General features: G+C 28.4%; 56 protein-coding genes and 2 pseudogenes (1 of these 58 cut by a window edge). 53 read left to right on the top strand and 5 right to left on the bottom strand.

What is annotated here, in order from left to right; all coding sequences use genetic code 11:
- Positions 1–251 (bottom strand): annotated as a pseudogene (locus F0310_RS01610) (peptide ABC transporter substrate-binding protein); the annotation flags it as partial.
- Positions 252–420: 169 nt separating this feature from the next.
- Between F0310_RS01610 and F0310_RS01605 the strand changes: the two are divergent.
- The 3 genes from F0310_RS01605 (at position 421) to F0310_RS01595 (ending at position 5,320) form a co-directional block, all read left to right on the top strand.
- Positions 421–1,314 carry a 1-acyl-sn-glycerol-3-phosphate acyltransferase gene (locus F0310_RS01605; protein WP_182117226.1) on the top strand — a complete coding sequence of 298 codons (894 nt, stop codon included), beginning with the start codon at positions 421–423 and terminating at the stop codon, positions 1,312–1,314.
- Between the two features lie 14 nt (positions 1,315–1,328).
- Entirely contained in the window at positions 1,329–4,136 is a 2,808-nt protein-coding gene (gene flcA / locus F0310_RS01600) for a periplasmic flagellar collar protein FlcA (RefSeq protein WP_182117225.1), read from the top strand.
- Between the two features lie 65 nt (positions 4,137–4,201).
- The gene (locus F0310_RS01595) at positions 4,202–5,320 is read left to right on the top strand and encodes a vWA domain-containing protein (protein ID WP_182117224.1); all 1,119 of its coding nucleotides are present in this window, start codon (positions 4,202–4,204) and stop codon (positions 5,318–5,320) included.
- Between the two features lie 18 nt (positions 5,321–5,338).
- Here F0310_RS01595 and F0310_RS01590 read toward each other — a convergent pair whose 3' ends face one another.
- Entirely contained in the window at positions 5,339–5,692 is a 354-nt protein-coding gene (locus tag F0310_RS01590; RefSeq protein ID WP_182117223.1) for an outer membrane protein assembly factor BamD, read from the bottom strand.
- An 88-nt stretch (positions 5,693–5,780) separates the two neighbouring features.
- Complete coding sequence (locus F0310_RS01585; protein WP_182117222.1) at positions 5,781–6,914, bottom strand: LysM peptidoglycan-binding domain-containing protein; 1,134 nt, start codon at positions 6,912–6,914, stop codon at positions 5,781–5,783.
- A 512-nt stretch (positions 6,915–7,426) separates the two neighbouring features.
- Between F0310_RS01585 and F0310_RS01580 the strand changes: the two genes are divergently transcribed.
- The 6 genes from F0310_RS01580 to F0310_RS01555 all read left to right on the top strand — a co-directional run bounded on the left by F0310_RS01580 (position 7,427) and on the right by F0310_RS01555 (position 13,279).
- Positions 7,427–8,482, top strand: a complete 1,056-nt coding sequence (locus F0310_RS01580; RefSeq protein WP_182117221.1) for a hypothetical protein — start codon at positions 7,427–7,429, stop codon at positions 8,480–8,482.
- Positions 8,483–8,835: 353 nt separating this feature from the next.
- Positions 8,836–9,048, top strand: a complete 213-nt coding sequence (locus tag F0310_RS01575; protein WP_182117220.1) for a 5-formyltetrahydrofolate cyclo-ligase — start codon at positions 8,836–8,838, stop codon at positions 9,046–9,048.
- Positions 9,041–10,081 carry a BMP family ABC transporter substrate-binding protein gene (locus tag F0310_RS01570; RefSeq protein WP_182117219.1) on the top strand — a complete coding sequence of 347 codons (1,041 nt, stop codon included), beginning with the start codon at positions 9,041–9,043 and terminating at the stop codon, positions 10,079–10,081. Before F0310_RS01575 ends, F0310_RS01570 begins: the two co-directional genes overlap by 8 nt.
- A 4-nt stretch (positions 10,082–10,085) precedes the next feature.
- A complete protein-coding gene (locus F0310_RS01565) occupies positions 10,086–11,543 on the top strand; it encodes an ATP-binding cassette domain-containing protein (protein ID WP_182117218.1) in 1,458 nt (485 codons plus the stop codon).
- Positions 11,540–12,472 (top strand): ABC transporter permease, encoded by a 933-nt coding sequence (locus F0310_RS01560; protein ID WP_182117217.1) that lies wholly within the window; start codon positions 11,540–11,542, stop codon positions 12,470–12,472. The genes F0310_RS01565 and F0310_RS01560 overlap by 4 nt, the downstream gene beginning before the upstream one ends.
- Positions 12,473–13,279, top strand: coding sequence for an ABC transporter permease (locus F0310_RS01555; protein WP_182117216.1), 807 nt, complete (start codon positions 12,473–12,475; stop codon positions 13,277–13,279).
- Here the strand turns inward: F0310_RS01555 and F0310_RS01550 are convergent.
- Together F0310_RS01550 and F0310_RS05910 are read right to left on the bottom strand one after the other, a co-directional pair.
- Positions 13,257–13,946, bottom strand: coding sequence for a tetratricopeptide repeat protein (locus F0310_RS01550; RefSeq protein ID WP_182117215.1), 690 nt, complete (start codon positions 13,944–13,946; stop codon positions 13,257–13,259). The two genes, F0310_RS01555 and F0310_RS01550, sit on opposite strands and share 23 nt — an antisense overlap.
- An 8-nt stretch (positions 13,947–13,954) precedes the next feature.
- Positions 13,955–14,684: pseudogene (locus F0310_RS05910) on the bottom strand (polyprenyl synthetase family protein); the annotation flags it as partial.
- A 136-nt stretch (positions 14,685–14,820) separates the two neighbouring features.
- Between F0310_RS05910 and F0310_RS01540 the strand changes: the two are divergent.
- The 44 genes from F0310_RS01540 to flhA form a co-directional block, all read left to right on the top strand.
- A complete protein-coding gene (locus F0310_RS01540) occupies positions 14,821–15,405 on the top strand; it encodes an SAM-dependent methyltransferase (protein ID WP_182117214.1) in 585 nt (194 codons plus the stop codon).
- A 43-nt stretch (positions 15,406–15,448) separates the two neighbouring features.
- Positions 15,449–15,979 carry a chemotaxis protein CheW gene (locus F0310_RS01535; protein WP_182117213.1) on the top strand — a complete coding sequence of 177 codons (531 nt, stop codon included), beginning with the start codon at positions 15,449–15,451 and terminating at the stop codon, positions 15,977–15,979.
- A complete protein-coding gene (locus F0310_RS01530) occupies positions 15,969–16,805 on the top strand; it encodes an NAD(+)/NADH kinase (protein WP_182117212.1) in 837 nt (278 codons plus the stop codon). Before F0310_RS01535 ends, F0310_RS01530 begins: the two co-directional genes overlap by 11 nt.
- 35 nt (positions 16,806–16,840) lie before the next feature.
- Entirely contained in the window at positions 16,841–18,508 is a 1,668-nt protein-coding gene (locus tag F0310_RS01525) for a DNA repair protein RecN (RefSeq protein WP_182117211.1), read from the top strand.
- 15 nt (positions 18,509–18,523) lie between these two features.
- Positions 18,524–19,279 (top strand): hypothetical protein, encoded by a 756-nt coding sequence (locus F0310_RS01520; protein WP_182117210.1) that lies wholly within the window; start codon positions 18,524–18,526, stop codon positions 19,277–19,279.
- A 21-nt stretch (positions 19,280–19,300) separates the two neighbouring features.
- Positions 19,301–20,371, top strand: a complete 1,071-nt coding sequence (locus F0310_RS01515) for a hypothetical protein (protein ID WP_182117209.1) — start codon at positions 19,301–19,303, stop codon at positions 20,369–20,371.
- Between the two features lie 4 nt (positions 20,372–20,375).
- Positions 20,376–21,200, top strand: a complete 825-nt coding sequence (locus F0310_RS01510) for a hypothetical protein (RefSeq protein ID WP_182117208.1) — start codon at positions 20,376–20,378, stop codon at positions 21,198–21,200.
- Positions 21,193–22,089 carry a 16S rRNA (cytosine(1402)-N(4))-methyltransferase RsmH gene (gene rsmH / locus F0310_RS01505; RefSeq protein ID WP_182117207.1) on the top strand — a complete coding sequence of 299 codons (897 nt, stop codon included), beginning with the start codon at positions 21,193–21,195 and terminating at the stop codon, positions 22,087–22,089. The genes F0310_RS01510 and rsmH overlap by 8 nt, the downstream gene beginning before the upstream one ends.
- Positions 22,082–22,360: a hypothetical protein gene (locus F0310_RS01500; RefSeq protein WP_182117206.1), complete on the top strand. Its 279-nt coding sequence runs from the start codon at positions 22,082–22,084 to the stop codon at positions 22,358–22,360. Before rsmH ends, F0310_RS01500 begins: the two co-directional genes overlap by 8 nt.
- Before the next feature lie 25 nt (positions 22,361–22,385).
- A complete protein-coding gene (gene murF, locus F0310_RS01495) occupies positions 22,386–23,777 on the top strand; it encodes a UDP-N-acetylmuramoyl-tripeptide--D-alanyl-D-alanine ligase (RefSeq protein ID WP_182117205.1) in 1,392 nt (463 codons plus the stop codon).
- 16 nt (positions 23,778–23,793) lie between these two features.
- Complete coding sequence (gene mraY / locus F0310_RS01490) at positions 23,794–24,849, top strand: phospho-N-acetylmuramoyl-pentapeptide-transferase (protein WP_182117204.1); 1,056 nt, start codon at positions 23,794–23,796, stop codon at positions 24,847–24,849.
- Between the two features lie 25 nt (positions 24,850–24,874).
- The gene (gene ftsW, locus F0310_RS01485) at positions 24,875–25,969 is read left to right on the top strand and encodes a putative lipid II flippase FtsW (RefSeq protein ID WP_182117203.1); all 1,095 of its coding nucleotides are present in this window, start codon (positions 24,875–24,877) and stop codon (positions 25,967–25,969) included.
- Between the two features lie 39 nt (positions 25,970–26,008).
- A complete protein-coding gene (locus F0310_RS01480) occupies positions 26,009–26,752 on the top strand; it encodes a cell division protein FtsQ/DivIB (protein ID WP_182117202.1) in 744 nt (247 codons plus the stop codon).
- Complete coding sequence (gene ftsA / locus F0310_RS01475; protein WP_182117201.1) at positions 26,752–27,993, top strand: cell division protein FtsA; 1,242 nt, start codon at positions 26,752–26,754, stop codon at positions 27,991–27,993. The genes F0310_RS01480 and ftsA overlap by 1 nt, the downstream gene beginning before the upstream one ends.
- A 20-nt stretch (positions 27,994–28,013) precedes the next feature.
- Complete coding sequence (gene ftsZ / locus F0310_RS01470; RefSeq protein WP_182117200.1) at positions 28,014–29,210, top strand: cell division protein FtsZ; 1,197 nt, start codon at positions 28,014–28,016, stop codon at positions 29,208–29,210.
- A complete protein-coding gene (locus tag F0310_RS01465; RefSeq protein WP_182117199.1) occupies positions 29,211–29,900 on the top strand; it encodes a hypothetical protein in 690 nt (229 codons plus the stop codon).
- 4 nt (positions 29,901–29,904) lie between these two features.
- Entirely contained in the window at positions 29,905–30,318 is a 414-nt protein-coding gene (locus tag F0310_RS01460) for a hypothetical protein (protein ID WP_182117198.1), read from the top strand.
- Positions 30,319–30,327: 9 nt separating this feature from the next.
- Complete coding sequence (locus F0310_RS01455) at positions 30,328–30,534, top strand: hypothetical protein (protein ID WP_182117197.1); 207 nt, start codon at positions 30,328–30,330, stop codon at positions 30,532–30,534.
- A gap of 155 nt (positions 30,535–30,689) precedes the next feature.
- Entirely contained in the window at positions 30,690–31,232 is a 543-nt protein-coding gene (gene hslV, locus F0310_RS01450; protein ID WP_182117196.1) for an ATP-dependent protease subunit HslV, read from the top strand.
- Positions 31,232–32,572 (top strand): HslU--HslV peptidase ATPase subunit, encoded by a 1,341-nt coding sequence (gene hslU / locus F0310_RS01445; RefSeq protein ID WP_182117195.1) that lies wholly within the window; start codon positions 31,232–31,234, stop codon positions 32,570–32,572. Before hslV ends, hslU begins: the two co-directional genes overlap by 1 nt.
- A gap of 31 nt (positions 32,573–32,603) precedes the next feature.
- Entirely contained in the window at positions 32,604–33,011 is a 408-nt protein-coding gene (gene flgB, locus F0310_RS01440; protein WP_182117194.1) for a flagellar basal body rod protein FlgB, read from the top strand.
- 25 nt (positions 33,012–33,036) lie between these two features.
- Positions 33,037–33,495, top strand: a complete 459-nt coding sequence (gene flgC, locus F0310_RS01435; RefSeq protein WP_182117193.1) for a flagellar basal body rod protein FlgC — start codon at positions 33,037–33,039, stop codon at positions 33,493–33,495.
- A gap of 26 nt (positions 33,496–33,521) precedes the next feature.
- Positions 33,522–33,848, top strand: coding sequence for a flagellar hook-basal body complex protein FliE (gene fliE, locus F0310_RS01430; RefSeq protein WP_182117192.1), 327 nt, complete (start codon positions 33,522–33,524; stop codon positions 33,846–33,848).
- Positions 33,849–33,861: 13 nt separating this feature from the next.
- Positions 33,862–35,568, top strand: a complete 1,707-nt coding sequence (gene fliF / locus F0310_RS01425) for a flagellar basal-body MS-ring/collar protein FliF (RefSeq protein ID WP_182117191.1) — start codon at positions 33,862–33,864, stop codon at positions 35,566–35,568.
- Between the two features lie 15 nt (positions 35,569–35,583).
- Positions 35,584–36,618 carry a flagellar motor switch protein FliG gene (gene fliG, locus F0310_RS01420; RefSeq protein ID WP_182117190.1) on the top strand — a complete coding sequence of 345 codons (1,035 nt, stop codon included), beginning with the start codon at positions 35,584–35,586 and terminating at the stop codon, positions 36,616–36,618.
- Positions 36,619–36,632: 14 nt separating this feature from the next.
- Positions 36,633–37,544 (top strand): flagellar assembly protein FliH, encoded by a 912-nt coding sequence (gene fliH, locus F0310_RS01415; protein ID WP_182117189.1) that lies wholly within the window; start codon positions 36,633–36,635, stop codon positions 37,542–37,544.
- 21 nt (positions 37,545–37,565) lie between these two features.
- On the top strand, positions 37,566–38,873 hold the full coding sequence (locus F0310_RS01410; protein ID WP_182117188.1) for a FliI/YscN family ATPase: 1,308 nt from the start codon (positions 37,566–37,568) through the stop codon (positions 38,871–38,873).
- Positions 38,870–39,301, top strand: a complete 432-nt coding sequence (locus F0310_RS01405; protein ID WP_182117187.1) for a flagellar protein FlbA — start codon at positions 38,870–38,872, stop codon at positions 39,299–39,301. The genes F0310_RS01410 and F0310_RS01405 overlap by 4 nt, the downstream gene beginning before the upstream one ends.
- Entirely contained in the window at positions 39,294–39,908 is a 615-nt protein-coding gene (locus F0310_RS01400) for a periplasmic-type flagellar collar protein FlbB (protein ID WP_182117186.1), read from the top strand. Before F0310_RS01405 ends, F0310_RS01400 begins: the two co-directional genes overlap by 8 nt.
- A gap of 3 nt (positions 39,909–39,911) precedes the next feature.
- Positions 39,912–41,084, top strand: coding sequence for a flagellar hook-length control protein FliK (locus F0310_RS01395; protein ID WP_182117185.1), 1,173 nt, complete (start codon positions 39,912–39,914; stop codon positions 41,082–41,084).
- 58 nt (positions 41,085–41,142) lie between these two features.
- Positions 41,143–41,523 carry a flagellar hook assembly protein FlgD gene (gene flgD, locus F0310_RS01390; RefSeq protein WP_182117691.1) on the top strand — a complete coding sequence of 127 codons (381 nt, stop codon included), beginning with the start codon at positions 41,143–41,145 and terminating at the stop codon, positions 41,521–41,523.
- A gap of 4 nt (positions 41,524–41,527) precedes the next feature.
- Positions 41,528–42,856, top strand: coding sequence for a flagellar hook protein FlgE (flgE, locus tag F0310_RS01385; RefSeq protein ID WP_182117184.1), 1,329 nt, complete (start codon positions 41,528–41,530; stop codon positions 42,854–42,856).
- Positions 42,857–42,867: 11 nt separating this feature from the next.
- A complete protein-coding gene (locus tag F0310_RS01380) occupies positions 42,868–43,089 on the top strand; it encodes a flagellar FlbD family protein (RefSeq protein WP_182117183.1) in 222 nt (73 codons plus the stop codon).
- Entirely contained in the window at positions 43,086–43,868 is a 783-nt protein-coding gene (locus tag F0310_RS01375) for a motility protein A (RefSeq protein ID WP_182117182.1), read from the top strand. Before F0310_RS01380 ends, F0310_RS01375 begins: the two co-directional genes overlap by 4 nt.
- Positions 43,868–44,650 (top strand): flagellar motor protein MotB, encoded by a 783-nt coding sequence (gene motB / locus F0310_RS01370; RefSeq protein ID WP_182117690.1) that lies wholly within the window; start codon positions 43,868–43,870, stop codon positions 44,648–44,650. Before F0310_RS01375 ends, motB begins: the two co-directional genes overlap by 1 nt.
- A 47-nt stretch (positions 44,651–44,697) precedes the next feature.
- Positions 44,698–45,228, top strand: coding sequence for a flagellar basal body-associated protein FliL (fliL, locus tag F0310_RS01365; RefSeq protein WP_182117181.1), 531 nt, complete (start codon positions 44,698–44,700; stop codon positions 45,226–45,228).
- Between the two features lie 17 nt (positions 45,229–45,245).
- The gene (fliM, locus tag F0310_RS01360; protein WP_182117180.1) at positions 45,246–46,304 is read left to right on the top strand and encodes a flagellar motor switch protein FliM; all 1,059 of its coding nucleotides are present in this window, start codon (positions 45,246–45,248) and stop codon (positions 46,302–46,304) included.
- Positions 46,305–46,351: 47 nt separating this feature from the next.
- Positions 46,352–46,693, top strand: a complete 342-nt coding sequence (fliN, locus tag F0310_RS01355; protein ID WP_182117179.1) for a flagellar motor switch protein FliN — start codon at positions 46,352–46,354, stop codon at positions 46,691–46,693.
- Positions 46,686–47,324: a flagellar biosynthesis protein FliZ gene (locus tag F0310_RS01350; protein WP_182117178.1), complete on the top strand. Its 639-nt coding sequence runs from the start codon at positions 46,686–46,688 to the stop codon at positions 47,322–47,324. Before fliN ends, F0310_RS01350 begins: the two co-directional genes overlap by 8 nt.
- Before the next feature lie 9 nt (positions 47,325–47,333).
- On the top strand, positions 47,334–48,098 hold the full coding sequence (fliP, locus tag F0310_RS01345; RefSeq protein WP_182117177.1) for a flagellar type III secretion system pore protein FliP: 765 nt from the start codon (positions 47,334–47,336) through the stop codon (positions 48,096–48,098).
- Between the two features lie 7 nt (positions 48,099–48,105).
- Positions 48,106–48,369 (top strand): flagellar biosynthesis protein FliQ, encoded by a 264-nt coding sequence (fliQ, locus tag F0310_RS01340; RefSeq protein WP_182117176.1) that lies wholly within the window; start codon positions 48,106–48,108, stop codon positions 48,367–48,369.
- A gap of 15 nt (positions 48,370–48,384) precedes the next feature.
- Positions 48,385–49,170 (top strand): flagellar biosynthetic protein FliR, encoded by a 786-nt coding sequence (gene fliR / locus F0310_RS01335; protein WP_182117689.1) that lies wholly within the window; start codon positions 48,385–48,387, stop codon positions 49,168–49,170.
- Positions 49,167–50,294: a flagellar biosynthesis protein FlhB gene (gene flhB, locus F0310_RS01330; RefSeq protein WP_182117175.1), complete on the top strand. Its 1,128-nt coding sequence runs from the start codon at positions 49,167–49,169 to the stop codon at positions 50,292–50,294. The genes fliR and flhB overlap by 4 nt, the downstream gene beginning before the upstream one ends.
- Position 50,295: 1 nt before the next feature.
- A protein-coding gene (gene flhA, locus F0310_RS01325; RefSeq protein ID WP_232535930.1) for a flagellar biosynthesis protein FlhA crosses the window boundary here: on the top strand, positions 50,296–50,803 show its start. Its footprint extends 1,586 nt past the window's final position; only the first 508 of its 2,094 coding nucleotides appear in the window; its start codon is at positions 50,296–50,298; the stop codon falls past the right edge of the window.

The following is a 50,803-nucleotide window of genomic DNA, read 5'->3' as shown; positions in this document are numbered from 1 at the left end:
TCTGAGATATCCCAAGAATGAGCAAGTCCTGGTTTATATCCACCAGTTTGTGAATCTCTTACTGTTAGTCCTAAAAGTATATTTGCAATGATATTAGAGCTAGCTGTATCAGTGGCAAGCTGAGGGTCAAGTGAAGTAGGCTCACCTCCGTTTGTAACTCTAAATGTTATTTTATCTTTGTGTGCATCACTAGTACATGAGAATAAGAGCAAAACAAAAAAAGATAAAAGAATTATTATGTTATGTTTCATAAAGCATTCTCCTTAAATTCTTTGTTATTTATGTTTTCTTTCATTATAAATGATTTTAATGAAAGACTTAAGTATCACTTTAATTTGATAAATAAATAAAGTATAATGGTGTAGATTATTGATAGGCTATTGTATTGTTTTTTCCTATAAATTTAAAGGGTAATGTTTTATGTTTATAAAAAATGAGAGTTTTAATAAGTACTTTAAAGACATTGAAAATGAATTCCTTAGTCAATTTAAAGCTATTGAAAATGTAGATTGCTTAAATAGTTCTTACCATGAGGCAAATTCTGTTAGCAGGCGTTTAGCTGATAAAATGATAGAAAGACTTTTGAAGAGTAATTCTACTATTGTTGGCATGCAAAATATTTTAAAACTTTATGAAAAGACTCAATCTGGTAAGTCATCTATCATATTGATGGAACATTACAGTAATTTTGATTTTCCTTGTTTTCAGTTCTTGTTAAATAAGATGAATTATGGTGAAGTTGCAGATCATATTATTCCTGTAGCTGGTGTTAAGCTTTTTAAAGATGATTTGTTTGTTAAAAGTTTGTCTTTAGGCTATAGCGTAATATTTATTTATCCTCCTCATTCATTTATTGGGGTTGATACTAAGAGGATTAGGGAGAGAAGGACTTTTAATGCTAATTCTATGAAATTTATTTCTGATAAAAAGAGTAGTGGATATATTATTCTTATTTTTCCAACAGCTACAAGATATAGAGAGGGAAAGCCTGAAACTAAAAAAATAATTTCAGAAATAGGAAATTATTTTAAAATTTTTGATTATTTTGTAATGGTTGGTATTAATGGAAATATTCTTGAGGTTTCTTCAGATGAGAAAATGTCGCATGATATTTTTAGGGAAGATACTCTTATTTATAATTCAACAGAAGTGATAGATATGCTTGAATATAAGAATTTGATTTTGAGGGAGTTGGATCAGGAAGGACTAGAGCCTACAAAAGAAATTTTAAGTTCTAAGATTGCTGATGACTTAGAAAAACGTTTTGTTGTTCTTCATGAAGAAGGGACTAAAATATATAATGATTTGAGTTAGGATTTTATTGTAGTATGCCTGATATAGATAAAGTAAAAGAGTTTAAAAGAGAAATATTAGATAACATTTCTGATGAAAGAGCTAAAAAAGAGCCTTTTGGGATAAAAATGGAGGTTGAACCTCCAAATGATGAGGGGGAGGATATTATACCATGGGAAAAGCAGGAATCTCTTCTTAATTCAGAAGAAGATCTTGATTTAGACTTTATTCTTGATGCTCTTGATAGTGAAGAACAAGTTAAGCTAGATGAAAACGAAAACAATGAGTCAATCTTAGAAGACTCTAAAGAATTAAAGATTGATCCTGATTTTAATGACTTAAATGATGATTTTAATGCTTTAGGCGATAAAAACACTGATATTGAAGAGAATTTTGAAAAAGTTTTTGATGATAATGCTATTAGCACAGACGATGTAATTGATTTTGATGTAGATAATCAAGATAGTTACAATTCATTAGATACCAATGAATTTCTTGATACTAAAATGACATCTAATAATTTAGATGATAGTAGTGATGTTTTTGATGATGATTTTAATCTTGATGATTTAAAGTTAGTGAACAATATAAGTGATTCTGATGACTTTAATAATAAAAGCATTGATGTTAATGATATTGAAAATTTTGAAACTTATGAAGAAGAGGATGATTTTTCTAAGCTTTCAGATGACTTTAGATTTTTAGAAAATGATAAGGAGGAAAATACTAATAAGCGTAAGTTTACAATTGATTATCCTTTGTTTCTTGAGCATTTAAATTCTTATCCTAGAAATTTAAGAATTGCTGTGGCTGAAGCTTTAACAAAAGATAATATTTCTAGATATAAACTTGAAGCATTGGTTGATCTTGTTGAGCAGAATAAGAAAGGTCTTAAATTTATTGCCAAGTTTGTTGGTGATATTGTTGGTCGTTCTGTTAAGCTACCTGTTATTTATTATAAAGCAGAAGAGTTTAGTAGGCTCGAGCAGAAGTTTAGCTATAGAATTTCTAAGGCTTTAGTTCCTGTCCTTAAGATATCATTATTTTTTGTTTTTTTAACCTTTGTTGCTTTTTATTTTTTAGTGGATGTTATGTTCTTTTATGTTGCATCTGATAAAAAATATAGAGAAGGCATATCTTATATTCATGAGAATAAAAGAGATCTTGCCAAATCTACTTTTAGAGATGCTTATTATATGCGGCCTAATGATAAGTGGTTTTTGGTTTATGCACAGGAGTTTGAAAACATAAGAGATTTTGATAGTGCTGAGGAAAAATATGAAGAATTATTCACTATTGATCCTTTTTCTAAAGATGCTTTCAAGAGAAGAAGAAAGAAATTTGATAAAAATGGGTATATCTCTTATGCTGCTATGAAAATGAAGCTTGGAGAATATGCTGAGGCCAATTCAATCCTTGATGAGGTTATATCTTATGATCTTTATGACCATGAAGCATTAATGGCTAAGGGTGATAATTATTTTTATTGGGCTAAAACAGATCCTAGGTATTATAGGGATAGTATAAACATTTATACTATTTTGCTTACAAGATATGGACATAAGAAGAAAATTTTATTTAAGCTTTTTAATGCTTATATTGAGGCCGGTGCTGATAGGGAAATGGAAAATATAAATTCTTTTATTAAAGCCAATGAAGGATTAGATATTGATGAAGTAGTTTATACTATATATGCTAAGAAATTAATAGATAAATATATTGACTTTACTGTTTACAATAAGAGAATAAATAGTTTGTCTAGGAATTTGAAGTATTTCAATGCTCAAATGAATTTATTGAATAAAGAATTTGTTAATTTTAAATCTGGTGGTGGAAAGTCTGTTTCCAATTCTTTAAATGATGTTAATTTGAATTCAGAAATTGAATATATTCTTAGAAGAATATTAACTAAAAATCCTAATTATAATAAGGCTCTATTTGAAAATGGTAGATATTCTTATTATATAGGTGATTTTAAAAAGGCAGAAGGCTACTTGTTAACAGCATTGAATGGCTTTAGGAAAGAAAATTTGATTGAAAATTCTTCTAACAAAATAATAGCTTATAGAATATTGGCAGATATTTATGAAAAACAAAAGGATTCTCTTAAAGCAAGTAATATTATTGGTCTAGCTTTAAATGATTATGATTTTTATAAGAAAAATAGTCTTATTAGAGGATCTAAAGAAATTTCTTTGATTTATGAAAAACAAGGAGATATTCTTAGATCTTTAAAAGGTTATAAGGAAGCTATTTCTTCTTATAAGATGGCAATAAATGAGGGAGTAAATTCTCCAGATGTTTATTATAAAATAGCATTACTCAATTATAGGGAAAATAATTATAAGGAAGCATTAAGCTATTTATTTAAAGTTGAAAATATGTCTGGATTTTCAAATAATAATGAAGTTTTGAGCTCAATAGCATCTGTTCTTTATAAGATGGGTGATTTTGTAGCATCTAGGAGTTATTATGTTAGGATATTAGAGAATTTAGAAGTAGAAAAGTCTAGTATTTTGGGATTTAGACCTAAAGATAATAATTATCACAAGGATTTGTTGATGAGGGAAATTGAAAATTATAATAACCTTGGGGTTGTTGAGATAAGAGCATCCCTTGGTAATAGAATTGGAGTTGGCATTGTTAAAGATCATAAGCTTTTTGATTCAGGTATTGCTAATTTGACTAAATCTTCTAGGATATTTGATCTGTTAAATCGAGATGTTGATATGGTGAGAAGTTTTAAGAAAGATCTTGCTAGTTTAAATCTTAGAAGTGTTTTTAAGAATGATTTCGTTGGTTCTAATATTTTGTTCTATGATAATTTAGCGGATAATCTTTAAGTTTTGTTGGTTGAATTTTTATAATTTTGGACATAAATTTTTATGTTTTATTTTTAAGGATTTATATGAGAAAAACTTACTTTGTTATTTTCTTGCTTATTGGGTATAATTTGTTTTCTTTAATCGATGATTATTTAGATATTTCTATTGATGATGTATATGTCGAGGCTCATGAAGATGGATTTCATCTTTTTATTAGAAAAAAGCCAAGAGTTAGGTCTGTTATTTTAACGGAATCTTTTGAAATTCCAGATAAAAGTAAAGATGTGTCTACTTATTCTTTTAGAACTTTGAGCTATAACAAGATTAATGGAGATGAGATTAGAATTTTAAATGGTAGAGTTATTAAGAATAGAGAGCTTTTATCGTTGACATCTTCTACGCCTGTTCCAAATAAGAAATTTGGAGAGGCTTTTCATATATTGATACCTAAGAGATTAAAATATGGTTTTCCAAATTTTTCAACAAGAAGCGGTGATATTGATTTAGAAACTCTTAAGAGAAAAAAAGAACCTTTTTGGTTTTCAATTAGAACTTTTGAGAGGAAATATAATGATTATTTAGGTCAATATAAGGATAATGCTTATGAGTTGTTTTTTAAGGACACACAAAAAGAAGATAAAGTAGAGATTGATGGCTTAAGAGAAGCATTTTTTAGATTTTCAGATAATGTTACTGTTGCAAATAAAGGAATGGATACTATTGAAAAGATAAAGGATATTTTAGAAAAGGTAGAAGATCCACTTTCTGAATTAGATCTTGTTTTTGTTATTGATGCTACTGAGAGCATGAAGAGTCATATTGAGATTTTAAAAGAGCATCTTTTTGAGATAGTAGAACCTCAACTTGAAAATTTTAAGTCTTATAGAGTAGGAATTGTGTTTTATAAAGATTATCTTGAAGACTTTCTAACAAGATCTTTTGATTTTAATACTAAGGAATATTTAAATAATATTCTTAAATATGTTAATGTAGGCGGTGGAGGTGATTATCCAGAGGCAGTATTTGAAGGGATTAATGCGGCTGTTACTCAGTTTGATTGGAAGGCAGAAAATAGGCTTATTATTGTATTGGGAGATGCCCCACCTCATGAGTATCCTAGAGGCCCTATAGTGTATGAAGAAGTAATTGAGTCAGCTAAAAGAAAGAATATTACAATTTATGGAATATTGCTTCAGCAGTAAGATTTGATTTTAAGCTTTTTAGGTTTTAATTTTTTCAAGTATTTTTTTGGATAAAGCTAGAATCCATTTGGGGTTTTTTATACCAGATTTTATTAATTCTTCAAATAACTTTTTTGCTATTTCTTTTTTACCTAGCGCATAATGTATGAATGCAATTTCATATTTTCCAGTGGCAACTATACTTGTATTTTTTTTATGATTTTCAATCATTTTTTCATATACTTTTAGGGCAGAATCATAATCATTTACATTCATTGCTTTTTGAGCTTCTCTTAAATAAATACTATAAGGAGTTTCTTTTGTAAGTTCCTCTAAATTGGTAGTATAACAAGAAAAGAAAAGAGTACTAATTATTAATATTAAATTTTTCATATTCATTCTCTTTTGTATAAATTTATTAAATTAATTCTATTAGATCTGAAAAAAGAAAACAAGCTTCAACTTGTTTTCTTTTTTTGTTTTATTTAGAGGGAATTATTATTTTCCAATCTTTATGTATTAAATCTGGATTTTGTATTTTTTTCCTGTTTGCAAACCAGATCTTTGGCCATAAATAGGGATCTTTGTATAATTTCTTAGATATCCCCCATAGAGTATTTCCTATCTTAATTATGTAGAGTTCTTTACTTGCATGGCTTTGATAAGCTTCTAAGTATTTTGCAGAATCTAAGAATAATTCATTTGCAAGTCTAAGATTATTTAGTCTTTTAGCTTCAAGGCCTTGTTCCCATAGTTGTCTAGACTTTTCAATAAGTTGAAGTGTTTTAAATTTTGTTGAGTCTGATTTCTTTATTTCCTGAGCTTCTTCTTCATAAGCAAGTACTAATGGAAAATCAAACTTACCAAGTAAATAAGTGCCACCTTCTAAGTGTAAAAGATTTGTGTATTGTCCCTTATCTTTAATTAGAGATCTTCCATTCCATGGAGATGGCTTAATAAGCTTATTGTTGCTGTAAACGGGGAGATTAGAAGCAGCTTCAAGTGCTTTTAATTGTTTGTACATTCTCTCTTCTGTTTCTTTAAATGCTCTTGATTCTCTTGCTTTTTTAGCTGTTTGTTGAGCCTTGTTAAAAGCTTTACTATACATACCTAGAGAGTTTTCAATATCATACACTTTATATTTTCTGGTTGCTTCGAAATATAAATTATTTACTTCATCAATTTCTAATGGTATCCATATATATGCTTCATTTGCCTCTGCATCATTTAAGTATTTTTCAATGTTTTCCTTAAAATAGTTTATTTTTTCCTTTTTTTCTATTGTGTTTTTTGCAATATTTCTGTATCTTTCAAGTGCTTTTATACCAATTTCATTACCTTCCTTAATATTTCCTTTTTTAAATTTTTCTTTCATTTCTTTTTCAGTATTTTCAGCTTGGTTGAATTCTTTAGAATAAAAAAGATTTCCTCTCTCTTTTATAACTTCATTTTTAATATTTTCAATATCTCTTTGAACATCATCAGTTTCTTTTCTTTTTAAAATTTTTGCATTTTTACTCTTGGTATCTTCTGGAGGAGTTTCACATGAAATAAGACTAAGACAAAGAGCAAACATATACAATATTAAAAATAATAATTTCCTTTTTTGTGTCATAAATACATCCTTGTTATTATGAAATACTTATTTACTTAAAAATTATTTTTAAATAATAATAATTTTTATCTCTTCATAACACTTTTAGTATTTGAATATAGAATATACATCCAAAACTATTCATTTTTTCATTTTTGTAGTATCAATATTTTACCTTTTTCCCATAGAGATTTTTAAAATCTTAGTATTCTCGCATGTTCTTTCTTCTGGAAGGGATTCGCATGAAACAAGAGAAAGAGTAAATATAGATAATATTAAAAATAATAATTTCCTTTTTTGCACCATAAACACATCCTTATTACGTAATATTTACTATATTAATTGTAGTTTTATTCCTTTTATATTTTTCTTAAAAACTTTAGTGCAAAACATTATTTTTGCACTCTTCTAAAATTATAATGTATTTTTCATATTTATTAAAGTTAAAAATTTTTTGAAAAAGGATATAATTAACTATAAGTGTTGAAAGGGGGGATAATTTTATTTTAAAATTATGTGCTATTATCTTTTTATTGTTATCTAGAACAATATTATTCTCTCAAGTGGCGTCTATTAAGGAAATAGAGGGTAGAGTTAATGTTTTAAGAAATTCTATACCTGTTAAATTAGATTTGGGAGATGAAATTTTTGAATATGATTTTATTGAAGTTGGAGATAATTCAAAAATTAAGATATGCCTATATGGAATAAATGGTGTCTCATCAGATTTAACTTTTCATTCCAATACACATACTCTTATTTTTTATTCTTCTCTTAAGGATTTACAAGATGCAAAAATATATTTATTTAAGGGAAGTTTAGAGGTTGTGATTTATGAAATTGTTAAAGGATCTTCACTTTCTGTTGATATTAATAATTATTTTTTCATGACAGATACACCATCAAAATTTTATGTTAATTGTGAATATTATAATAGTTATTTTGTGAGCGTTTTTGAAGGCGTTCTTAAACATTATAATAAAAATGAATATTTCGTTTCAGAAGGTACTAGTGTTTTGCTTTGGGATGATAATTCCTTTTTGAGTAAAACTAGTGATCCTATATTTAAAAATACAATACAAAATCTTAGAGAAAAATCTCGTAAAAATTTTGTTTCTTTGAGCAATAGGGGGATAAATTACATATTTTTAAAATATATTGAAGATAGTTCTAGATTCGATTTTTTATATGAAAATCTAGTAAGAGATTCTAGATTTAATGTGATATATTCAAAGTGGAGTTTGGAAGATGAAAATCGTACTTTAGGAAGTAGGATTGATATGATCAATGATATTAACTATCTGAAAGGAAGAATAGGTATACTTTTTAATAATTTTGTTTATTTGGCAAATATGTTTTTTTTCATAGAAGATATTGTAAAAAATTCATCTAATGTCTTTGAAAGATTAATTATTTATGGATCTACTTCAAACTTTTTTGAAGATTATAAAAAAAATAAGTTAACTTTGTTAAAAAAATTTTTTAAGACAATTCATTCTTTTAAAATGTATTTAACTCGCACTAATGGAGATGTACCTAGTAATTTGAAAGTTGATGAATTTTATTTATTAAGACCTATGGAATTTTAATTTTTGTGAGTGTGCCTTTGTTAAAGATAGAAATTAAATATAAATAATAGATTTTTAAAAAATTATGAAAAATGGGCAAAATGATTAAATATAATGTAGATATTTTTTTAAATTTGTTGGTTTTATAAAAAATATAAATATTTGTCAGGTTTTATTGTGCTACTCTATGCGATTTAAAGTTTAAAGTCTCAAATGTTGAATAAATTCAACATTTGAGACTTTTGCTAAGAGCTTTATACAATTATAATGTGTTTTTGAAATATTATTATAACTTCTTCTTTTAAGACTGATAAATTTATATTTTAGGGCCTGTTTCTTTCTTTAAGTTTGATAGCAGTAAATATTTTGTTATATTGGTTCCAGATTTTGCATTTTTAAGTAAAACGAGGCATATAATTGGACGTGGTGGAGGCTTTTATGGTATCTTTCTACAAAGAGGATTCTTTTTAAAAGTTGGTGTTTGCTTTGATTTTCGGATTTTTAATTTTGTAACTTTTTGTTCTGATGATATTAAGCTAGGTTTTGTGCTTTCTGGTGGGGTAAAGGTGTTTTATTTTTGTGAATAAATTTCTATTAATTAGAATTTTTTGGGTTTTTAATTCATTAATTTGTTTATTTTTATTTGTGTATATTAATTTTTTTAAAATTAGGGAATCTAAAACTTCATCAGAGAAAAGGCTTGCGTTGTTTATCCCGGGCATTATTAATGGGTCTCCTTCTTATAAAGGAATGTACGATTTTTTGATTAAATTTAAGAAGGAAAGAAAAGACATTAAAATTAAGTTATTTGAAGCTGGGTTTAACCAAAGTGAATGGATGGAATTACTTGAAAAATTATTAAGTCATCAAAAATATGATTTCTTGATAACCGCAAATAATGCAATGCAAGGAATTATTGATAAAATTTCAAAAAATTATCCTTATACTAAATTCTTAATTTTTGACTCTTTGGTTAAAAATACTAACCCTCAAGTTTACTCCTTGTCTTATAATGTTGCTGAAGAAGCTTATATTTTAGGTTATTATGTGGGTTTGTTTTTAAAAAATTTTGATTTATTGAATAAAAATGTGGCTTTGATTGCCGGACAAGAGTATCCTGTTATGAATGATTATATTTTCCCTTATTTCAAAAATGGAGTTAGAGAAGTTTTAGATACAGAAGTTTTCTTTAGAACTTTGGGGAATTGGTATGATAGTAATAAGGCAAAGGCTTTAACGGATTCTTTAATTTTAAGTTCAAAAGTTTCTGTAGTCCTTCCTATTGTTGGGTCAGCTATTGAAGGCGTGCTTTCATCCGTACGTGAACATAATATTTATGCGGTTTTATTTGATAGCGAAGATTATTTGGATAATAAAAATAATATCATTGGTTCAGGCATTACAAATCAAAGATTTTATTTAGAAAAGGCGTTGGATAAAGCTTTAAGAGGTAAGATTAAATATGGTTTTTATGAGATACTTGGATTTAGAGAAATGGGAGTTTCATTTAATTTCTTAAATAAGTTTTATATAGAAAACATTAGTGATGAGATTAAGAAGGCTCTTGAAGGTAAAATAAAAGAGATAATTGATATTGGGATAAACATAAATTTAGAATGATTTTATGGTAGAGTTTAAGAAAATAGTCAAATTTTTTCCAGATATTGAGAGACCCATTCTAGATAATATTAATTTAAAGATTGAGGAATCCAAGATTTTGACTGTAATTGGTAGAAATGGAGAAGGGAAAAGTACTTTATCTAAAATCATAGCTGGGGTTATTCATTTTGATAGTGGGTATGTAATTGTAGATAATAGAATACAGAAAAATTGGAATGTGGATAAGGCAAAGCGGAATGGTATTTATCTTGTATCTCAAGTACCAAAACTTAATATGAATTTGAAAGTATGGGAGTATCTTAATATTTATTGGTTTGATTCTAAATTTTTTGTTCCAATGAATAAATCTAAGACCTATAGGTATTACAAGTGGATTAGACAGTTTTATAATATTAATTTTAATCTAGACAAGAGAATACAAGATTTAAATATTAAAGAGATATACCTTTTACTTATAATTTCTTCTCTTAAGAAGAATGCAAAGATTATTATTTTTGATGAAAGTATAGCTTACTTTTCTCAAAAAGAAGCCAAAGAATTTATTGGATTGCTTGAAAATCTTAAGAAGGCAGGTGTCACTTCTCTTTTTATTACGCATAGAGAAATTGGAAATGTTATAAATTTTAGCGATGAATTTGTTATTTTAAAAGGTGGGAAATGCTTTAGAACAACAAATAAAGAGACAATACTTAAAAAGCTTGAAATACCTACTAATAAATTTATTTATACAAATATTAATTATGATAAGTCAAATGAAGATTTTATAAAATTTAGTTTATTTTTTGAAGATTTCTGGAAATATGATATTAATTTTTCTTTAAAAGAAAGAGGGGTTTTTGGAATTATTGCAGAAGAAGCTGTAATAAAAACATGGGAGAAGTTATTTTTAGGAGAAATTCCGTTTGTGGGGTGCATAAAGGTTAATGGGAAAAGATATGAATATATTAATTTTTATGACTTAAAGGCAGGATTTTTACCTTTAGGTATTGGAAATTTGTTTTCTGATGATAGTACTATATTAGATAGCTTTTTAACAAAAATAATGAGTTTTGAAGATGAAATTTTTATTAAGGAATCTACTATTAATAAACTTAAAGAATTTTTTAAGAAAGATATGGAATATGGTGATGACAAGATAAATAAGACTTTTTATTCTAAGTCTTTTTCATTTTCTGGGGGAACTTTGAAAAAACTTGCTCTTTTTAGGGAAAAGTATATTACAAAGAGTTTTTTGATTTGTTTTTCCCCTCTTAGTAATCTGGATTATAAGGCATATAATGAAATAGCCATTTTTATTCGTAATTTTGCTAAGCAAAAGCCTGTATTATTAATTACTCCTAATTTAGATGAGCTATTTCTTCTATCTGATGATGTTTTAGCTATTAAAACTGGTGAAGTTGTTTTGAGGATGAAGAGAGAGTATATAAATAAAATGAGTCTAAAGGAATTGTTATTTATATGAAATCCTTTAGAAAAGGATACATATTTCTGATTTTTTCATTTAATGTGTTTTTTCTTAGTTATTTTTTTGATACTTTTTTTAGTTTTTTTTATATTAAGGCAATATTTTGGAATTTTATATTGCTTTTGTTGATTGCTACGGGGATTTCTACTTGTGCTAGAAGCAATAACTTGAATCTTGGGCATGAGGGTCAAGTTTATTTTGGAGCATATTTAGCTTATGTATTTTGTGAATTATTTGGGCTTACATATTTTAATTTTGCATTAATAATGATTTTAAGTTCATTTTTAGTTAGTCTTATAGGAATTATTCCTTTTTTTTTAGCATTCTTTTTCGGAGTAAATGAAATGCTTACAGGTCTTTTGTTGTCTTATGGAAATCAGAGATTAGTGGATGGGCTTATATCAAAGCTTTTAGTTTCAAATGGGGCTTTGAATCAGACAAAGAGTATTCATAGAATATTTACTCTTGATACTTCTTTGCCATATTTGCTTTTATTTGGGTTTTTAATTTGGTTAATTTGTATTTTTATACATAAGAGAACTATTTTGGGATTAAAGCTTGAGATATTAAGCGATAGAAAGATGTTGAGTAAGTTTTTTAGCGTTAATGAGTTTAAATATAAATTTTATACGGTATTTACTAGTGCTTTTCTTAATGGACTTGTAGGTTCAATATTTGTCATTTTTTTTAAAAATTATTTATTTTTAGGATTAACTTCGGGACTTGGTTGGAGTGGATTTATTGTGGCTGTAATTTCTGGATTTAATTATATGTATGTATTGTGCTTTAGTTTGTTTTTTTCAATGTTAAATGAGTTTAATAATTATCTTAAGATAAATTATTCTTTTAAATATGAATTTATTGGTTTATATCAAGCTGTATCTATTTTTTTATCTTTATTTTTTATTAATTCAGGTAAAAAATAAATGTTTGTTATTTTTATACATTCTATAATATTTGCATATTTAGCACTTGGGGTACTTTATACGGATAAAATAGGTCTTTTAAATATATCTGTTGAAGGGGTTTCTTTTTTATCTGTGTTCTTAACTTCTCTTTTTATTTATTGGGGATATGGGATTTTTATGTCAGTTATTATGACGCTTCTTGTTAGTTTTATTTTTGGGGGATTTTTATCTTTACTTGTAGTTAAAGGTTATGATATTTACATAACAGGCATAGGTATTAATATATTGTGTTATTTTTTAGTCGATTTTTTAATGAGAGCTAATTTTGGTTTTATTCCAGGATTTAGCTTGGACATATCGAGTAATTTAGCTATTTATATTTTTGTTATATTCTTTTTTATCTTATTAGGTCTTAGTATTTATATAGTAAATTATACAAGGGTTGGTATGGTTTTTGAGTTTATACGTTCGAATGATTATGAGAATGTATTAGGTGAAAGGAATAGTAATTACTTTAAATCTTTTGCTATTTTTTTATCTTTAATCTCAGCAAGTATGGCTGGTTCATTTCTTGCTATAAATCTTAATGTTTATTCTTATAATTTGGGATTAAATAATGGTTGGCTTGCTATTTGTATATTATATATTTCGTTTTCAAATCCGTGGCTTATTTTACCAATTTCATTTTTGATTGTATTTATTGAATATAATTTTTTCAATTTTCAGGACTATGTAAATTCTTATTTTGCTCTTTCCCTTCCATTTTATATGGCTATATTAATTAATATATTGGTTTCGCTTTTTAGGAGAAATAAGAGATTTTAGCCACACCATTTATTGAATTTTTAATTTGCTTTAAAGCTTGCATTTGTAATTCTATCTCTTTTATTTTAATTTTATTAAATAGATAAAAAGGAATGTTTTTTATAATATCTAAGTTTTGCAAGAAGAGCGTATATAGCATATCATCATGTGTTTCTATTTGGAAAATAGTGTTAATAATTAGATTAAATATTGAATCTTCGTCTTCGATGAAATGATAAAATCCTTTTTTTAAAATGGCATCAATGAATATATGTACATTAGTATTTATTAAATTTTGATTGTTTTCAATAAATTTTATTATGTATTCCATTGATTTACTAGACTCTCCGATGAGAAAATATGCCCAAGAAATGTCAAGATAGTTTATTGTATTATTAAAATCAATTATTTTTAGATAAATTTTTGTCTGTTTAATTGCTTCTGTCCAGTTTTCCATCAAATATTCTAGCTCAGAAAGTAATAAGTACGCATCAACTTGGTTTGGATCTTTTTTTATAATTTTCGTTAATAATGATTTAGACTTATTATATTTTTTAAGATTTTTTAGTGACATTGATTCTTTATAGATTTCATCAATTTTATCTTTGCTTATTTCTTTTTCAGATATTGTTGCATAAACAGGAATGATAATATTTATTAATGCTAGGATTATTATATATTTTTTCATAAGTTATTTTATTTTATCTTGTTTAAAATATCTAGTATCATATTTTGATACTTGCTGATAAGTTTATATGAGTTTAGATCTTTTATATTTTTATTAAAATACGACATTGCGAGATTTAAAGCCTGTTTTATGGCGTTTGATGATTTAATCATATTGCCAAATTTTAATATTTCTTCTTATTGAATCATTTATGTTAGATTTTTAATTTTATCTAGTGATTTTACTATGCTTTTATCAAACTTTTTCTCTTTTAAAAGAATATTACAGGAAGACTTTTCTTGCCTTCAATTAAATCTTTACCTTCAATTCCATTTTAATATTTTTAATGTCATCCATTATTTGAAAATAGGTTCCAAATTTTAAGAAGGTATTATAAAAAGGTTTTAGATTTATTTTCGTTTTTTGTAAATATTCCCCAGCTAAAAACCAGCCATTCCAAAAAGGGAACCTGTCTTAAGTTCGACTAAAGATATATATTCTTTAATGCTTGGTATACGTGTTCCATTGTGAAATTCAATGTCAATTCCTTGTCATAAATGAAGGGTTTTAAAGGTTGTGAAAAAATTCATAAATTAATAGTTTTTGATTTTCGTTTAAGTTACAATTTCTTATTAATCTCATATGTAAGAAATAAATTAAATTTGCAGTATTAATGCTAGAGCCTATTCCATAAATTAAATGAATGGCAGGTGATACTCGTCTTTTTATGGCGATATCTTCAATATCATTAATATAGATTATAGATTTAGGAAGTGCTTCTTCGAAAATGCGGCATTAATATTTTTTCAATATTCTTTAAAAATAATTTATTTTTCATAATAAGAATTATAATAAAAAGTATAATGATGAGTGTAACCATATTGGAAAACTTTATATGTATGATGTTATTGATAGATATTATCAAAAAGCTAAAAGAGAAGGGTATCTTGCCAGGTCTGTTTATAAGTTAATGGAAATTGATGAGAAGTTTTCTTTGTTTTCTTATGGTAATATATTAGATATTGGAGCATCTCCTGGCAGTTTTTCTCAATATGCTTATAGTAAAATTAAAAATGGTGTACTTGTTGCAGTTGATCTTAATGAAATGGATCTTCATTTTAATAGCAATTTTTATTTTATAAAGGGGGATATATCTCTTGACAATATTTTACATAAAATCAAATTTTATGCTCCTTATAGTTTAATTTTAAGTGACATTGCCCCTAGAACTACTGGTAATAGATTGGTAGATACAAGTAATTCTTTTAATTTAAATATTAGAATAGTAGAAATAGCAACTGAAGTTTTAATTAAGGGTGGAAATTTATTAATTAAGGTTTTTCAGGGAGGAGAAGAAGAGCAAATTTGTGCCGTACTTAAGGATTATTTTAGATTTGTTAAAAGAATAAGGCCTAAAGCTGTCAGGAAAAATTCATTTGAAATTTATTTTTTATCTAAGGATTTTATGAATTGGAAGTAGTTATTTGAAGTAGTTATTTAATTAACTTTAAGGATATTAGGGTATGTTTGGAAGGGAAAAAGTTAGAGAAAAAAAATCTCAATTACAAGTTGCATGTTTTAAAATAGGAAGAGAAAGTTATGGGGTTACAATAGACCATATTAGGGAAGTGATTAAAGTTCCTCTAGAGAGTATATATGCAATACCTAATGTTCCTGACTATATTACAGGTATTTATAATCTTAGAGGTAGTATTATTCCTTTGATAAATTTAAATATTAGATTCAATATCCCTTCTGTTTGTGAGACAGAAGAAGATAAAATTTTAACAGGTTATTTAATAGTTAATATCAAGGGTAAGCTTTTAGGAATATTTGTAGATAAGGTTTTAAAAGTTATTAATTTTGATTCGACAAAGGTGCAGGAACCTCCTGCAACTTTGCAAACTTTGGACAGAAAATACATATCTGGTGTTGTAAGGATTGATAGAGAAGAAAATTTTGAGAGTGAATACTTGATATTAATTGATATTGAACGGATATTTGACAAGACTGAATTTGAAGAGATTCCATATAAGGAGAGTGATGAAAGGTAGGGCTTTGATTTATGTAAATTATTCAATTTGGAATGCTGAGATTCTTGGTTGTGAAATACAAAAATATTTAGAAAATGAGTATTGTGTTTCAAGTTTAATGACAGGCGTAGGTGAATCTTTGGATTTATCAGTAGAAACGAATTTGATTCTTGCATTAACCTTAGGGGGAGATGGAACAGTTTTATTGGCCAGTAGCTTACTGTTAAAAAATGATATTGATATTCCAATTATTTCAATAAACCTGGGTAAAGTAGGGTTTTTGGCAGATATAAAGCCTAGGGATTTTAAAGAAGTAATAGATAAATTTTTTGATAATTCTTTAGTTATTCATAAGAAATATTTGCTTAAAATGAATGCTTATGAGAATGGATGTAGTATCTTAACGAAGTATGCTTTAAATGATGTAATTGTTCGTTCAAGTGTATTAAATAAGCTAATTGGAGTAAATCTTAGAGTTAATTCAGAAGATTTTCTTTCTTATAGAAGTGATGGAATAATATTTGCAACTCCTACAGGCTCAACTGGATATTCTTTCTCAGCAGGTGGTTCTATTTTAGAGTCAGATCTTAATACTTTTATCTTAACTCCTATTTCTCCACATTCGGTTTATAATCGATCTTTTGTTTTTTCAATCGATAGCAAAATTACACTTTCATTTCAAAAGCAATATACTTTAAATCCAGCATCAGTTTTTGTTGACGGTATTAATATTGGTAAATTTGTAGTTGATATTGTTTTTGAAGTGAGCCTTGCTAATAAAAGTTTACGTTTTGTATCGTTTTGTACAGATACTTTTGTGAAAAGACTTAAAAATAAGTTATTATAGTATAAAGAGATTTATTATTTATTTTTGAGTTTAATATGTTAATTGAGCTTTTTATAAAAAATTTCATTTTAATTAAAGAGGTTTACATTAATCTCAGTAGTAAGGGTTTGGTAGCATTTACAGGTGAATCTGGGAGTGGAAAAAGCTTATTATTGTCATCAATTTATTATTTATTTGGTGGAAAGCTTAAAGATAATATTATGATGGATAGAGGTAAAGATTGTGTTTTACTTGCTAAGTTTAGAGCAAATAAGGAAATTAAAGATTATTTGTTTACCAAGGGAATATTACTAGAAGATTTTATTATTATAAAGAGAGTAATTGCATCTAAGTCTATAGACACTTTTTTAAGCAATTATTATATTAATAATGAGCCCATTTCTAGTGTAATTTTAAAACCAGTTTTTGATATGTTGGTCGAGTTTCATTCCCAAAATCAACAATATTTAATTTTGAAAAATACGTCAAATTATCTAAAGATTTTAGATAATTATGCTAATTTAAATATCTTATTAGAAGAGTATAGATTAGTTTATGAGAAGTACATTAAACTTTTAAATGATTATGATAATTTTATTTTGGAAGAAAAATTAAATCAAAAAAATAAAGAAGAGTGTGAGCAGATCATTAAGGATATAGATTCTTTAGATCCTAAAATAGGAGAAGAGGAAATTTTAAATAGCAGGTTAGATGAACTTAGGAATCACGAAGCTTTATGTAATTCGCTTTTGAACTTAAAGAATGTTTTGACCTTAAGCGGGAATTTTTCTGCCTTAAGTGAGATAAGGAGAATAGTTAGTGATTCTGAATATCTGTCTAAGATAAATAGTGATTATTTTGAGCTTGAAAATCGTCTTAAGAATACTTACTATGAGCTTGAAGATATTGGTCAGTCTTATAGTAGGTATCTTCTTGATAAAACTTATGATGAGAGTGAAATTGAGGATATAGAAAGCAGGTTGTATGATATTTCTCGTCTTAAGAAGAAGTATGGACCAAATGTTAAAGATGTCATAGAATTGAGAGAAAGATGCAGTGCCATTATTAATTCGTTTGTTAATTTTGAAACTGAAAGGCTAGGTAAGGAACAAGAATTAAATATTTTATTAAAGCGTGTGGAAAAAATAGCAAATGATATTTCAGATATTAGGAAAAAAGCAGCGTTGGATTTTTCTTCTAAAGTAACGGAAATATTGCAAAAGCTTAATATGAGTAATGCTGAGTTTTTTGCTTTGATAAAAGAAGGTAAAATGAGTTTGACAGGTATTGATGAAGTGGAGTTTTTAATTTCTAGTAATCTTGGATTAAAAGCACAACCAATTAGTAGAATTGCTTCTGGTGGTGAGATTGCAAGAATAATGTTGGCAATTAAGAGTATACAAAATTTTAGCGAAGATAAGCTTATAATATTTGATGAAATTGATTCTGGGATAGGAGGCGAGGCTGGCGTTAGCTTAGGTAGGTATTTAAAAAAACTAGCAGATAATGTTCAAGTATTTATTATAACTCATCTTGCTAATATTGCAAGTATTGCGGATTGTCATGTTTTAATAAAAAAGGAATGTAATAAAAATAAGACTTATGTTAATGCTTCTCTGTTGATAGAAAATAATCGAATTTTGGAAGTTGCTAGGATGCTTAGCGGTAATATTAATGATAGTAGTATTAAACATGCAGAGCAACTTTTAAAAAACAATAGTTAATATGAGTAGGTATTTATGGATTTAATTGATAACGAAGATTATCAAAAGGTTTTATTTATTGATAATCTTATTTTACAAGCTTTCAATGATATAAGGGATATAAAGGATTCCGGAAAATTATCATTTGATTCTGAAGCTACGATTAAATTTATTAATTTGAATTTAAATGCTTTAAGTTATATTGCCTCTTTGAATTATTTTTATACTAAGCCTAGATTGAAGGTTAATTATAATTTTAAGAAAAATCTTTTTAATTTTATTACTGACTTTTCTTTATTTGTAAGTCCTATTTTGCTTGCCTCTCCCAGTGAGCTTATTGAAAGAGGGTCTGTAATTAATTTAGATCCTAGAGAGAGATTTTTAATTGTTAATAAATTAGGATATCTTATCGATTTAGGAATGTATTTTAATAAAGGTGACTTTAAATCAACTCTTTTCTTAGAAGATATATATCTTAAATTTATTATTTTTGTAAAGAATTTTATTGATTTTAAGAATTTATCAGAAAATCTAACTATTGATAGTCCTTTTTATAAGGTTCAGTTAAATCATCTTATTAAATCTTTAGAACTGTTAGAAGAAGGTGCATTTCTCTTAAAAGTGAGGTATGAATCAAACAAGGCTTATATATTTTCAAAACAAGCACTGAGTTATATCCAAGCCGGAAGAATTTTAGCTACTGTTACTTCTCAAAAGGAAATAGCAGAAAAATTTTCAAAATTTTATGATGTTTGGTCTGCTAAGTTTCGGTCAGATTTGAGTAATACATAATGAAAAAGGATATTAATAATATTGGACTTTAATGATGAAAATTTAGTTAAGTATAGAAAAATAAAAATTTTTTTATACTTGGGGGTTTTATTAATTTTGGTGGTAATGGTTGATTTTTTACTGAAGACAACTATTTTTATTCCTGCCTTTTATAAATTCAAACATTTTTCAATGAAACCTTATGATTTAGTTGATATTTCTTCAAGCAAGAATTCCTTTATTGGAAGAAAAATTTTAAAAATAGATTCTATCAAAGGTTACTATAAAATTTTAAATAATCATTTAGTAAGCTTTTCAGATTATTTTTATGTGATTTCTAAGTTCAAAGATGATTATTCTGTATTTCTTAAAAAAACTAATAAATTTTTATTTTCGTTTAGATTTAAAGGATATGTTTTTGCAAAAGGAAATGCTATTTTTGCTTTAAATGAGTTATATAAATCTTTAGTAGTTTATGGGATTGATGGAAGTAAAATTTTGTCTTTGAAGTTTATAGCATCAATATTAAGCTTTGACTATAATAATGATATTTTGTCTGTAGGCCTTTCTGATGGCAAGGTTTATGTATATAAACAAGGTAACTTGGCTTATATTAGAGATGCGCCGGATATTGGAGTTCCAGTTTTATATGTTAAGTTAAGCTTAGATAATAAGTATTTATGTGTAGTAAGAAAGAGCGACAAGTGTTCTTTAGAATTGATTAATTTAGATGATCAATGTAAACAGGTATTAAGTATTAACAATTTGAAAATTAAAAATTTTAATTCTTTTTTAAAGATAGATGATTTTTATAATTTATTGATTGAAACTAATAATTCATTTTTAATGATTAATATTGAAAACGGTAAAATTTTAAAAGTTAATAATAGAAATTCTGTTTTAAGTGCTTCTTATAATTCTTTTTATGGGATTTATAGAATATATTTTTATGATTTAGAAACTAAAGTAATAAATTTAAGAACTTATTCTGCTAATTCTTTTAAACTGCTAGATAATATCTTTTTCAAAGATAGGATAACTTCATATATTGAACTTGATGATGGAATTTTATACTTTAATGATGATGGTGATTTAAGATATTTGGGAATGTGATGCCATGAAAATTTTATTTCTTTTTCTTTTTATTTTTTCTAATTTATATTCATTTTTGGAATTCAGGGGAGATGAGAAATTTGATTTAGTTAGTGATTTTGGAGAACCTAGAGACGATGATTTGAATATTGGTATAAGGCTCAGGTCTCTAGATACAAGTGTTTCTATTTTTTCAAATAATTATAAAATTTTATATTCTAAAAATAAAGAGAAAGAATATGAAAGAAGTATTTTAATCATTTTTGATAAAGATTTGGGCTTTGATTTAGAATTTTTTGGTAATTTTGTTTATAAAAATGAAAAAATATATTTTTTAGATGATAATAGAATCTTTGATGTTATAGTTATTGATCAACATAAAGGAAATATAATTAATCCATTATTTGTAATAAAAAACAAAGGCAATTTAAGTATAGATACTTCCTTTTCTTTGAATAATGTCCTTTTAAAAGACAAGGATGGAGAGATGTTTGAATTACAGAAGAATACAAATTTAGATGTAGAGTTTGGAAACTATGGACTTATTTTAAATTTCTCTAAAGAAAATATTAATCCTTCAAATTCTCTTAAGGGTATTTATTACTTTGAGGTGTTTTTAAATAACATGAGTGTTTTTCGTGTGAAGTTTCAGAGTATTGTTTTAAATAATAATTTATATGTAATCTCTGGAGACGATAATTATGACTCTTCTAAAATAAAAAGGGATAATGGGATTCTTGAAATAAAAAATCTGGAGTTTGCTAAGGAAAAAAACGAACTTGTCATTAAGTATGGAGATATTTATGAGACAGATAAAAAATTAACTTATAGGTTTGTTATTAATGGATAATGGTATTATTCATAGTCCTGTACTTCTAGATGAAGTTATTAATCTTTTAGAAACAGTATATGTAAGTGATGGATATATTTTTATAGATTGTACTCTGGGAGAGGGAGGTCATTCAGGCGCAGTTTTAAGGAAATATGAAAATATTAATGTAGTTGGGATAGAAAGAGATGTTGCTGTTTTAAATATTGCGAAAAAATTTCTTGAAGAATTTAAAGATAGAATTTTATATTTTAATGTTTGGTTTGACGATTTTTTTGGTGAATATCCTTTAAGCAATAATGTTGATTTTATTTTAGTTGACCTTGGAATATCTATGTTCCATTACAAGAAGAGTGGAAGGGGATTTTCTTTTCTTAAAGAAGAGATATTGGATATGAGACTTAATCCTTGCGCTGGAGGTCTTAGTGCTTATGATATTGTAAATACTTTTACTAAAGAAAAACTAGAAAATTTAATTTATGAACTAGGTGGAGAGAATTATTATAGAAGAATTGTAAAATCTATTTTAGAATATAGGAAAGTGAGAAAAATAAAAACTGCTTTAGAACTACAGAATTTAATTGGTAGAGATTATCCTAGGATAAATATTAAAATAAATCCAGCAACTAAAACTTTTCAGGCATTAAGGATTTATGTTAATGATGAACTTTTAAGATTGAAAAGAAGTTTGCCATTGTGGTTAGAAAAATTAGCAAAGAATGGAATTTTGGCTATTATTACATTTCATTCATTGGAAGATAAAATTGTAAAGGAATTTTTTAAAGAATTAGATAAAAATTCGTATTCTGTCTTGACTAAAAAGCCTATAATCCCAAGCTTTAAAGAGAAGAGATGTAATAATGCATCAAGAAGTGCTAAGCTTAGAGTTATAAAAAGAATAGATGGTTAAAATAGGTAAAATTGAAGTTATACTGTATTATTTATTGATTTTAATATTAACATCAGTGGCTTGTCTAAATATTTATCTTAACTTTAGATATGTTGTGAAACTTCGAGAGTTTGAAGATTTAAATAAAGAGCAAAGTAATATTGTTGATGAAAATCTTAGATTATTAACTGTAATATATGAACTGGAGAATATTGAGAGGATAGAAGAGCTTAGTCGGGATTATTTAGATTTAGAGAGACAGGAAGATAAGAATATAAATGTTATTGAATAATAGATTCCTTAAATGAGGGTATTTAGTGCATATAAGAATTGAAGACATTCTATATTCTTTAAGGGATATTAAATTTATTGGTAATTTAAGCAGTATGCAAAAAGTTGTTTCATTTTATTCGATTGATAGTCGTGAAATAAATAAAGATAATAGTTGTGATAGTCTTTATTTTGCTTATAAGGGAGATAGAGTAGATGGATTTTCTTTTGTTAAGTATTTAATTGATATTGGTGTTAAATGTTTTGTGTGTTCTATGGATTATGAGCTTGCATGTATTGAATATTTAGAAAATAAAGATGATTTGGTTTTTTTACTTACTAGTGATGTAGTTGTTTTTCTCCAGAAATTGGCAGCTCATTTTATTAAAAGAACAAATTTTAAAAGGATAGCTGTTACTGGTAGTAATGGCAAAACTACAACAAAGGAAATGCTTTATAGTATATTGTCTGAAAAGTATAAAACTTGCAAGACTTGGGGTAATTTAAATTCAAGTATTGGACTTCCTCTTAGTATCTTAAGAACAGGAGGAGATGAAGAGTATGCTGTTTTTGAGGTTGGTATTAGCTATATTGGAGAGATGAGTCTTCTTTCTGAAATATTAAATCCGGAAATTGTTGTTATTACAAATATAAGTTATGCACATATGCAGGCTTTTGAGAATCTAGATATTGTTGCTTCTGAGAAGGGTAGAATAATTACTAAGGATACTCAGATAGTTATCTTAAATGAGAGTTGTCCTTATCATCCTAATTTGAGAGAAATAGCTAATGTTAGAAGTCCAGGGAGTAAGATTTTTAATTTTGAATTTAATAAGCTACAAATAAGAGAATTTTCAATGTTAAACGAAAAATTTTCTTATGATTTTACTTATAAAGGGTTTCATTATTCTATTTTGTTACCAGGTAGACATAATATTTTTAATGCAATATCCTGCATTAATTTAGCTTTATTGCTTGGTCTTAAAGAAGATGAAATTAAAAAAGGGCTTATGAATACTGATTTTCAAAAGGGTAGAGTAGAGCTTATAAAAGTAAAGGACTATTTAGTGTTAAATGATTCTTATAATGGTAATTTGGGCTCTTTTATGGCTTTAAAGAAGATGATTTTGGATCTTGATATTGAAGGTAAAAAATTTATTGTTCTTGGTGCTTTTAAAGAACTTGGAAAATTTTCGTATAAAGCGCATAAAGCAGTAGTTCAAGAGATTATTTTAATGGATTTTGAAAAAGTTTTTTTAATTGGAAAAGAATATCAAGAAGTAAAGAAAAGTGAAAATTTAAGTTTAAGTAACTTATATTACTTTAATAATTTTGAAGATTTTATTGATTTTTTTGTTAAAAGTTTAGATTCTAAATGTTTTATTGTTATTAAAGGGTCGAGGTCAAATAGACTTGAAAGGATTTTTGATTATATTTAAGGATTAAAGAGATTTCATGTTTTATCTTTTAGGATTAAGATTGCTTAAGTATATTACTTTTAGGACCGCTTATGCCACTGTTTTTGCGTTTTTGCTTGCTTTATATTTTGGGCCTTTTATTATATTAAAACTTAAAAAATGGAATCTAGATCAAATTTTAAGGAAAGAAGGTCCTAAGCGGCATTTAAATGAGAAAATGGGAATTCCTACTATGGGAGGTATTCTTATTTTTTTTTGTGTTTTAGTCTCTTTATTGTTTTGGTCTAATCCTTTAAATATTTACTTTTTAATTATACTTTTTGTAATGCTTAGTTTTGCATTTTTGGGATTTATAGATGATTTTTTGAAGATAAAAAGAAAAAGTACAAATGGTCTTAATGCTAGATTTAAAATTTATGGACAGATCTTGTTTTCTTTTATTTCAGTTAGTATTCTTTATTATTTTGGAAGTGAACATGTTAGCATAATTTATTTTCCATTCATTAAGTCTTTCAAGTTAGATTTAGGGTTTTTGTATATTCCCTTTGGAATGTTTGTTTTGATATCTGCCTCCAATTCATTTAATTTAACAGATGGACTTGATGGGCTTGCTATTGGGCTTAGTATAGTTATAACAGGGGCTTTAATAATAATTGCATATCTTACAAGTAGAGCAGATTTTGCATCTTATTTAAATATTCCAAATATTAAAGGTTCTGAAGAACTTGTAATATTTCTTGGAGCTTTGCTTGGGGGTAGTTTTGGATTTTTATGGTTTAATGCTTATCCTGCTAAAATAATGATGGGAGATACTGGTAGTTTATCAATTGGAGCAATACTTGGAATGACAGCTTTAATCTTAAAAAATGAGATTCTTTTTGTAATCCTTGCAGGAGTTTTTGTGGTTGAAACTTTGTCTGTAATTATTCAGGTTATTGTATATAAAAAAACTAAGAGGAGAATATTTAAGATGGCACCACTTCATCATCATTTTGAAGAACTTGGTTGGTCTGAGATGCAGGTTGTTATTAGATTTTGGATAATAGGTTTAATATTTGCTATACTTGCATTAAGTACTCTTAAGATTAGATGAGTTTGATGAGTTTACAGTTGCTGTTATGTTTTTAGATAAAGGTTCACTTAGGAGATACTATTTACTTGTTTTGTGGTCACTTGTTTCTTATGGACTTATTATATTTTATACATCTTCATTTTTTTTAAGTTTGGAGCTTACAGGAGATCCTAATTTTTTATTTTTAATGCGTCTTAAATATCTTTTTTTAAGTTTTATTATATTTTTTGTTTTTGAAAGAATTTCTCTAGATTTTTTAAGAAAAATAGTGTCAATTATATTACTTGTAACCTTGACATTGGTTTTGGTGACATTTTTGTCTCCTAGTATTTCAGGTGCAAAAAGGTGGATATTTTTAAAAGGTGTTAGTATACAGCCATCAGAACTTTTTAAGTTGTCGTTTACAATTTATCTTTCAAGTTATTTGAGTAAATTTAAATTAAAATCAGATAATAATATTTCTTATTGGATTAAACCTATGTTAATTTTTTCTAGTTTTTGGTTGCTTATAATTTTACAAAATGATTATTCAACAGCTATTTATTTTGCTATTCTTTTTTTTATTATATTATTTGTTTCTGAAATGTCATTTGGTTATATGTTTTCTATTTTATTTACATTTTTACCAATTTCTGTTCTTTTTTTGATATTTGAACCTTATAGAGTTGCTAGGGTTTTTGCATTTTTAAATCCTTATGAGGACCCTTCAGGAAAAGGGTATCAGATAATTGCATCACTTAATGCTTTAAAGAGTGGAGGCATTTGGGGCAAAGGACTTGGGATGGGAGAAATAAAACTTGGAAAACTTCCAGAAGCAAATTCTGATTTTATTTTTTCAGTTCTTGGAGAAGAGTTGGGATTTTTAGGGGTTTGTTTTGCAATTTTACTATTTTTTTTATTTTTTTATATTGGATACTTTGTTTCTATTTATGCTAAGACTAGATTTAAATTTTTTATTGCTTTTATTTCAAGTCTTGCTATTTTTCTTCAAAGTATTATGAATATTTTAATTGCAGTTGGACTTTTACCTCCTACAGGAATAAATTTACCATTTTTTTCATCAGGTGGTTCTTCTATCGTAGTTACAATGGCACTTGCTGGACTAATTGCAAATGTTGCTAAAGATATTGAGAGTGAGTAAATTTTGGTATTTGTATAAAAATTAATTTGATTTTAAATTATGATAGCTTATAAAAAGTTTTTATTAAATTATATATATGTAATTGTTTCTATTATTTTACTTGAGGTTATTTTTATTATTTTTGTATCACCTTATTTTTTAATTAGATATATTAGTTTTAATGATGGTATTAATATTTCTAAGAAAGATATAATAAAAATTTCAGGTATTAAACCTAATACTTATTATTATGAAGCTGATGTCAATTCTTATGAAGCGAATATTAAGAAAGATTTAAGAATAAAAAATGTAAAAGTGAAACTTATATTTCCTAATAAGATTAGTATTAATATTGAAAAGAGATTTCCAGTTGTTGCTGCTTATGAGAATATTGACGGTAGCTTTGTTTATTATTTTATTGATTCAGATGGTGTAATACTAGAAAAAGGTAGAGACTTAATTTATGATTTGCCCATAGTTAGTGGATTGAATTTAAATGATAATGAAGTTGGTGATTTTTTAGAAGACAGGATGGCTACTGTTATAAAGAAACTTAATTATATTAAAATAAATAAGAATACCTTGTATAATTTAATATCAGAGATCAATTTTTTAAAATTGAATTTCTATGATTACAAGATAACTTTATATATGAAAAATATATATAATAAGATATTAATAACAGCTGATATGAGCTTAATGGGTGCATTGCATAAGGTATTAATGATAGCTGATTTACTTAAAGAGAGCTCCGGTACTATTGATTTAAGAAGTGGTGATATCATTTTGTTAGGAGAAAATTAGTGTCTAGGAATTTGATAGTGGGATTGGATGTTGGAACTTCAAAGATTTGTACTGTTGTTGCTGAAGTAAATTTAAACAACCAATTGGAAATAGTTGGAATAGGCACTAGTGTGTCAAGAGGTGTTAGGAAGGGGGTCCTTATAAACATTGAAGCAGCTCTTGATTCAATCTCTAATTCTATTGAAGCTGCTGAGCTTATTTCTGGATGTGATATTTCTACTCTTTCTGTTTCTATGTCAGGTAGTAGTATCGAAGGCACTAATTCTCGTGGAGTTGTTGCAATAAATTCGAAAACTAGGGAAATTGATGAAGAAGATGTTGATCGTGTTATTGAGGCAGCTAAGGCAATTGTAATTCCTATGGATAGAGAAATTTTACATGTGGTTCCTCAGGAATTTATTGTAGATGGTATTCCTCATATAAAGAATCCAATCGATATGATGGGGATTCGTCTTGAAGGAGAAGTGCATATTATTACAGGGTCTAGCTCTTCAAGTCAAAATTTAGTTAGATGTGTAAATCGTGCTGGATTTTCTGTTGATGAGATTGTTCTTGGAAGTTTGGCATCGTCATATTCTACTTTGTCTAAAGAAGAGAGGGAAATGGGGGTTCTGTTTATTGATATGGGCAAGGGGACAACAGATATAATTCTTTATATCGATGGCTCTCCTTATTATACTGGTGTGGTTCCTATTGGTGCAAATAGAGTAACTCTTGATATTGCTCAGGTATGGAAGGTCCCTGAAGATGTTGCTGAGAATATTAAAATAACAGCAGGAGTTGCTCATATTTCTGTACTTGAGAGTCAAATGGAAAGTGTTATTATTCCTAATCTTGGAACTAGACCTCCCCAGGAGAAGAGTAGAAAAGAATTAGCTATTATTATTAATTCAAGGTTAGGTGAAATTTTTGAAATAATTAAAGTTGAAATAATGAAAAGAGGACTTTATAACAAAATTAACGGAGGAATTGTTTTAACTGGTGGGGGAGCATTATTTCCTGGTATTTCTAATTTAATGGAAGAGGTATTTAAATATCCATCAAGAATAGGATTTCCAATGAATATTAATGGAGTAGGGGAGGAATATATCGATCCTAAGTTTGCCTCTGCTCTTGGTCTTGTTCTTTATAGACATGAACAGCAAAAATTCAATAAATTGAAGAAAATAAATAATAAATCTAAGAAGCAAAACAAAATATCTTCAAAGTTGAAAGGTTGGTTTTTGAAAGAGTGGTTTTGACCAGCCATGGAGGAAATTTAATGAAAGATTATAATATTATTGATAGTCATGCAAGGAGATTTGATTCTGCCGCAAACCCTACGGTTCTTAAGGTAATTGGTGCAGGTGGAGGGGGTAGTAATGCTGTTAACCGTATGATTGAGTATGGAGTAAGAGATGTAGAATTTATTGTGGCAAATACTGATCTTCAGGCTCTTCAAACTTCTATTGCTCCAATAAAAATTGCTCTTGGTTCTAAGGTTACAGCGGGTCTTGGAGCTGGTGGAAAACCTGAAATAGGACAGGCAGCAGCAGAAGAAGATATTGATATTATTAAAAATCATTTAGCAGGTGCTGATATGGTTTTTATTACTGCTGGAATGGGTGGAGGAACTGGAACAGGCGCTGCACCTGTTATTGCACAGGTTGCAAAAGAACTTGGTATTTTAACTGTTGGTGTTGTTACTAAACCTTTTAAGTTTGAGGGACCTAAAAAAATGCGACTTGCTGATCAGGGAATAAATAATTTGCGAAAATCTGTTGATACCCTAATTATTATTCCAAACCAAAAGCTTTTAACTGTTGTTGATAAGCGAACTACTATAAAAGACGCCTTTAAAAGAGCAGATGATGTTTTAAGAATGGGTGTACAGGGTATTGCTGGTCTTATTATTGAGCATGGTGAGGTTAATATTGATTTTGCTGATGTTAAAAGCATTATGCAAGGCCAAGGTGATGCTTTAATGGGAATTGGTTATGGCAAAGGTGAGAATAGGGCAGTTGATGCGGCTACTTCTGCTATTAGTAATCCTTTGCTTGAAGAGGTTAGAATTGAAGGGTCTAAGGGTCTTCTTGTTAATGTAACTGGAGGTGAAGATTTCTCATTACTTGAGCTTGAAGAGATTATGGGAATAATTACTGCTAGTGTTGATGATGAGGCTACTGTTATTTATGGACATGCGATTAATTCAAATCTTGATGATGAAATTTATGTTACTGTTGTTGCTACTGGATTTTCCTCTAAAAAGCAAAAAGACTTATCTGATGTGGCTGAGAATAATACTTTAAGCTCAAGAGAATTTGATAGTTTAATGTCTGGAAATCAGGGTAATATAGGGACTACTTATGGAGTAAATGAAAACTTTATATCAAAATCTAAAAATGTTAATTATTTTGAGGATGATATTGATGTTCCAACATTCTTAAGAAATTTAAACAAAAAAAGTAGTGATGATTAAATGAAAAGATTTATGCCAGTCTTGTTATTTTTGGTTATCTCTTGTGGAGAAGGAGCTAAGGAGAAGATGAATCTTGGTCTTAGAATAAGAGAGATAGAAGTAGCAGGGGGTGGTCCTTTAGAGAAGATTGAAGTTTATAAGGAGTTTATTAATAGAGAGGAAAAAAATGTTTTGAGGATATTAAATTCTATTGATAAAAAGTCTAGATTTTTTAGCTTAATTGGTCTTGAGCTTATCAAACTTGGACAATATGGGCCTGCTATTGAGTTTTTTAATAAAAATTTGGAATATAATCCAAACAATCATTTATCTCATTTTTATATAGGAGTTTCTTCTTATAATTTAACTAAAGAAATAAAGAATAAAGAAAAGGTTTATGAATATTTAAATCTTGCTGAAGATTCTTTTTTAAAATCAATTTCTATTAAGTATGATTTTAAGGAAGCTATTTTTGCTCTCTCTAATATGTATGTTTATGATTTTGATAAACAAGTAGAAGCTAAGGGATATTTAAATAAACTTGAGGCTATGGGAGAGAATTACTTTGAATTTTTTATGTTAAGAGGGGCTAATTACTACTCGCTTGGTGATTTTAGTAATGCTTTGTTGTATTATGAAAAGGCAAAAAACAAGGCTTTAACTAAGGAACAACAAGAGGGTGTTAATAGAGTGATAAGTAATTTCAAGTAACTTCATGATTAAATTACTTTATTTTGATAATTTGAAATTTTTAAAAGGTAAAGAAAAATTTGAAATTTTTAATCATTTTTACTTAGATGATATTTTGAAATTAGTTTTAGATAGTATTTCTAATTACTTTTGCAGATATTGCAAAGAAAGTCTTTCAAACTCTATTTCTGTGTCTTGGGCTGTTATTGATTCAAAACGAATTAGTGAATTTTTGTCTAATCAAATTAGAGAGTTATCATCTCATCTTGATAAATATCATGTTGAAGTAATATTTGGATTTATAATAGTTGTTAATATTGAAGTTCGAGTTGGTGAAGTAAGTGGAGTATCCAAAAAGGAAAGAAAATATTCTGTTATATTAATAGATATTTATAGTATTTATCCAAGGCAAAATAGAAAATATATCTCTAGGTTTTAGAATATATATGTGATTTTTACTGAAACTTTATCTTATAAGAGAATACAGAATTTTTTTACGAAAAGAAATAATTCTGTAACTTATGCACTTGTAAAAATTGGAGCTTTAGTTACTGTTTATATTGAGTTTGAATTTGGTCTTAATGTTTATTATACAATGTTGATTATTTTGCAGATGGTTCTAAGGTTTTATATGAAAGTAGGCTCAGGAGGTTAAAGGAGTGCTGAACTTTATAAGATATTTGATTCTCAGTATAATGAGCTTGGGATTAATATAATTATGATCTGGAAAATTATTTTGAGAATAAGGATGTATCTAATATCCTTATTAAGGAATTTATTGAATGAAATATCTAAATAGGGGGGAGTTATATGAGCTTTAAAGGGACTACGGTAATTGCAATAAGGAAAGGAGGTAAGACTGTAGTAGCAGCAGATGGTCAGGTAACTTTTGGGCATACTGTTTTAAAATCTAATGCTATAAAAATAAGAAAATTACTTAGTGGTAAAATTTTAGCAGGATTTGCAGGTTCAACTTCTGATGCTATTACTCTTTTTGAAAAATTTGAAGAGAAGATTAAGGCGAGAGAAGATGGAGTTATTGATATTAAAAGAGCTGCTGTTGATCTTGCAAAGGATTGGAGATCTGATAGGATACTTCACAAGCTTGAAGCAATGATGCTTGTAGCTACTACTGATAGTATTTTATTGATTTCTGGTACGGGTGATGTTATCGAACCTGAAGAAGATGTTATATCTATAGGTAGCGGAGGGAATTATGCATATTCAGCTGCCCTTGCTTATATGGAAAATAAAAAGTTAAGTGCTTCTGATATTGCATTTAAGTCTTTGAAGGTGGCAGCAAGAGTGTGTATATATACTAATTCAAATATTGTTCTTGAGGAGATTGGTTAATGGATAAGCTTGAAAATCAAAGTATAATTCCTAAAGAGATTGTTGCAGAATTAGATAAATATATAATAGGGCAATCTGAAGCTAAAAAAGTAGTTTCAATTGCTCTTGTTAATAGGTATATAAGATCTAGGCTTCCTAAGGAAATAAGAGACGATGTTATGCCTAAAAATATTATTATGATTGGTTCAACTGGAATTGGAAAAACTGAGATTGCTAGGAGACTTTCAAAGCTCATTAAAGCTCCTTTTATTAAAGTTGAGGCAACAAAGTATACTGAAGTGGGCTATGTTGGACGTGATGTTGAATCTATGATTCGTGACTTAATGAGTATTGCAGTTAGCATGGTAAAGGAAGAGATGTATAATTCTGTTCGTGAAGAGGCCGGTAAGCGTGTAGAGGATAGAATAATTGATAAACTTTTTAAATCACCTGAAAATCCTGAGAACGACGAGGAAAGAAAAGCTAGCGAAAAAGTAAGAGATAAGCTTAGAAAGCAGCTAAGAAATGGAGAACTTGATGATAATCTTATTGATATTTATGTTTCAGGCAAAATGCCTGTTTCTACAATAGAAATATTTTCTGGTGGTAATTTTGAAGAGATTGATATGAGTCTTGGGGGATTGATTAATAATATATTTGATAGGAAGAAAAGGAGAGAAGTTAAAGTAAAAAAAGCTAGAGAAATCATTTTAGCTGAAGAACTTGAAAAATTAGTTGATAATGAGAATATAGTAGAGATCGCAAAGTCTAGAGTAGAGAATATGGGAATTATTTTTATTGATGAGATTGATAAGATAGCTACTAAGAATAGAAGTGGGAATGATGTTTCTAGAGAGGGTGTTCAAAGAGATATATTACCAATTGTTGAGGGATCTAAAGTTAATACAAAATATGGGATAATAGATACTTCTCATATTTTATTCATTGCAGCAGGAGCTTTTAATTTATCAAAGCCATCTGATTTAATACCTGAGCTTCAGGGTAGGTTTCCAATCAAGGTTGAGCTTAAGAGTTTAAGTATAGATGATTTTAAAAATATTTTAAAAGAAACAAAAAATTCTTTAATAAGACAGTATATTGAGATGTTTAAAATATATGATTTAACTTTGGAGTTTAGAGAAGAAGCAATTGATAGAATAGCTGAGCTTACTTTTAATATGAATCTTGAAGGAGAAAATCTTGGTGCAAGAAGATTGCATGGAGTTATGGAAAAAGTCCTTGCTGATCTTTTTTTTGAAGCACCTGGTAGTAAGTTAAAAAAAATTGAAATAGACTTGAGCTATGTTAATGAAAAAATAGAAATTAAAGAACAAAAAGACTTAAATTATTATATAATATAGGTAAAGGTTACTTTAGGTAGAGGGTATTAGTTTGATTAATTTTGAAAATTCAATTGATTTAACACACAGGTATTTGGATGTTCTTAGTTTAAGACAGGCTGTTATATCTGATAATATTGCGAATATAGATACTCCTAATTTTAAGAGAAGTAAAGTCACTTTTGAAGCTGAGCTTAAGCGAGCTTTTTTAAATGAAAAAGCAAATAGATTGCCTTTATTAAAAGTTGATGAAAGACATTTAGATGATGTTAGAGAGTTGGGTTATTTGGATATTAAACCACGCAGAGTGCTTGATTATTTATCTAGTTTTAATAATAATGGCAATAATGTTAATATTGATTCTGAGATCAAAAATCTTATCCAAAATCAAATGATGTATAACTTGTTTACAAATATTCAGGCCCATTATTTTAAAAGTGTGAATATTGTAATAAAATAAGTTATTATCTTAAGGAATATAATTTATGGGATTATTTTCAAGTATTAATACTGCTTCAACGGGCTTAACAGCGCAAAGATTAAGAATAGATGTTATTTCAAATAATATTGCAAATGTGGAGACTACTAGAACTTCTGATGGGGGAGCTTATAGGAGGCAGCGGGTGATTTTTTCTTCAAGAGTTAGAAATCCATATTGGAAAGGCCCTTTTGTGCCTGAGTATCTTGATAATGGGATTGGACAGGGAGTTAGAGTTGCTGGTATTGAAAAGGATAAAGCTCCTTTAAAGTTGAAATATGACCCAACTCATCCTGATGCAATCAATTCTGGTGATAGGAAGGGTTATGTTGAACTTCCTAATGTTAATGTAGTTGAAGAGATGGTAGATATGATTTCTGCTTCTCGTGCTTATGAAGCAAATTCTACTGTTATTAATAGCAGTAAAGCGATGTTTAGGAATGCATTATCAATATTGCAAAATTAATATTAATAAGTTGAGAGGTTTAGGTAATGAGGGTTGATTCTTTTTTTGTGGATAATAATTTTTATTTAGTTCGTAAAGATCCTTTACATTTTGGATTAAATTCTTCTGGCTTTGATGTTAAAAAAGAAATGCCTAAAACTTTTAAGGATGTGATTTTGAATGTAATATCTAGTGTAAATGATAGTCAATTAAATGTGCATAAAGCAATGAAGAAGTCTATTATAGAACCAGATAAAATTGATGTGCATGATGTTGTTATCGCAATGGCTAAAGCTAATATGAATTTAAGCATCACAAAAGCTGTTGTTGAAAGAAGCATTAAAGCTTATCAAGATATAATTAATATTCGTTAAGGAGCTATACAGTTTGAGCAATTTTTTTACTAAATTTTTCACATCGGTAAAAGCAGTTTTTAAAAAGGCTAGTATGATTCAAAGAATTGCCTTTGGAATTATTGCTTTATTTGTAATTTTTGCGCTTGTTTTTTTAGTAGGATTTTCTACCAAGGCTCAGAGTATTGCTCTTTTTGGTGTTGGAATTAAAGATCAGTATTTATTAGATAGAATAATTCAAAGACTTGACAGGGAAAATGTTACGTATACTATTTCTTCAGATGGAAAAATTCACTTAACAGATGAAAATATATCTAAAAGAATGAGAGCTATTCTTGTTAGAGAGGAGCTTGTCCCTGTTCATATGGATCCTTGGTCTCTTTTTGATATTGACAGATGGACTATTACAGATTTTGAAAGAAATATTAATCTTAGAAGATCAATCACAAGAGCTGTTGAACAGCATATTGTAGCTCTTGATGATGTTGATGCTGTTAGCATTAATCTTGTAATGCCAGAGAAGGCTCTTTTTAAGGAATCTCAAGAACCTGTTAAGGCTTCTGTTAGAATTACACCTAAGCCTGGTTCTGATATTGTTACTAATCGTAAAAAGGTAGAGGGTCTTGTTAAATTGATTCAGTATGCTGTTGAAGGTCTTGAATCAGATAATATTGCTATTGTTGACAATAAGGGAAATATATTAAATGATTTTTCTAATTTAGATGGGATGGATAGAATTGATTTGGCAGAAAAGGAAAGGAAGCTTAAATTAAAATATGAATCTATGTTGAGAGATGAGATTGATTTTGCTTTAAGTAGGGTTTTGTCTGTTGATAGATTTATGATTGCGAGAATTAATGTGAAACTAGATACTTCCCGTCAAACTATGGAGTCTAAGGAGTATGCTCCTATTGAACTTCAGCCTCAAGATCCTAAAGCTTCTTATAATACAAGGAAGGTCAGTGATTCTACTGTTATTTCGTCTCAGGTTCATAAGAGGGAATATCAGGGACAGGGTTATAGTCCATGGGGGCCACCAGGACAGGAGGGCAATACTCCCCCTGAGTATCAGGATTTAAGTGATATTATTGGTAAATCAAATGAATTTAAGGAGACTAAGAACATTGCTCTTAATGAGAAGAAATCCTTAAGTGAGAAAGAACCTGCTAGGATTGCGGGTGTTTCTCTTGGTATTTTTGTGGATGGTATATGGGATTTTGTCTATGATGAGTCTGGAAATTTTGTAATAGAGAATGGTATTCGTAAAAGAGAGTATAAGCCTATTTCTGATGAATCTTTGAAAAAGATTACAGATGTTTTGCAAAGTTCTTTTGAATATAAGCCAGAGAGAGGAGATTCTATTACTGTTAGGAATATTGCTTTTGATAGATTAAATGAGTTTAGGAAGATAGACGAAGATTACTTTGCTAGTGAGAAATTTAGGTATTTTTTGTTTATGGGAAGCATAGTATTTGCTTTTTTGATATTAGCTCTTACAATATTTTTTATTGTATCTAGAGAACTTGAAAGAAGAAGACGTCTTAGAGAAGAAGAGCTTGCGAAACAAGCTCATTTAAGACGACAGCAAGCATTAGTGGATGGGGATGATATTGGGGTTGATGATGTTGTTGGTGGGCTTAGAGAGGGAGATGAGCTTCAGAGTAATGCTGAGATTTTAGCTCGAGAGAAACCAGAGGATGTTGCTAAGTTAATTAGAACATGGATTTTTAAGAATGTATAAAGGGTGATAGAGTTTATGGAAGAGAAAGGCGAAAAAGAGATACTTGATATCTCCACTTTAACTGGGAAACAAAAGGCAGCTATATTATTGGTTTCAATAGGATCTGAGATTTCGTCTAAGATATTTAAGTATCTCTCTCAAGAGGAGATAGAGTCTTTAACCTTTGAGATAGCAAAGCTTGATACTATTACTTCTGAACTTAAAGATAGTGTTCTTTTGGAATTTAAAGAATTGATGATGGCCCAGGAATTTATACAAAAGGGTGGAATAGATTATGCTAGAGAACTTCTTGAAAAATCTCTTGGTACGCAAAAAGCTGTTGATATTATTAATAATTTGGGATCTGCTTTACAGTCAAGACCTTTTGAGTTTATTAGAAGAGCCGATCCTGCTAATATTTTAAATTTTATACAACAGGAACATCCACAAACAATTGCTTTGATACTTTCATATCTTGATCCTCAAAAAGCTTCATTTATTTTATCAAGTCTTCCTACTGAAATTCAGACTAATGTTGCAAGAAGGATTGCGTTGATGGATAGAACTTCTCCAGAAGTAGTAAGGGAAGTTGAGAGAGTGCTTGAGAAGAAGCTAGCATCTTTGTCTTCAGAAGATTATACTTCAGCTGGTGGTGTTGATAATGTTGTTGAGATAATTAATATGGCTGATAGAAAGACAGAAAAATTTATAATTGAGTCTCTTGAAGAAGAAGATCCTGAGCTTGCCGAAGAAATAAAAAAGAAAATGTTCGTATTTGAAGATATTGTTCTTCTTGATGATAGGTCAATACAAAGAGTTTTAAGGGAAATAGATGGACAAGAATTAGCAAAGGCTTTAAAATCTGTTGATGTACCTGTTCAGGAAAAGATTTTTAAAAATATGTCTAAAAGAGCTGCTGGAATGCTTAAGGAAGATATGGAATTTTTAGGACCTACTAGGCGTAAAGATGTTGAGGAATCTCAACAAAAGATTGTTTCTTTGATTAGAAAATTAGAAGAACAAGGTGAAATAGTGATTTCTAGAGGAGGTGAAGAAGATGTGCTTGTTTAGTGAAGGAGTTTTACTTGCCTAAGATTTTATATAAATCACAAGAAATTGAAAATGTAGCAAAGTTGGAATTTGTTGAAATTTCAAATCCTATTTTTGAATCTTTAGAAATTAGAAAAAAAGAAAGTGAAGTTTTTGATATGGATAGTCAGGTTGTTAGTCTTAAGAGTGAGCTTGAAATTTTAATGGATAAAAGGGCAAAACTTCAAGAAGAGCTTGACAATAGGCGTGAGCTTGTTATGAAAGAAATAGAAGAAGAATCTTCTAGAATTCTTAAAGAAGCTAGAGAGCAAGCTAGTGAAATAGTTAATTTGGCTAATAATAGATCTGAAGCTTTGCAAAAAGAAGCTGAGAATAAAAAAGAGACAATTGAGAGAGAGTCTAATCTTGAAATTGAAAAGAAAGTAAAAGAGTATGAAGATAAATTAAAAAATGAACTTGAAATTGCAACTACTAAGGGAGAGAAAGAAGGATATGAAGCGGGTTTTAATAAGGGTTGTGAAGATTTTGATAGATTGCTAGAAAAATTAAATAGTATAATAGCTTCTTTAGTTTCAAAGAGAAGAGAAATTCTTGAATCTTCAGGAGTACAAATAATGAATCTTATTATGCAAATTGCAGTTAAAGTGGTTAAAAGAATTGTAGACACTCAAAAGAATGTTATTATAGAAAATGTGAATGAAGCCTTAAAAAAAATAAAAAATAAAACGAATATTATCATTCGGGTCAATCTTGATGATTTAGATATTGTTAAGCATGAGAAAAATGAGTTCATTTCTAAGTTTAATTTTATAGAACATTTAGAAGTTATTGAGGATTTAAATATAGGAAAAGGTGGTTGTGTTATTGAGACAGACTTTGGAGAAATTGATGCACGTATTTCATCTCAGCTTGATAGGATAGAAGAAAGACTTAAGAATTTCTCTTAAGTCTTTCTTCTTGGAATATTAATGGACAATTTTTTAAAGATTTATTCAAAAATATTAGATGATTTTGATTCTATATCTCTTATTGGGAGAATAAAGAAAATTAAGGGTCTTTTAGTTGAGAGTCTGGGTCCAAAATGTGGCATAGGAGATTTATGTATTATTGAGCAGAGAAATGGTAAGAAAATATATGCTGAAGTATTAGGATTTAATGGATATTTAGTTAGCCTTATGGCTTATGAAAGTTTTGATGGAATTGAGGTTGAGGATAAAGTTTATTCTTTAAATAAAAGACCTCAGATTAATCTTAGTGATGAATTGCTTGGAAGGGTAATTGATTCTCTTGGTAGACCTATTGATGATAAGGGACAGTTTTTTTATAAGAACTATAAAGAAATAAAATTTAATAGGATTAATCCCTTAAATAGAGGCATATTTTCTGAACAAATAATTACTGGAGTAAGAGTTCTTGATGGATTTTTGCCAATTGCAAAGGGACAGCGTGTAGGTATTTTTTCTGGTGCTGGTGTGGGTAAATCTACTTTGCTTGGTATGCTTGCTAAGCATTCAAAAGCAGATGTTAATGTTATTGCATTTATTGGTGAGAGGGGACGTGAGCTTAATGAATTTGTTAAGTATGAGTTAGGAGAAGATCGTTTAAAAAAAAGCGTTTTGGTTGTATCAACTTCTGATGAATCTCCTATTTCTAGATATAAAGGTGCTTATACTGCAACATTAATAGCTGAGCATTTTAGGGATAAGGGTTTAGATGTTATTTTGTTGTTTGATTCAATGACAAGATTTGCGAGCGCAAAAAGAGAAATAGGTCTTTCTATGGGAGAACCACCTACGGCCAAAGGTTATCCTCCTTCTGTTTTTGTAGAAATTCCTTTTTTGCTTGAACGTTCAGGTCTTAATGGAAAAGGCAGTATTACGGGATTTTATACTGTTTTAGTTGAGGGTGATGACTTTACAGAACCAATAGCTGATAGTATGAAAGCTATTTTAGATGGACATATAATTTTAGATAGAGATTTATCTGATAGAGGAGTTTATCCTTCTGTAAATGTTTTAAGTTCTACTTCAAGGTCTCTTCATAGGATAGTAAGTTTTGAAAAGCAGAAATTAATATCTAAAATTAGATATTTATTGTCGGTTTATAAAAATTATGAAGATTTGATTAAAACAGGAATTTATCTTAAAGGATCTAATGAGGAGGTTGATTTAGCAATTTCCAAGTATTCAAAGATTATTGACTTTGTTTCTCAGGAAATGCAAGAAGAATTTGAATATGAAAATTTAGATAATGAGATAAGGGAAATATTGTCTTGATTGATTTAATTTTTAAAAAGAAAAAATTTGAAAAAATATTAGTTGTTAAAACTTATAATAAGAAATTTAGTGAAATTAATTTAATGAATATAAATGACGATATTTTAAAAATAGAAAAATTTATTGATGCAATTCCTAACTATATAAAAGAACTAAATAATGTAGATATTCTTTATAAAAAGAGTTGTTTAGATTTTTTAATTTATAAAAAGAGAGAAAAATTAAAGAGTCTTGTAAAGTTAAAAAGTGAATATGATAAATATCATAGTGCTTATTTAGAAAATTATAAAGAAGAAAAGAGGATCAAAATATTAATAAAAATTTTAAATGATACTATAATTAAGGAGAAAGAAAAAAAAGAAAGTTCATTTTTAGATGAATATATTAACTATGAAGTTTATAAAAAATTAGGGACTAATAATGAATAGTATTTTATCGTTTTTATCTAGATTATTTTTTTGGCTTTTTTTGATTGTTTTTTTCATTTGGCTTTCATTTTTTTTAATTGATTTATTTGGAATATATAGGGTTAGAGATTACTTTCCATTATATATAAAGAATTTGTTTTTTAGCGAAAATATGCAGTCTTTTGGAGATACACATATTAGCCTTGATGAGATTAGGATGATAAAAGAAAGAGAAGCTATTGATATTAAGAATCAACAAGTTGAAAAACTAAGGGAAGAGTTAAAAGAAAAGGAAAACAGTTTGAATAAACTTGAGGCTGAGCTGAATCAAAAGCAAAGAGATTTAGATTTAAAACAGAAGGTAATTGATGATATTGTTAATAAATATAAAGATGAAGACGCAAATTTTGTGCAGTCTGCTCTATATTTAATGAATATGCCACCTGAAGATGCGGTTAGAAGACTCGAGGAGCTTAATGATGAGATTGCAATATCTTATATGCGTAAAGTAGAAGATGTTTCTAAGAGGGAAGGAAGGGTGTCTATTGTTCCTTATTGGCTATCTCTTATGGATGCTAAGAGGGCTGCTGTATTGATGAGGAAAATGTCTGTTGGTTCATTGGAGTGATTTATGGGTAATTTAAGTGAAGTGGTTTCAAATAATTTTAATTTGTTGAATAAAAACTTAGGTTTGGAAAATTTAGGTGTTATTGTGGATAAAAGTCGTAAGAATGGGTTTTTGAATCTTATTTTTTCAGAGATGAAAGGTTCATATAAAATTAAAGATTCTGTTTTAGATTTTTTGAAGTTTTTAAGAGGTAATGGTTTTGTAAGTAAGAAATTTAAGAAGATCTTTTTAGATAAAACTTTTGCTTTTGAAAAACTTAGTGATAGTAGTTTTAGGTCTGATTTGAGATTTTTAGTAAAAAAGATGCGTAATTTATCTAATTTTGAAAATTTTAGAGCTTTGAGCGAAAGTTTATCTAACAGTAAGTCTATTAATAAAAGGGAAGTAATAACGAATATTGAGAACTTTTTGTATGAAGTTAATACTTTGTTTGGGAATATGACTTCTCTTTTAGATTTTGATTCCATACTTTTGAATCTTAAGTCTAATGGTAGTGAATTGGATATTGAAAAAAAAGATAGAGAAAAGAACATTATTAATGTTGATGTTAAAAATTTTAAGAGAAACAATGGTGTAATTGAAATGCTTAATAGAGAGACTGGGCTTAGAGTAGTGAGTAATGAAAATTTTATTGGTAAATATAATATTAAAGAAACATTTGATGGAACAGGAGAATTTATTTGTGATCTTTATAGTTCTGATACAGCAAAATCCGATAGAGAGCCTTTTATTAATAATATTAATGATGTTTTAATGTCAGAGTGGAATTTAAAGGTTAATCATAATATTGTGGATAAGGCTAAGATTGTGTTAAAATCGAATGATACAGGAGAGATTAAATTGATTTTAAAGCCTAAAGAGCTTGGTAGTATACGAATTAATTTAAATCTTGATTCTAATAATAATTTATTGGGTAGAATAATAGTTGATAATCAAAATGTTAAAACCCTTTTTGAACAAAATATGTATTCAATTAATAAAATGTTAGATGACAATGGATTTAATACTAGCTTGAGTCTTTCTCTTGCAGGTAGTAATTCTGGATCTTTTTCTGGCTACTTTAAAGATAAAGGGGAAGATCGAGGGTTTTATTTTGATGAAAACAAAGTATTTAAGCTTGAAGATGATATTGAAATTTCTAGTGATTTAGAAAGAAGCATTAATTTTATTGTTTGATGGAGGGTAAGTGAATACAATTGATAATATTTCTAGTGTAATTAATGTAGGTAAAGATATGTATAACTCTGGCTTAGAAAAAGGGACTAAAAGGTCTAATCTTGGTAAGGATGATTTTTTAAAACTTCTTATTACACAGCTTAGATATCAAGATCCTACAGATCCAATGAAGGATAAAGAGTTTATTGCTCAGATGGCACAATTTTCTGTTCTTGAACAAATAACAAACATGAGTAAATCTTTTGAAAAACTTTCCTCTTCACTTTCTGTAAATAGAGGTTTAGATTTGTTAGGCAAGATAGTTGAATTTGAGAATGTTGCTGGAGAAATTATTAAGGGCAAGGTTACAAATATTAAGTCAGGATTAAATCCAAAGGTTATGGTAGATGGTAAATACTATGTTTATAAGAATATTTTATCAATAGGTTTGGAGGAATAATTATATGATGAGGTCTTTATATTCTGGTGTTTCTGGTCTTCAGAATCATCAAACTAGGATGGATGTTGTTGGTAATAATATTGCAAATGTGAATACGATTGGTTTTAAGAAGGGAAGAGTTAATTTTCAAGATATGATATCTCAAAGTATTTCTGGAGCATCTCGTCCTACTGAGGGTCGAGGGGGGACTAATCCTAAGCAGGTTGGGCTTGGTATGAGCATTGCTGCAGTAGATACAATTCATACTCAGGGATCTTTTCAGAGTACTCAAAAGGCTTCTGATCTTGGAGTTAGTGGTAATGGATTTTTTATTTTAAGAGAGGGTAATAATACTTTTTATACAAGAGCTGGTGCTTTTGATATTGATTCTGATCGAAATCTTGTAAACCCTGCAAATGGAATGAGGATTCAAGGATGGATGGCAAGGACTATTGAAGGGCAGCAGATTATTAATACATCTTCTGATATTGAAGATTTGGTTATTCCTATTGGAGATAAAGAAGGAGCTAAAGCTACTAAGTATATTACTTTTGCTTGCAATCTTGATAAGAGACTACCTGTAATTGAAGAAGGTTTTAGTGAATTGGATGTTGCTCGTGGAACTTGGATTGTTAATAAAACAATTTATGATGGGTTTGGAAATACTAATAATGTGGAGCTTAGATTTATAAAGAATCCGGCTGCTTCTAATACATGGAATGCTACGGTTTTAGTGAATGGAGAAGAGAATTCTAACTTTTCAGTAGGTTTTAATAATGAAGGCACACTAATTTCTTTAAATGGTCAAGTGGGTCAGGTAGGAGATTTACTTGAATTTCCTATAACATTTGGTGTTTCTGGTGCTAATGCTGGTGAGATTGGAGAAGAGCAAACTGTTAATCTTAGGCTTGGAAATGTTGGTAGTTATACTGATTCAATTACTCAATTTGCTGATGCAAGTACAACAAAGGCTATTGTGCAAGATGGATATGGAATGGGATATATGGAAAATTATGAGATAGATCAAAATGGAGTAATAACAGGAGTTTATTCAAATGGTATCAGGAGAGACATTGGAAAAATTGCTCTTGCATCATTTGTTAATCCTGGGGGGCTTGCTAAGGCTGGTGATACTAATTTTGTTGAGACAAGTAACTCAGGTCAGGTTAGGGTAGGAGAAACAGGATTTGCAGGTCTTGGTACTATTAGAGCAGGTGTGTTAGAAATGGCTAATGTTGATCTTGCAGAACAATTTACAGATATGATAGTTACTCAGAGAGGGTTTCAAGCTAATGCTAAGACTATTACTACGTCAGACCAGTTGTTGCAGGAACTTGTAAGACTTAAGGCTTAGTGTTTTAGTTTATGATTTATGTGACTAAATTAAATGGAGATGGTTATTATTTAAATCCTTGTCATATTGAGAGTATTGAGGCTAATCCCGATACTACGATTCTTTTGATGAATGGTAAGAAATTAGTTGTAAAAGAAAATGTAGAAGAGGTGATATATAGAATTAAGATGTATAGAAGAGATGTTTCTTTTTTATGTAAATTTAATAAAGAGGATAAGGGAGTTGGGTTATGAATTTGGCTAGTATACTTGGATGGGGCGTTGGATTTGGAGCTATTTTAATTTCTATGGCGTTTACTCCAACAGGATTAGGGGTTTTTTGGGATTTAAGCTCTGTATTTATTACGGTTATTGGTTCCTTTTCTGCACTGATGGCTTCTTCAGAAATTATTGCTGTAAAGAAAATACCTACTTACTTGGGCTTTTTCTTTAAAAAGAGTTCTTTTGCTAAGGCATCTAATATAAAGATTTTAGTAGAGCTTTCAGAAAAAGCTAGGAAAGAAGGTCTTTTATCTCTTGATGATGAACTTGAACAAATTAATGATCCATTTTTTAAGTCTGGAATGAGACTTGTTGTTGATGGTGCTGATCCTGAAATAATTAGAACTATGCTTTATCTTGAATTAGATCAAATGCAAGAGAGACATAAGATGGGTGCTAATCTTTTTGGAACTTGGGCAAAGCTTGCTCCTGCTTTTGGAATGACAGGTACTCTTATTGGGCTTATAGCTCTTCTTGGAAATTTAGAAGATAAATCTGCTTTGGGTTCTTCTATGGCGGTTGCTCTTATTACAACTCTTTATGGTACAATAATGGCAAATTTAATGTTTATTCCTGTTCAAATTAAATTAGAATCTATAGATAATGAAGAAGCTGCAGTTAAAACGATGATAGTTGAGGGTATTTTATCAATTCAGGCTGGGGATAATCCTAGAATTTTGGAGCAAAAGTTAGTGACATTCTTGACTCCTAAAGACAGAAATCAGATTGGAAGTATACTTGGAGATGAATGATGGCTTTACGTACTAAGAAGTGTTCAAAATGTGAAGAGGGTGCTCCTGAATATATGTTAACATATGGGGATATGGTTACTTTATTGCTTGTCTTTTTTGTTACTATGTTTTCATTAAATGATGTTATTTTTAAAGAAAATATATTAAAGATAATGTCAGCTTCATTTAAAGGGTCTGGTTTTTTTAAAGGTGGAAAGACTTTGGATATAGATAAGCTTTCTTATTTGAGTAATAGTTTCATGTCTTTACCTTCTACTGCCAAAAATAAACAAGCTTCTCAGACGGCTAAGAATAAGTCAATGATTGAATTTATTGAAAAAATTCAATCTAAAAGTGTTATTGTTAGACGTCTTGAGCGAGGAGTTGTTGTGTCTCTTTTAGCTGATGCTTTTTTTGATACAGCTAGTGCTGAAGTTAAGCTTGATGCGAATAGGGAGACTATACAAAAGATAGCATCTTTTATTGGTTTTCTAGATGAACAAGGATATAATTTTAAGATTGAAGGACATACAGATAATATTGATACTGGTATAAATGAAGTTTGGAAAAGTAATTGGGAGCTTTCAGTAGCAAGAGCAGTAAATATGCTAGAGCAGATTTTGAATTACACTGATCAGTCTAAGATAGTAAGTATTGAAAATAAATTTGAGGTTTCTGGGTTAGCAGGAAGCAGGCCAATTGCTACAGATGATACACCTGAAGGTCGAGCCTATAATAGAAGAATAGATATTTTAATTACAAGTGATTCTTCCTTAAGTACTACTAAGGGTATTAATCAATGATAAATTAGTATGAAAGAAAGAATAGATTTATAGGAGGGAACAGAACAATGCCTGAAAAGAGTGACGAGAGTATGGATGCTGGGAGTGATGGAAAAAAAAGTGTTTTATTGCCTGATATTATAATCAAAATTTTGCAAATAATAGCAATAGGACTGTTTACTGTTGTTATTATGATTATAGTTTCTTATTTTGTATCTAAGATGGTAATAAGTCAAAGTGGTGCTCCTAATGAATTTCCAATTTTTTCTAATGAATATTTAGGAAAACCCCCTATGCTTATATGGTATGAGAGTATCGATGAAATTAGGGGAACTACTCTAGATACCCCACCTAAAGCTTTTGTAATAAAGCTTGCCTTGGGGTATGCTGAGAATAATGTAAATATTTTAAATGAACTTGGAAGACAAAAAGTAAGGTTAAAAGATATTATTAGAGAATATTTTAGTCAAAGAACAGCACAGGAGATAAAAAATGAAAGTCAGATTAAGGCTGAAATTAAGGCTAGAATTAATAGTGTCCTTAGAAATGGTGAAATAAAAGAAATTGCATTAACACAAATTGATATATTTGATATGTAATTTTAAGAGGAATTTTAATGGCAAGTAATCCAGGAGCATTATCTCAAGATGATATAGATAGCCTTTTAGAGTCTATTAATTCATCTGAAAATTTATCATCGGATGATGCACTTTCTAATGTTATATCTAGCCCTATGGGCAAGAAACAGAAGGTTAAGATTTATGATTTTAAGAGGCCAGATAAATTTTCAAAAGAGCAAGTTAGAACAGTATCAAGTTTTCATGAGGCATTTGCAAGATATACTACAACTTCCTTATCTGCTCTTTTAAGAAAGATGGTTCATGTGCATGTAGCTTCAGTTGATCAATTGACTTATGAAGAGTTTATTAGGTCTATTCCAAATCCCACTACTTTAGCAATAATTAATATGGATCCTTTAAAGGGGTCTGCTATATTTGAAGTTGATCCAACTATTGCATTTGCGATAGTCGATAGACTTTTTGGTGGTGATGGAGATACTATTAAAGATAAGAGTAGGGATTTGACAGAAATAGAGCAATCTGTAATGGAAAGTGTTATTATTCGTATACTTGCTAATATGAGAGAAGCTTGGTCTCAAGTAGTTGACCTTAGACCTCGTTTTGGTCATATAGAAGTTAATCCTCAATTTGCTCAAATAGTACCTCCAACAGAGATGATTATTTTAGTAACACTTGAGGTTAAAATAGGTAAAGTTGAGGGGCTTATGAATTTTTGTTTACCTTATATTACAATAGAGCCTATCGTTTCTAAGCTTTCAACGAGATATTGGCATTCTTTAATTGGAGTGGGTACTACTAGTGAAAATCTTGATGCATTAAGAGAGAAACTTGAAAACACAAATATGCCTTTAATAGCAGAAATGGGAGAAGTTAAGCTAAAAGTAAGAGAAATATTGTCTTTAGAAAAGGGAGATGTTATTAATCTTGAAAATTCTCCAATAAACAAAGATTTAAGCCTAAAAGTAGGAACTAAGCAAAAGTTTAAATGTAGAATGGGTCTTGTGGGGAATAAGATTTCTGTACAGATTACAGAGAAAGTTGGTGATATAAAAGATTTTGATTTATTAAAAGAGCTTACAGAGGAAATTGAGTAATTTATAATAAATAGTATGATTGTTTGTATTAATGGGGGTAGTTTATTATGGGTATAGATGAAGATGATTTTATAGAAGAAAAGCCTGAAATAAAGGGGGTTAAGCTTCCTGATTTGATGGATACCTTACCAGAAGGAGTTGATCCTAGTAATTTTGGACTTTTAATGGATGTTTCTATGCAAGTTACTGTTGAACTTGGTAGGACTGAAAGAAAAATTAAGGACATTCTTGGTATGTCTGAGGGTACGATTATTACACTTGATAAGCTTGCTGGTGAGCCTGTAGATATTTTGGTAAATGGAAAGTCGGTAGCCAAAGGAGAAGTTGTTGTAATTGATGAAAATTTTGGAGTTAGGATTACTGAAATAATTAAAATTAAAAATGACTAGATCTTTATTTAAGTTTTTGTTTTTAGGTTTTCTTTTATTTTTTAAGATTTTATTTGCTCAGGAAGAAGTTAATTTAGAAGATATTTCTTATGATGTTAAGAATGAGAAGGATTTACCTATATTTGGAGATGATGATACTAAATTGAATAATAATATAAAAAATGTATCTCTTTTCGATATTGCAGATTTAGTTAAGATATTATTATTTCTATCTTTTTTTATCTTTTTTATCTTTTTATTTAAGAGGGTACTTTTTAAGTATAAAAGAGTAAGAAATAATAATATAAAATCAGATTATATAAAAGAACTTGTTTTTTATGAAATAGATGCTAAAAATTCCATAAGGATTATTAATATATTAGGTAATGTTTATATATTTTTGTTATCTGCCAATTTTTCTATTTTATTGAGAGAAATAAAGCAAGGGGAAGAGTTAAATAATTTGGAATTTGAACTTGTTAAAGATAAAGATCTGAACAATGAAAATTCTTTTAAAACTATAATTAATAAGATTTTGAATAAGACTAGGAAAGAAGATGAGGAATTACTTGAAAAAGCTAATTATATTGAATTAGAAAAAGATATTGAGATTTCTTTAAAAAGTAAGCAAGATAGGCTTAAAAAGTTTTAGAGGTTGTTTTTGAAAAATAAAATAATTCTTTTTTTGTTTTTTGGAATTGCAAATTTTTCATTTGCGCAGACTAAATCCTTACAGACTACTAATGGCTTAAATTTCCCTTTTGTTAATTTTGAAAGTACTGTAGAGGGGGGATTAGTGTTGCCTTTACAGCTTTTACTGATATTGACTATAATAACTCTTTCTCCAGCTTTCTTAGTTTTAATGACCCCTTTTTTAAGGATAGCGATAGTATTAGATTTTATTAGGAGGGCATTATCTCTTCAGCAGTCTCCACCAAATCAGGTTGTAATGGGGTTAGCTTTGTTTTTAACCCTTTTTACAATGTGGCCAACTTTTAACATAATATACAAGAATGCATATTTACCTCTTAAGGATTCCAAAATAACTTTTCATGAATTTTATGATAAAGGAATTGCTCCACTTAGGAATTTTATGTATAATCAGATGGCTAATGGTAGACATGAAGAGATTAAATTGTTTATGAGTATGAGTAATTATTCAAAGCCTAAAAATTTTAGTGAGGTGCCAACTCATATTTTGATTGCATCTTTTGTTTTACACGAATTGAAAGTTGCTTTTAAAATGGGAATTTTGATATTTTTGCCGTTTATAGTTATAGATATTATTGTAGCTTCGGTCTTAATGGCGATGGGGATGATAATGTTGCCTCCTGTAATGATTTCTTTACCATTTAAACTTATTCTTTTTGTAATGGTAGATGGATGGACTTTGATTACGGGAGGGCTTATTAAAAGCTTCATGTGAGGGTTAAATGACAACAGGTCAAATTATTTATCTAATTAGGATTTCTATTGAGAATATCATTATTCTCTCAGCTCCAATGTTGATTATAGGGCTTGTAGTTGGACTTTTAGTTTCAATTTTTCAAGCAGTGACTTCTATTCAAGACCAAACTCTTAGTTTTATTCCTAAAATTATTATAATACTTTTAACTATTGTTATTTTTGGTCCTTGGATTTTAAAAAAACTTATGCAATTTACTTTTATTGTATTTAATCAAATACAAAATATATAATTTGTGAATTTAGACATGGATATGAATTTTTTGGTCTTAAAGTCTTTTATTATTTTGCCTATATTTGTTAGAATTTTTCTTTTTTTAAGGTTTTCTCCCCTCTTTTCAACTATAAAAGTAGGGTATTTAAATTTTTTCTTTTCTATAATTCTTTCTATTATCCTTGTAGATAAAATAAATTTTATTTATCCTTTTAATTTATTTTTATTTATATTGATATTGGTAGGAGAAGCAATTCTAGGTTTTATCCAAGCTTTTTTTGTGAGTATAATTTTTGATGTTTTTCATTTACTAGGATTTTTTTTCTCAAATCAAATGGGACTTGCTTATGCAAATATTTTTGATGTCTTTTCAGAAGAAGATAGTTTGATAATATCTCAGATATTTACATATCTTTTTTTGATTATATTTTTATCTAATGATATTTTGATTCGTTTTTTTTTTGTGGGAGTTCATGATTCTGTTTTAAATGTTAGAATTGAAAAATTGGTTAATTTGGGTAATAGTGAATTTATTACATTAATGCTTTATTCTTTTTCTGTTCTTTTTGAAAAAGCTTTAGTAATTTCTTTGCCAATATTAGGAGTACTTTTACTACTTTATTTGATTTTAGGTGTGCTATCAAAATCTTCTCCTCAGATAAATTTGTTAATGCTTAGCTTTTCTGTTTCTTTGTATTTGGGTCTTGTTATTTTATATGTTAGTTTTCCAAATTTGACAGTATCTGTTAAGAGAGTAATTGAGCTTGCTTTAGAATCTATGCAGAATGCTTTAAATTTATTTTCTGGGATTTTAGAATGAATACTAAAGAAGAATTTTTGGGTAAAGGTTGGTACATCCCTCTTAATTTTTTTGCTTCAGAAGATGAAGGGAAAACTGAGCTTCCTACTGAACAGAAGAAAAAGAAAGCAAGGGAAGAAGGTCAGGTTTTGAAATCAAATGAAATTAATTCGGTTATTAGTCTTTGTATATTATTAACAGTATTTTTCTTTATGCTATCTTATTTTGCAAAAGATTTAGTGAATGTTTTTAGAGTTCAAGCAAGTAAGCTTCCAGAAATAATGTCTATTAGTATTTATTCATTAAATTTAGAATATTTTAAAGCAGTGTTTGGATATATAATTGTATTTCTTTTAATATCATATGTGGTTAATTTTTTTATTAATATTGTTCAAGTTGGGTTTCTAGTTACTGTCAAACTTATAACTCCTAAATGGGATAGAATAAGTCCAAATTTTTCAAGGTGGATAAAGAATTCATTTTGTTCACTTAATGCTTTTTTTAATTTGTTTAAAAGTTTATCAAAAGTTGTTATAATATCTTTTATATATTACATTATTCTGAAAAGCAATATAGGTAAAATTTCAAGAATGTCTGAGTATGGTCTTGAAGAAGGTATTTCTATTATATTGAGCCTTGCTTATAGAATGTGCTTTTTTTCAATAATAGTGTTAATGGTTATTAGCATATTGGATTATGTTTTTCAAAGAACTCTTTATATTGAAAATTTGAAAATGACAAAAGAAGAGGTAAAGCAAGAAAGAAAGGAAATGGAAGGAGATCCCCTACTTCGTTCTAGGATAAGAGAGAGGATGAGGGATATTTTAAATTCTAATTTAAATATAACGGTTCCTCAGTCAGACGTAGTAATTGCTAATCCTGAGCATTTTGCTATTGCTATTAAGTGGGATAGCAAAACTATGTTAGCTCCAAAAGTCCTTGCAAAGGGAAAGGATGAGATTGCATTTATAATTAAAAAAATTGCTAGAGATAATAATATTGCTGTGATAGAGAATAAAGCATTGGCTAGGGCTCTTTATGCTAACGTTAAAGTTAATGAGGAGATTCCAAGAGAATATTGGGAAATTGTTTCAAAAATTCTTGTAAAAGTATATTCTATTACTAAAAATTTAATTAGAGGTTAAGTTGTTGGATACTAGAAGGAATACTGTATTGGGATATTTAGGTTTGGCTAATAAATCGGACTTAATAGTTTCAGTTGGCTTAATACTTATTGTTGCTGGTTTTATTTTACCGCTTCCTGCATTTATTTTAGATGCTTTGATTTCGGTTAATTTAGTATGTAGTCTTTTAATTATTCTTATTGTTCTTTATTCTAAGCGTTCAATTGATTTTTCAGTTTTTCCTACACTTTTGCTTGTTATGACTATTTTTGGTCTTGTTTTAAATATTTCTTCTACTAGATTAATTTTGACAAAGGGCATAAGTTTTGATGGGCAAATGATAAGAGCCTTTGGAACATTTGTTGTTGGAAGTTCTGGTACTCAGGGACTTGTTATTGGATTTATCATATTTCTTATTATAATTGCAGTTCAATTTATTGTTATAACTAAGGGTGCCACAAGGGTTGCTGAGGTGGCTGCTCGCTTTGCACTTGATGCTCTTCCTGGAAAACAGATGGCCATTGATTCTG

The sequence above is a fragment of the Borrelia sp. A-FGy1 genome (assembly GCF_014084025.1).
Lineage (GTDB): Bacteria > Spirochaetota > Spirochaetia > Borreliales > Borreliaceae > Borrelia.
This window is presented reverse-complemented; position numbering and strand designations above follow the sequence as displayed.

Bases quoted from the DNA above. Each gene is read 5' to 3' on its own strand.
- F0310_RS01605 (WP_182117226.1), top strand. From the start codon at position 421: ATGTTTATAAAAAATGAGAGTTTTAATAAGTACTTTAAAGACATTGAA.
- flcA (WP_182117225.1), top strand. From the start codon at position 1,329: ATGCCTGATATAGATAAAGTAAAAGAGTTTAAAAGAGAAATATTAGAT.
- F0310_RS01595 (WP_182117224.1), top strand. From the start codon at position 4,202: ATGAGAAAAACTTACTTTGTTATTTTCTTGCTTATTGGGTATAATTTG.
- F0310_RS01590 (WP_182117223.1), bottom strand. From the start codon at position 5,692: ATGAAAAATTTAATATTAATAATTAGTACTCTTTTCTTTTCTTGTTAT.
- F0310_RS01585 (WP_182117222.1), bottom strand. From the start codon at position 6,914: ATGACACAAAAAAGGAAATTATTATTTTTAATATTGTATATGTTTGCT.
- F0310_RS01565 (WP_182117218.1), top strand. From the start codon at position 10,086: ATGGTAGAGTTTAAGAAAATAGTCAAATTTTTTCCAGATATTGAGAGA.
- F0310_RS01560 (WP_182117217.1), top strand. From the start codon at position 11,540: ATGAAATCCTTTAGAAAAGGATACATATTTCTGATTTTTTCATTTAAT.
- F0310_RS01555 (WP_182117216.1), top strand. From the start codon at position 12,473: ATGTTTGTTATTTTTATACATTCTATAATATTTGCATATTTAGCACTT.
- F0310_RS01550 (WP_182117215.1), bottom strand. From the start codon at position 13,946: ATGAAAAAATATATAATAATCCTAGCATTAATAAATATTATCATTCCT.
- F0310_RS01540 (WP_182117214.1), top strand. From the start codon at position 14,821: ATGTATGATGTTATTGATAGATATTATCAAAAAGCTAAAAGAGAAGGG.
- F0310_RS01535 (WP_182117213.1), top strand. From the start codon at position 15,449: ATGTTTGGAAGGGAAAAAGTTAGAGAAAAAAAATCTCAATTACAAGTT.
- F0310_RS01530 (WP_182117212.1), top strand. From the start codon at position 15,969: ATGAAAGGTAGGGCTTTGATTTATGTAAATTATTCAATTTGGAATGCT.
- F0310_RS01525 (WP_182117211.1), top strand. From the start codon at position 16,841: ATGTTAATTGAGCTTTTTATAAAAAATTTCATTTTAATTAAAGAGGTT.
- F0310_RS01520 (WP_182117210.1), top strand. From the start codon at position 18,524: ATGGATTTAATTGATAACGAAGATTATCAAAAGGTTTTATTTATTGAT.
- F0310_RS01510 (WP_182117208.1), top strand. From the start codon at position 20,376: ATGAAAATTTTATTTCTTTTTCTTTTTATTTTTTCTAATTTATATTCA.
- rsmH (WP_182117207.1), top strand. From the start codon at position 21,193: ATGGATAATGGTATTATTCATAGTCCTGTACTTCTAGATGAAGTTATT.
- F0310_RS01500 (WP_182117206.1), top strand. From the start codon at position 22,082: ATGGTTAAAATAGGTAAAATTGAAGTTATACTGTATTATTTATTGATT.
- mraY (WP_182117204.1), top strand. From the start codon at position 23,794: ATGTTTTATCTTTTAGGATTAAGATTGCTTAAGTATATTACTTTTAGG.
- ftsW (WP_182117203.1), top strand. From the start codon at position 24,875: ATGTTTTTAGATAAAGGTTCACTTAGGAGATACTATTTACTTGTTTTG.
- F0310_RS01480 (WP_182117202.1), top strand. From the start codon at position 26,009: ATGATAGCTTATAAAAAGTTTTTATTAAATTATATATATGTAATTGTT.
- ftsZ (WP_182117200.1), top strand. From the start codon at position 28,014: ATGAAAGATTATAATATTATTGATAGTCATGCAAGGAGATTTGATTCT.
- F0310_RS01465 (WP_182117199.1), top strand. From the start codon at position 29,211: ATGAAAAGATTTATGCCAGTCTTGTTATTTTTGGTTATCTCTTGTGGA.
- F0310_RS01460 (WP_182117198.1), top strand. From the start codon at position 29,905: ATGATTAAATTACTTTATTTTGATAATTTGAAATTTTTAAAAGGTAAA.
- hslV (WP_182117196.1), top strand. From the start codon at position 30,690: ATGAGCTTTAAAGGGACTACGGTAATTGCAATAAGGAAAGGAGGTAAG.
- hslU (WP_182117195.1), top strand. From the start codon at position 31,232: ATGGATAAGCTTGAAAATCAAAGTATAATTCCTAAAGAGATTGTTGCA.
- flgC (WP_182117193.1), top strand. From the start codon at position 33,037: ATGGGATTATTTTCAAGTATTAATACTGCTTCAACGGGCTTAACAGCG.
- fliE (WP_182117192.1), top strand. From the start codon at position 33,522: ATGAGGGTTGATTCTTTTTTTGTGGATAATAATTTTTATTTAGTTCGT.
- fliG (WP_182117190.1), top strand. From the start codon at position 35,584: ATGGAAGAGAAAGGCGAAAAAGAGATACTTGATATCTCCACTTTAACT.
- F0310_RS01410 (WP_182117188.1), top strand. From the start codon at position 37,566: ATGGACAATTTTTTAAAGATTTATTCAAAAATATTAGATGATTTTGAT.
- F0310_RS01400 (WP_182117186.1), top strand. From the start codon at position 39,294: ATGAATAGTATTTTATCGTTTTTATCTAGATTATTTTTTTGGCTTTTT.
- F0310_RS01395 (WP_182117185.1), top strand. From the start codon at position 39,912: ATGGGTAATTTAAGTGAAGTGGTTTCAAATAATTTTAATTTGTTGAAT.
- flgD (WP_182117691.1), top strand. From the start codon at position 41,143: ATGTATAACTCTGGCTTAGAAAAAGGGACTAAAAGGTCTAATCTTGGT.
- flgE (WP_182117184.1), top strand. From the start codon at position 41,528: ATGATGAGGTCTTTATATTCTGGTGTTTCTGGTCTTCAGAATCATCAA.
- F0310_RS01380 (WP_182117183.1), top strand. From the start codon at position 42,868: ATGATTTATGTGACTAAATTAAATGGAGATGGTTATTATTTAAATCCT.
- F0310_RS01375 (WP_182117182.1), top strand. From the start codon at position 43,086: ATGAATTTGGCTAGTATACTTGGATGGGGCGTTGGATTTGGAGCTATT.
- motB (WP_182117690.1), top strand. From the start codon at position 43,868: ATGGCTTTACGTACTAAGAAGTGTTCAAAATGTGAAGAGGGTGCTCCT.
- fliL (WP_182117181.1), top strand. From the start codon at position 44,698: ATGCCTGAAAAGAGTGACGAGAGTATGGATGCTGGGAGTGATGGAAAA.
- fliM (WP_182117180.1), top strand. From the start codon at position 45,246: ATGGCAAGTAATCCAGGAGCATTATCTCAAGATGATATAGATAGCCTT.
- fliN (WP_182117179.1), top strand. From the start codon at position 46,352: ATGGGTATAGATGAAGATGATTTTATAGAAGAAAAGCCTGAAATAAAG.
- F0310_RS01350 (WP_182117178.1), top strand. From the start codon at position 46,686: ATGACTAGATCTTTATTTAAGTTTTTGTTTTTAGGTTTTCTTTTATTT.
- fliQ (WP_182117176.1), top strand. From the start codon at position 48,106: ATGACAACAGGTCAAATTATTTATCTAATTAGGATTTCTATTGAGAAT.
- fliR (WP_182117689.1), top strand. From the start codon at position 48,385: ATGGATATGAATTTTTTGGTCTTAAAGTCTTTTATTATTTTGCCTATA.
- flhB (WP_182117175.1), top strand. From the start codon at position 49,167: ATGAATACTAAAGAAGAATTTTTGGGTAAAGGTTGGTACATCCCTCTT.